Raw genomic sequence first — 54,876 nt, 5'->3', positions numbered from 1 at the left:
GTCCAGCCGATGATCGGACGGAATGCCGGCGAAGCGGCTGAGCAGGGCCGCATGGCGATCGCTCCAGCCCTGGGGTCGGTGGACCGGCGCGGGATATTCGCCCAGCGCGTCGGCGTAGACACGCACCAGGGCCGGATCGAGGTCGCCTCCACCGTCGAGAAAGGACCGCACGACGAAGGTCATGTCGGCGGCAATCGCGGCAAAGGCTTCCCAGCGGCAGACCGCGAAGGCGTCGTTGAAGGCGGGATCACCGAAGGCGGCCTGGCCGAACCAGGCGAGCGTATTGCGTGAGAATTCGTAAGTGGACCGTTGGGCGACGTACGACGCCTCACCGCTGACGAAGCGCGTTAGCTCTATGCGCGAACAAATGCGCGTCGGAAAGAGGTAGCTCTTGAGCCCTTCCAGCATCCTGCTTCTCGTGGGCTGCACCGCCTGTGAATGAATATTCGACTAAGGTAGGGGGTCTCACCGCACTGACAGTGAATCACACTTGCTGTATATTCACATAGTCTGAGTAAACGACAAGCAAGAAACATGGCGCCCGAACGACCGGGCGATGGGGAGTAAGCGTACATTCGGGGAAAACCCCAACTCATCGCGACGGTGATGGTTCAGCGGCGCCTCCAACGTGTCCTTGGAGGAACCAGCGCATGGCGGAAAGCAGACTGACGGCCTCGCAACAGGCCGCCTACTGGGAAAAGACCAAGCGGTTGATGTTGTTCATCCTCGCCGCATGGTTCTTCTTCAGCTTCCTGATCCACTTTTGGGCGCCGCAGCTCAACACGATCCGGATCATCGGATTCCCGTTGGGCTACTACATGGCGGCCCAGGGCTCTCTGATCGCCTTCGTCCTGATGTGCGTCTGGAACGCCAAGGCGCAGGACAGGATCGATCACGAATTCGGCGTCCAGGACGAGTGACGAGGGAACGACCATGGCAGCCATCCAGGGCGGGTTTCTCGCCAATCTCGGGCGCATCTACGCCCTCTACACCGGCACCTTCATCGGGTTCACGATCTTCATCGGCGTGCTCGAGCTGTTGGGCGTGCCGAATCGGATCCTCGGCTATCTCTTCATCTTCCTGACTCTCGGCGTCTACGCGCTGATCGGCTGGCTGGCGAGGACCGCCGAAGTCAACGAATACTACGTCGCGGGCCGCGCCGTTCCCGCCTTCTACAACGGCATGGCCACCGGCGCGGACTGGATGAGCGCCGCCTCGTTCATCGGCATGGCCGGTTCGCTCTATTTCGGCGGCTACGGCGGTCTCGCCTTCGTGCTGGGCTGGACGGGCGGCTACGTGCTGGTCTCGATCCTGATGGCGCCCTACCTGCGCAAGTTCGGGCAGTTCACCGTGCCGGACTTCTTCAGTGCCCGCTACGGCGGCAACGTGGCGCGCGCCCTCGCGGTGGTCGTGCTGATCACCGCCTCCTTCACCTATGTCGTGGCGCAGATCGTTGGCGTCGGCATCATCACCGCACGCTTCCTCGACATCGGCTTCCAGGTCGCCTGTTTCGTGGGCCTGCTCGGCATCCTGCTCTGTTCGATGCTGGGCGGCATGAAAGCCGTTACCTGGACGCAGGTGGCGCAGTACATCATCCTGATCATCGCCTACCTGATCCCGGTCGTCGTGCTCTCGGCCAAGGTCACGGGCGTCCCGATCCCGCAGATCATGTACGGCCAGGCACTCGAGAAGATCGAGGCGCTGGAGAAGACCTTCGGCGTGGCACAGCCCTACGTCTCGGCCTTCACCGACGCCAAGGGCGCCTACAGCCCGACGGCGATGTGGAACTTCTTCGCGCTGATCCTCTGCCTGATGGTCGGCACCGCGTCGCTGCCGCACATCCTGATGCGCTACTTCACCACGCCGTCCGTCAAGCAGGCGCGCGACTCGGTGGCGTGGTCGCTGTTCTTCATCTTCCTGCTCTACTTCACCGCGCCGGCCTATGCGGCCTTCGCCAAGCTGGAAGTGTACCAGAACGTGATCGGACAGCCGATCGCCAGCCTGCCGGCCTGGGTCTCCTCCTGGGGCAGCATCGGCCTCGTCGGCGCCTGCGACGGCGCCAACGCGGCCCAGACCTTCGCTCTGTGCAAGGGCGTCACAGGCAACGGCGACGGCATCCTGCAGCTCTCGGAGTTCCGCCTGCACACCGACGCCGTCGTGCTGGCCACGCCGGAGATCGCCGGCCTGCCGTACGTGATCTCCGGGCTGGTCGCGGCCGGCGGCCTTGCCGCCGCGCTCTCGACGGCGGACGGTCTGCTGCTCGCGATCGCCAACGCGCTCAGCCATGACATCTACTACAAGATGATCGACCCCCATGCCGACACCAAGCGCCGCCTGATCATCAGCCGCGTCCTGCTCGGCCTGGTGGCTCTGGTCGCCGCCTATGTCGCAGGCACGCTGGGCGCGGACATCCTGTTCCTGGTATCCTGGGCCTTCTCGATGGCGGCGGCCGGCCTGTTCGCGGGCCTGGTCCTCGGCATCTGGTGGAAGAGGGCGGGCGATGCGGCCGGCGTCTGGGGCATCATCGTCGGGTTCGGCCTCTGCATGTTCTTCCTGATCGCGACCGAGTTCTACGGGCCGTGGGTCAAGCAGAGCCTGAGCTGGATGGGCGACATCAACATCGTCAAGATCCGCGGCCGCGACGTCGCGTATATCTGGGGCATCAACAACATCTCGGTCGGCATCTTCGGCATCCCGGCGGCGTTCGTCGCCATGCTGGTCGCCGGCTGGGTGACCAAGCCCGCATCGGCCGAGATGCAGGACTTCATCGACTCGATCCGCGTGCCTGCGGGATCGGTGCGCAATGCCGAAGCGGCGCATTGACGGCCGCCGCGAACCGATGAAAGGGAGGGCGGGGCGCAAGCCTCGCCCTTTCCATTTCCGACCATGAACCAAGCCGACTTCTTCTGGGGCTACCTGCCCTTCTGGATCGTGAACTACGGCCTGTCGCTGGTGGCCTGGGCCTGCGTGGGACGGTGGATGCTGTCCTTCTTCGTGCCGGTCCTGCAGCCGCAGAACTACATCTGGCGCTCCTTCGTCTGGCTCACCGGCTGGGCGATCGCCGCGGTCGGTTTCGTCACGCCGGCCTCGCTTGGGCAACGTTGGTTGCCCCTCATAACCGCGTTCTGGCTGTTCTGGCTGCGCACCGGCTTCTACTTCGCCATGGCGTCGGCCGGCCTGACGCCGCGTCTTGCGGGCGGAGGCTGAGGATGCTCCGTCACCAGGTCTTCGCCCTCGTGCTGGGGCTCGCCGTCTTCAACGGCATCTTCTCGCCGCTCGTCCACCTCGTCGCCGCCTACAGCCTGATCTGGGCGCCGCCCTGGCTGCCGGACGATCCCGGCGTCACCTTCTATTTCGCCAGCCTGATCGTGGCGACGACGACGCTCCTGGTGTCGGGCGTGCCGGCCGCCCTGATCGAGCGCGCCTTTCCCGCCGCGCGCGAGGCGCCTGGCCCGAACTGGGTGTGGGCTCTGGTCGCACTCGTGCTCTGCATTCCCGCCCTGGTCCGCGTCTTGCTCATGTCAGGTGCCGTGCAATAGGCTCGACCCGAGGGCCCGTATGGACAGGATCGAGTATCTGGCGGATGTCATCGTGCGCCGCGGCTGCGGCTTCGCGCTGCTGGCCATCTGCATGGTCATGCTCGGCCTTTCCTACGACCTTCTGCTCTGCCTGAAGTCCGGGGCGATCCTCCAGGCGCTGCACGGGTCGGTGCTGGGCCTGTTCGCCTACAACGCGCCCAAGTGGAATCACAGGTCGACGGAACTCTGGGTGCTCCTCGACAAGGGTGCCGACCTCCCGCCGAACTATCCTCCCGAGCAACTGCTCGAGGTGCTGCGCAAGACCTACATCCGTTATGCGGAGATGGCCGGTGTCGTCACCCTGGCGCTTTGCATCGGTGCTGCGATCGTCTGGGTCGTCCGCGGCTGACGCCTCACATCGTCTGACATATCGCAGGAGTGTTCGACTTTGGTCGAGCGTGACCTTCGTCGAATTGCACATGCACCGCCGCACGCACTACACGCGATCCTAAGCAATCGAACTCAATGCGATTGTCATAAGGGAGAAAACGCACATGGCCGTAGCAGGCACCGTAGGCGAACGCGCGCGCCCGATGACGCGCGAAGAGAGGAAGGTGATCCTCGCCTCCTCTGTCGGCACTATTTTCGAATGGTACGACTTCTATCTCGCGGGCGCGCTCGCCGCGAACATCGCCGCGAACTTCTTCGCCGGCGTCAATCCGACGGCCGCCTTCATCTTCACCTTGCTGGGCTTCGCCGCCGGCTTCGCGGTCCGGCCGTTCGGCGCGCTGTTCTTCGGCAGCCTGGGCGACCTGATCGGGCGCAAGTACACCTTCCTCGTGACGATGACCCTGATGGGTATCGCGACCTTCGTGGTCGGCCTCCTGCCGGGCTATGCCTCGATCGGCATCGCGGCCCCCATCCTGTTCATCGCCTGCCGACTGCTCCAGGGTCTGGCGCTGGGCGGCGAGTATGGTGGAGCGGCCACCTATGTCGCCGAGCATGCGCCGCACGATCGCCGCGGCTTCTACACGTCGTGGATCCAGACGACGGCGACCGTCGGTCTCTTCCTGTCGCTGATCGTCGTCGTGGCCCTGCGTCTCGCGCTGACGCCCGAGCAGTTCGCGGCCTGGGGCTGGCGCGTGCCGTTCCTGTTGTCGATCATCCTCCTGGGCGTTTCCATCTGGATCCGCCTGCAGCTGCAGGAGTCGCCTGCGTTCCAGCGCATGAAGGCCGAGGGCAAGGGATCGAAGACGCCGCTGCGCGAGGCTTTCGGTGTCTGGAAGAATGCCAAGATCGCCCTCATCGCCCTGTTCGGCGGTACCGCAGGCCAGGCGGCGGTCTGGTACACTGGTCAGTTCTACGCCCTGTTCTTCCTGACCCAGACGCTGAAGCTCGACGCCACGACCTCGAACATCGTGATCGCGGTATCGCTCCTCATCGGCACGCCGTTCTTCATCTTCTTCGGCTGGCTGTCCGACAAGATCGGCCGCAAGCCGATCATCCTGGCGGGCTGTGCGCTCGCCATGGTGACCTACTTCCCGCTGTTCCACGCGCTCACCAATGCGGTGAACCCGGCGCTCAACGCCGCGATCGAGAAGTCTCCGGTCGTGGTGATCGCCGATCCGAACGAGTGCTCGTTCCAGTTCAATCCGACGGGCACCGCTTCGTTCACCACCTCGTGCGACATCGCCAAGTCGTTCCTGGCGCGCAACTCCGTCAACTACGGCAACCAGGCGGCGCCGGCTGGCACGCCGGCGCAGATCAAGATCGGCGACAAGGTCATCACCTCCTTCGACAAGGCGAAGGCGGGCGCCGAGGGCGCGGCCAAGGAGCGGGCGTTCAACACCGAGGCGACCGCGGGGATCCGCGCCGCCGGCTACCCGGCCACGGCGGACCCGAAGCAGGTCAACATGACGATGGTCATCGTCATCCTGACCATCCTCGTGATCTACGTGACGATGGTCTATGGCCCGATCGCGGCCCTGCTGGTCGAGCTGTTCCCGACCCGCATCCGCTACTCCGGCATGTCGCTGCCGTACCATATCGGCAACGGCTGGTTCGGCGGCTTCCTGCCGCCGACCGCCTTCGCCATCGTGGCGGCGACGGGCAACATCTACTCCGGCCTCTGGTACCCGATCGTGGTGGCCGGCATGACCCTGGTGATCGGTCTCCTCTTCATGCCGGAGACCAAGGACCGCGACATCTACGCCGACGACTGATCGCGCCGTCTGCGACAAGAAAGGACCGGCGGCCCACAAGGGCCGCCGGTTTCTTTTTGAGCGCGGCTCCGGTAAGTATCGCCGCATGAATCTCGACGCCATTCCCATCGGCAAGCTGCCGCCCGAAGACGTGAACACCATCGTCGAAGTGCCGATCGGCGGGGAGCCGATCAAGTACGAGATGGACAAGAAGGCCGGCACCCTGGTGGTCGACCGGTTCCTGTACACGCCCATGCGCTATCCCGGGAACTACGGGTTCGTGCCGCACACCCTGTCCGACGACGGCGACCCGATCGACGTGCTGGTCGCCAACACCCGGCCTATCATCGCCGGTGCGGTGATCAACGTGCGGCCGATCGGCGTGCTGCGCATGGAGGACGATGGCGGCGGCGACGAGAAGATCATCGCCGTGCCCTCGCCGAAGCTGACCCAGCGCTACGTGCATGTGAAGAACTACACCGACCTGCCGGAGATCACGCGCCACCAGATCGAGCACTTCTTCATCCACTACAAGGACCTCGAGCCCGGCAAGTGGGTCAAGCTGCTCGGCTGGGGCGATGTGGACGAGGCCAAGCAGCTGATCACGGAAGCGATCGAGCGGGCCAAGAACAAGCGCTGAGGCGAGCCGCGGCCAGGGTTACCGTCTCTTGGGTCGGGCGACATGATCGCAGCCAGCTTGACGATCGACGGGGGCATCGCGCTCCGGTCTCCCGCCCTCATCTGTGACCGTGCAGGACCCGCGGGCTTTTCTTTGAGCCTTCGGCCGGCTTCGCTAAGGATTGCGCATGGAGCGGCGTCATCGCCGCCCTCGGTGGGAGTTGGGGGAGTAGAGGCTTGAACCGTCACAGTGTCTGGCGGGCAACGCTCGCCGCGTCGGCGTGCACGCTTTTCTATGGGGCGGCAGCGGCCCAATCCTGGAACATGTACGGCAACGGCGGGTCGTTCTTCGCGCCGATCACCTTCGAACCCTATCCCGCCGGCGGGCCCGAGCAGGCGATGGTCAAGTTGACCCTCAATGGTGGCGGGACCAACAAGTTCATCCTGGATACCGGCTCGCTCGGCCTCGTGGCGTCCAGCTCGTTCTACACGTTCAACCCCAGTACGGACGTGCTGCTCGCGCCCTATGCGAGCATCACCTACACGACCAGCGGCAATAATCCGACGGGCCCGCTCTACCTCACGAACGTTCAGATCAACGGCGAGAACGGCCAGTCGGTGACCGCGCGCGTGCCGATCCTGGCCTCCACGAATGGCTATTTTCACCAGCTCGGCGTCGGCTTCAACCGGGGCGGCATCATGGTCGGGACGGACCCGAACGCGCTGAATACGCCGGCCAACAGTTTATGGAACATGAACACGTTCCTGTCGCTGGTGAGCGGTCCCGGCGTAAGCACCATGCAGCCGGGCTACATGATCAAAATGACCGGGCCCAACCCCGGCGTAACGCTGGGCCTCACCGACCAGAACACCGGCGGCTTCGCCTTGCAGCAGCTGGCGACCGGCGGCTCGCAATCCTGGTACAGCATCGGCGGAGTGCAACACCCGGTGCAATGGACCTCGCAGAACGGGTCAGTCATCATCACGACCGGCGGCACCACCTACAATCTTGGATCGATGAGCCAGCTGCCGGACAGTGGCATCTCCTACATGATCGTCACGGCGCCGGACGGCGGCAGCGTGCCCGTCGGAACGAGCCATTGCAGCGATAGCCCGGGGAACCAGCAAAACTGCCTGGCGGCCGGCTCGACGGTGCAGGTCTTTCTGCCCGGCCAGACACAGCCAGCCTACAGTTTCGTGTCGATCGCCGAAGGGAACAACCCTCAGCCGAGCGTCGAGCCCTTCGGTGTGCAGGTCACGGAAGGCAGGTCGGGGTTCACCAATCTGGGGCGCACCTACTTCGAAAATCTCAATTACCTTTACGATCCGGTCAACGGCTTCGTCGGCTACCAGGCTTCCGGCGCTCGCGGCACGAACGGATTCATCATCCCGATGCTGGCGCTGCAGGGTACGCTGAACCTGCCCGACCAGTTCCGGACGGATTTCCCGACGTTCCTGATGAGCAACCTCACGGTGCAGCAGAACGGCTCCGGTGTTCTGCACGGTTCGATCACGGGACCCGGCGGCCTGACGCTCGGCCGCGGTAACCTCACTTTGGGCGGCGCCAGCTCCTACACCGGCGGTACGACGGTGAACGGCGGCCTGCTCACCATCGCCAATACCGGCTCGATCCTCGGCGACGTGACGGTCAATGGCGGCGGCTTCGTCAACAACGGCACGATCGCCGGCAACGGCCTGCTCACCGTCAATGCCGGCGGCAGCTTCGTCAACAACGGCACGGTCGACACGCCGCTCCAGTGGCAGATAAATTCGGGCAGCTTCACGAACAACGGCACGTTCAACGGCAGCGTCGCCAACGCAGGCCTCGCGGTGAACACGGGCACTCTGACTGGCTCGGTGATCAATGGCAGCTCGGGCGTGTTCGGCAATACCGGGACGGTCGACGGTGGCGTGGCCAACATGGGCTTTTTCGCCAACAACGGTACGATCACCGGCAACGTCACCAACCTGGGTGTGCTGTCAGGCAGCGGTACGATCGGCGGCGACTTGATCAACACGGGCCTGCTGGCCCCCGGCAACTCGATCGGCACGATGAGCGTCGCCGGCAACTACAGTCAGACCGGCGGCACCTATCAGGCCGAGGTCAATGCCTCGGGCCAGAGCGATCGGCTGAATGTCACCGGCACGGCGACGATCGGGGCGGGCAGCACCGTGTCGGTCGCGCCGGAGCCCGGCATCTATGCGGCGCGCGCGAAGTACACGCTGCTCAATGCGACCGGCGGCGTCAGCGGCGCCTATGCGTCGGTATCCAGTCTTCTGCCCTTTCTGCAGCCCAGCCTCAGCTATGACGCGAACAACGTCTATCTGACCCTGCAGGTCGGCGGCTTTGCGCAGGCGGCGCTGACGCCGAACCAGGCGGCGGTCGGTGCCGTGCTCGATGCTACCGCTGCCACCGCGACCGGTGACTACGCCACCGTCGTCGGCGCGCTTGCGTCGCTCTCCGCCCAGCAGGGCCAGGCCGTGATGAACGCGATCAGCGGCCAGAACTATTCGGGCTTCTCCAGCTCGATGGTGCAGGGCATCCAGCTCTTCCTCAGCAACTTCGCGGGCCAGGCGGGCGGCGGTGGCAGCCTGGGCGGCTCGACCCGCGTCGCATTGGCGGAAGCCTGCGACGTGGCCTGCGATACGGCTGCACCGGCGCTGTGGGGCGCCTGGGGCGGCGCGCTGGGCGGGCTGGGCACGATCAGCAATGGGGGCAGCAACAGCGGCGCGCTCACCTACAATGTGAGCGGCTTCGCGGGTGGCCTCGACCGGCTCGTGGCGCCCGGGCTGCGGGTCGGCGCGGCGGTCGGCTATCAGAACGGCAACCAGTGGGTCGGTGGCTTCAGCGGCAGCGGCAACTCCAACACGTTCCAGGCCGGCCTCTACGCCAACTACGGCGACGGCCCGCTCTATGCCGACGCCGTCGTGGGCTACGCCTACTCAGCCAACCAGATGTGGCGCAGCATCGCGATCCCCGGCCTGGCGCCGCGCACCGCCTACGGGCTCACCGGCGCCAATCAGGTCTACGGCCAGGTCGAGGGCGGCTACCGTTTCGACCTCGGCGGCCTCGCGGAGGCGTTCGTGACGCCGTTCGCGCGGTTGCAGGCCTATACCGGCACCCAGAACGCCTTCACGGAGACGGGGGCGGGATCGCTCAACCTCTCTGTGGCGCAGCAGACGACGAATTCGCTGCGCACGGTGCTGGGCGCCCAGCTCGGCGGCTCGATGGACCTGGGCTGGCGCGACCGCCTCGCCATGAAGGTGCGGTTGGGCTGGAGCCACGAATACGCCGACACGGCGCGGCCGGTGACGGCCTCGTTTGCCGGCGCGCCGGCCGCCCCCTTCACGACCTACGGCGTGGCGCCGCAGCGCGACGGCGTCGTCCTAGGCCTTGCGGCCACGACCGCGGTCGCCGAGGCGATGAGCGTCTATGTGCGCTACGAGGGCGAGGTCTCCGGGCAGGACAATGCCCACGCCTTCACCGCCGGAGTCCGCATGACCTGGTGAGGGGCGCCTCCGACCCTTGCCGTCCACGCTCCTTTTCCTATATCCACCGCCGGAAAATCCATCGCGAGGAATTGAAGCGCAATGAACGGCGACGGTTCGGCGGCCCAGGGCGGTCCGGAGAAGCACCTGTTTCAGGCCGAGGTGGCCGAGCTTCTCAACCTGATGATCCACTCGGTCTATTCGGAGACCGACGTCTTCCTGCGCGAGCTGGTGTCGAACGCCTCCGACGCCTGCGACAAGGTCCGCTACGAGGCCATCGCGCGGCCGGAGCTGCTGGCCGGCGACGAGCGGCTGGCGATCCGCATCAAGCCCGATGCGGCGGCCAAGACGCTGACCATCGCGGACAACGGCATCGGCATGGACCGCCAGGAGCTGATCGACAATCTCGGCACCCTGGCGCGCTCGGGCACCAGGGCGTTCCTGAAGGGGCTGAAGGACGCCAAGGACGGGCTGGGCCTGATCGGCCAGTTCGGCGTGGGCTTCTACGCCGCCTTCATGGTCGCCGACCGCATCGAGGTGACCAGCCGCCGCGCCGGTGCGGGCGAGGCCTGGACCTGGACCTCGGCGAGCGGCGCCGGCTTCGAGGTGTCGCCCGCTGCGTCGGAGCAGGCCGCACGCGTCCCACGCGGCACTGAGATCGTCCTGCATCTCAAGGAGGACGCCGTCCGCTATCTCCAGCCCTACGAGCTGGAACGGATCGTGCGGACCTATTCCGACCATGTGCTGTTCCCGATCGAACTGATCGACGACAAGGGCGAAGCGCGCCAGGTCAATGCCGCCAGCGCGCTGTGGCAGCGCCCGAAGTCCGAGGTGAAGCCGGAGGACTACACGCAGGCCTATCGCTCGCTCGCGATGGCCTTCGACGAACCGGCGCTGACCCTGCACTACAAGGTCGAGGGGCGGCAGTCCTATGCGGTGCTGCTGTTCGTGCCGAGCACGCCGCCGTTCGACCTCACCGATCCGGCGCGCAAGGGGCGGGTGAAGCTCTATGTCCGCCGGGTCTACATCACCGACGATGCCGAGCTGCTGCCGGCTTACCTGCGCTTCGTGCGCGGCTTGGTCGACAGCGAGGACCTGCCGCTCAACCTGTCGCGCGAGATGCTGCAGAACAATCCGCAGGTCCGGCAAATCCGCTCGGGTCTGGTCGGTCGTGTCCTGTCGGAGCTGGAAAGCACCGCCACCAAGGACGCCGAGGCCTACGGCAAGATCTGGGAGACCTTCGGCCCGATCCTCAAGGAAGGCCTCTACGAGGACCATGAGCGGCGGGCCCAGCTCCTGGGTCTCGCGCGCTTCGCCTCGACCGCGGGCGACACGCCGCGCTCGATCAAGCAGTACGTGGCTGACCTGAAGCCGAACCAGACCGAGATCTACTATCTCGTGGGTGACAGCCTCGACCGGCTGAAGTCCAATCCCAAGCTGGAGGCTGCGAAGGCCCGCGGCGTCGAGGTGCTGCTGCTGACCGATCCGGTCGACGCCTTCTGGACGACCCTGCCGCAGGAATTCGACGGCAAGCCGCTCAAGTCGCTGAGCCAGGGCGAGGTCGATTTCGGCCTGATCCCCCTCGTCGAGGAGGAGAAGGCGAAGGACGCGGCCACGGATGCCGGCGACGATGCTGCCGTGCTCGAAGCCGCGAAGCAGGTGCTCGGCGACAAGGTCGCGGACGTGAAGGCCTCGACGCGCCTGACCGACAGCGCCTCCTGCCTGGTGGCCAGCGCGCAGGGAAGGGATCGCGAACTTGAGCGCCTGCTCGAACGCCAGAACCGCGGCAGCGGCGCCAAGCCCATCCTCGAGCTCAACATGAAGCACGCGATGGTCAAGGCGCTGGGCGCGGCGAAGAAGGAAGATCGCGCCCAGGACGTCGACGATCTCGCCAACCTGCTGCTCGACGAAGCCTGCATCCTCGACGGCGAGATTCCGTCCGATCCGGCGGCTTTCGCCCGCCGTCTCAACGACTACGTCGTGCGGGCCTTGCGGGGCTCTGCAACGGTTTGAAGGGCCAGCCTCACGTCCCGCTCATCGTCAACCTGGGAAGGAAGGTGACGATGCCGGGAAAGAGCGTGAACAGCCCCACGCAGGCGAAGTCCATGAGCACGAACGGCCAGACGTTGCGGAAGATCGCCTGCAACGGGATGTCGGGCCGCACGCCACTCACGACGTAGCAGTTGAGGCCGACCGGCGGCGTCAGCAGGCCGACCTCGACCATCTTCACGACGATGATGCCGAACCAGATCGGATCGAAGTCGAGCTTCATCATCACCGGGAAGATGACCGGCAAGGTGAGAAGCAGCATCCCGATGCCGTCCATGAACATGCCCAGCACCGTGTAGAGCACGATCACGAACAGCAGCACGAGGTAGGGCGACACGCCGATGGCGACGATCCAGTCGGAGAAGCTGCTGGAAACGCCGGCGAAGGCCAGGAAGCGCACGAAGATCAGAACGCCCCAGATGATCGAGAAGATCATCACCGTGAGCTTGACCGTGTCGAGCAGGGAATCGAGCAGGCCGCGCCCGGTCAGGGATCGCTTGAGCAGGGCCATGACGAAGACGATGAAGGCGCCCAGCGCCCCCACTTCAGTCGGCGTTGCCCAGCCTGTGTACATGCCACCGATCACGGCCCCGATCACGAACACGATGGGCAGTGCGTCCGGCAGCGTGACGAATCGCTCGCGCCACGGGATGCCGTGCACCGACTGGCCGAGCGCCGGATTGATCTTGAACCGCACGACGATGATGGAGGCGTACAGGAGCGCGGAAATGACGCCGGGAATGAAGCCGGCCATCAGCAGGCCGCCGATCGAGGTTTCCGTGATGATGCCGTAGACGACCATGATCGCCGAGGGCGGGATCAGGGACGCAAGGGTTCCACCGGCGGCCACGACCGCGGCGGCAATGCCGGGCTGGTACTTGTAGCGCAGAAGCTCGGGGATCGAGATGCGAGCGAAGACCGCCGCGGTCGCCGTGCTGGCGCCCGAGACGGCTGCGAAGCCCGCTGCGGCAAAGATCGTCGCGACCGCCAGTCCGCCGGGCATCCATCCCAGCCAGGCGCGCGCGCACCGATAGGCGCCCTGCACGATCCCCGCATGGTGGGCGAGGTGGCCGATCAGGATGAAAAGCGGCAGGACCGAGAGCGCGTAGTTCGTGGTATCGGAGTAGGGGATGTGGCCGGCGATGCCCACGGCCTTGTCGAAGCCCCGCAGCGCCCACAGTCCGAAAAAGCCGACGAGCCCGGCCGCCGCGAAGATGCGGATGCCGGCCACGATCATGAGGGTGAGGGCGATCATCCCGATGATGCCGATCGTGATGGGCTCCATCAGGCGTCCTCGGGCAGGTGTGATGCAACGGGTACCGCGATCGGTTCAGCCAGCGGATCGGCGACCAGCCGCACATAGGCCCAGATTTCGAGCGCGATCCGCAGCGTGAGAATGCTGAAGCCGATGACGGGAACCAGCTTCGACGGCCAGGTCGGCCATTGGGTGTTGATCGTCGAATCGCCGATGTAGTAGGCGTTCTCGAAGAAGTGCAGGACGCCCGGCAGCAGCAGGACGATCAGGGCGAATGCCGCGATCGACGCCATCAGTTCGGCAATCCACTTGCGGCGTCCCTTGAAGTAGCCGACCACGATGTCGACCCTGATGTGGCCCGCCTTTTGGTAGCAGTAGGAGATCGTGAGCAGGGTGTAGGTCGCCATGGTCTGCTCGATGAGGTCGAGCTGGCCATAGAGCGGCGCGTTGAACGCCTTGCGCATGATCATTTCGGCGACACCGAGCCACATCACACCGAAGATCACGACACCGCCGATCACGGCCGTCGCGAATTCGACGACCTGCAGGGCGCGATCGAGACGGTCGAGGAGTGCACCGCCCATTGCCGGGCTGGAAGAAGCCATCGCGGCCACGTCCGCTGTCGCCTCAGCTCTTCTTCAGCTTGGCCTTGGCTTTCTGGGCTTCGTTCAGGATGAGATCGAGCAACTCCTGCGCGGGCACGCCCTTGGCGGCATTCTCTGTGACCCACGCCTTCCATACCGGTGCCGCGCCGACTTCCTGGAAGATCTTGAGTTCTTCCGGCGAATAGACAATTCCCTTGAGGCCCTTCTTCTCCCAGTCGGCCAGGTTCTTCCTGTCGGTCTCGCTATGAGCCTTGATCAGCGCCTGGTAGGCGAGAGGCTTGGCCTTGTCGAACAGCTCCTTGTACTGTGGCGGCAGCTTGCCGAAGGCGTCGAGGGCGACGATGGTCGGGCAGTTGTTCGCGCCGGGCGACAGGTTCGTCGTGTACCATTTCGCGATCTCGGGAATCTTGTACGACGCGAAGGCGTAGGTGTACGGGAACGCCGCGGCCCGGAAGACGCCACGCTCCATCGACGTATAGACCTCCGGCGCGGGCACCGAGGTCGGGACGGCGCCGAGGTTCTTCATGGCCGCACCCGTGCCGCCCAGCGCGCGCACGCGCATCCCCTTGAAGTCCGCCATCTTCGTCGGCGCATCGCCGGTCCCCATGAACTCCGACTGCGGCTGCAGGACCGACATCAGCACCATGGCGTTCCAGCGCTTGAACTCGTTCACGATGTACGGGTTCTTGTAGAATACGTCGTGCACCATCGCGTGGACTTCCGGGTCGGCCAGCGGCAGGCCAGGCAGGTCGAGTGCATTGATGCCGGGATGCTTGCCCGGATGGTAGCCGGTGCAGATCTGCGCCATCTCGAAGGCGCCGAGCTTGATATTGTCGAGGTTGTCCGATGCCTTCGACAGCGAATCGCCGTAGTGGATCTTGATGGTGAACTTGCCGTCGGTCTCCTTGCTCACATAGTTGGCAAGGGTCTCGATGCCGGCGGTGAAGGCCCGGGGCGGTCCCCAGACGGAGAGATTCCAGGAAACCTTGGGGCCGTCGACGGCAAGTGCCGAGGTGGCACTGAGACCAAGGATTACGCCGGCAACGCCGAGACGAATCGACAGTACGCCCATACTGTTCCTCCCTGTACTTGCTTGTGTATTGATTAGGGCCAGCATGAGCCGCGTTCCAATTCGTGTCCACGAAGAATTTGCCGATGGATCCTGCGTCGCGGACGGACCTGCTACTCGCGAGCCGGCATAAGACTTATCGTTCCGGCGTGCAGTGGATCGGCGTTGATTGCCCTTGTCGAGCAGAGCGCCGTGGCTGAAGGCTTCGTCACGGTCGACGAAGACTGCATGTGACGAGGAAACAACATGTCCAAGAATGGAATCGTTCGGCGCCGCACTTTCCTGGGCGCCGTGGCGGGAACACTGGCAGCGCCGGCGATCGGCCGCGCCCAGGCCTGGCCGAACAAGCCGGTCCGTGTGGTCAACGCCTACAGCGCCGGCGGAACGGCGGATGTCGTCTGCCGCATCTACTGCCAGGCGCTGGGCGAGAGGCTCGGCCAGAGCTTCACCGTCGACAACAAGCCGGGTGCGGCGGGCACCATCGCTGCCCAGATCGTGGCACGCGCACCCAACGACGGCTACACGATCCTCTACGATGCCACGGCGCAGTCGGTGAACCCGTCGCTGTTCGCGGGCAAGCTTTCCTATGACACGCAGCGCGACCTGCTGCCGATCGCCCAGACGATGCAGACGCCGGTCACGCTGATGCGCAATGCACAATTCCAGGCCAAGACCGTTCCCGAGCTGATCGCGCTGGCCAAGAGCAAGCCCGGTGCGCTCGACTGCGCCTCGACCGGCGTCGGCACGGTGCAGCATGTTTCGCTCGAGTTGCTGAACCAGAAGGCCGGCATCAAGATCAATCACGTGCCCTACAAGGAAATGGGCTCGGTCCGGAACGACCTGTTCGCCGGCCGCATCCCGCTTCTGTTCAGCAACGTGCCCGGCACCGTGGCGCTGCTGACCTCGAAGGACGTGAGCTGCATGGCGCACACAGGTCCGAAGCCGGTCGAGGTGTTGCCCGGTGTGCCGGCCATCTCGGAGGTGATCCCGGGCTTCGAGACCTGGGAGTGGAACGGCCTGTTCGCGCCAGCCGGCACCGATCCCGCGCTGATCTCGCGCCTCAATGCCGAGGTCAACGCGGTCATGAAGATGGAGGCCGTGGCCAAGCGGCTGGCCGAGCTGGGCGCGCTGACGCAGGCCAACACGGTCGCCGAATTCACGGGCTTCCGCGAGAAGCAGATGGCCTTCTTCGCCGACATGGTGAAGAGCGCCAACATCCGCATCGAATAGGTGAACCATGGCCGAAGACGATCCGCTGCTGGGACACGGTCGCCAGATCATCGTGCGCGAGGACTGGCTCGGCTTGACCGAGGAGGAAATCCTCGAGCCGGGGTTGCCGATCGTCGATCCGCATCATCATCTCTGGGAGCGCGACGGCGGGCAGTCCTACCTGCTGCCGCAGCTCCTGGCCGATACGGCGAGCGGCCATGACGTGCGCGCCACCATCTTCGTGCAGTGCGGAGAGATGTATCGCGCCTCGGGGCCGGACGAGGAACGGTCACTGGGCGAGACCGAGTTCGTGACCGGGGTTGCGGCAGTGAGCGCGAGCGGCCGTCACGGGCCGACACGCGCCTGCGCCGGAATCATCGGCATGGTCGACCTCACCCTGGGCGACAAGGTCGAAGTGTTGCTCGAGAAGCATCGCGCGGTCGCCGGCGGCCGCTTCTGCGGCATCCGCAACCGCACCGCCTGGCATCCGTCGCCGGACGTTACGACGAACCTGGTGATGAAACCGCCGGGGCCGCTCGAGCATCCGGCCTTCACCGAGGGCGCACGGCGGCTGGCCAGGCAGGGGCTGCCGCTCGACGTCTGGGCCTATCACACGCAGCTCCCGCATGTGGTGAAGCTGGCGAAGGCCGTGCCGGAACTGACGATCGTCGTCGATCACGTCGGCGGCCCGCTCGGCATTGGTCCCTTCCGCGGCAAGCAGGCCGAGGTCTATCCCGAGTGGAAGCAGCGCATGATGGAGCTCGCCGAGTTGCCCAATGTTCGGGTCAAGCTTGGCGGCCTCACCATGTTCGTGAACGGCTTTGACTTCCACAGGAAGCCCAAGCCGCCGGGTTCGGAGGAGCTGGCGAAAACCTGGGCTCCCTACATCGAACCTTGCATCGAGGCGTTCGGCGCCGACCGCTGCATGTTCGAGAGCAACTTCCCGGTCGACAAGGGCCAGTGCAGCTACCCGGTCCTGTGGAACGCCTTCAAGCGCCTGACGGCAAAGGCCGGTGCGGCCGAGAAGACCGCGCTCTACAGCGGCACGGCGATGCGCACCTACGGTCTCGACCGCCTGCCGGTGGCGCTGGCGGTCGATCTCCGGACAAGGTAGCGCCCGGACCGAGCGCTTCAGTCGGCGGTGATGTTTGCCGTCTGGATGATCCGCCGGTTCGTGTCGCTTTCCTTCTTCAGGCTCGCGACGATTTCGTCGGGAGTCAGCACGAGCGGCCGCAGGCCGATCGCGTTGAGCGAGGCGATGGTCGGCGCATCCGACAGGATTTCGGCGAAGACCTCGTTCAATCGCGCCAGGACGGGCGCCGGTGTGGCCGCCGGCGCGACGGCGACGAAGCCGCTGCTCAGTTCCCAGTCGGGAATGCCGGCCTCGGCGATGCTGGGCACGCCGGGCAGGTCGTCGCGCAGGTCGTTTCCGGAAACTGCCAGGCCGCGCAATTGTCCCGAACGGACCAGCGGTGCGGTGATGGGATCGATCATCAGCTGCACGAGACCCGCCGTCGCATCCTTCGCGGCGGCCGCGCTGCCGCGATAGGGCACATGCACCATGTCGATGTTCGCGCGCAGCTTGAGATATTCCCCGGCGAGGTGTCCGCCGGAGCCGTTCCCGGCCGAACCGAAATTGAGCTTGCCCGGGTTTTCCTTGGCGTAGGCGATCAGCTCCTCCAGCGTCTTGACGGGCAGGGAGGGGTGAACCGCAAACACTGAGCGGGACGCGCCGACATAGCCGACCGGCTTGAAGTCCCGGAACGGGTCGTATCCGGTCCGCATCAGCTGCGGCGCGACGGTGAGGTTGCCGGTCGAGGCATTGAGCAGCGTGTGGCCGTCGGGCTTCGACCTGGCGACGAACTCGGCGCCGATCGACCCGCCGCCGCCCGACTTGTTGTCGACGACGATCGTCTGGCCGAGCTTCTCGCCCAGCTTGCGCGCGACGATACGTCCGGAATTGTCGTTAGTGGCGCCCGGCGGGAAGGGAACGACATAGGTGATGGGCCGCCCCGGATAGGCCTCGGCCCGGGGCTGAAGCGGCCGCGCCGTTGTCGCGATTGCGGCGGCGCCGGCACCGAGAAAGTGGCGCCGTGTTGGTGTGCTGCCCGTCATACTGAACTCCTACGCATGGTGAACTCGCAATGTTCCGGAACGACTCCGAAGCGGTTATTGCGAGCCCAGCGTGGCAGTGCGTGCCGGGCTCATACATCGAATCTTCGCATCGATGATTCCGTGAAGAGGCGATCGCCGCATCGCCTCGATCGTCTGCGACGAAAGATTAATCTCCGGCGTGGCACGGCCGGCGTGCGTCGATTGCCGTGCTATAAGCGGACATGTCCGCCGACCCGCCTCAAATGACCGTTCCACCCATACGCTTTGGCATCTGGGCCCTCGTCCATGGCAGCCGCGCCGCGCTACAGGATCCCGACGAGCCATACGACGCTTCGTGGAAGCGCAATCGCGAACTGATCCTGGAAGCCGAAAGGCTGGGCTTCGATTCGACGCTGGTCGCCCAGCACACGATCAACCCGCACAAGCCTGACCTCGCGCAGCTGGAGGCGTGGACCGCGTCGGCCGCGCTGGCGGCGCTGACCAGCCGGATCGAGATCATCACCGCCATCAAGCCGCTGCTCTATCATCCGGCGGTCCTCGCCAAGATGGCGTTGCAGATCGAGGAGATCAGCGGCGGTCGTTTCGCGATCAATGTCGTGAATGCGTGGAATAAGCTGGAACTGGAACGCGCCGGCATCGCTTTTCCGGAACATGATGCGCGCTACGCGTACGGCCGCGAGTGGCTGAGCGTCGTCGAACCGCTGATGCGCGGCGAAAGCGTCCACTTCCAGGGTGAGCAGTTCCGCCTCGACGGCTACGCCTTGCGCCCCGCCGGGCTGCATCGCGCCCGGCCGCGCATCTATGTCGGCGGTGAATCCGAGCCGGCGCGGGCCCTGGTCGCGGACCAGGGGGACGTCTGGTTCATCAATGGACAGCCGCTGGACGATGTGAAGGCACTGATCGCCGACGTGGCGCGCCGCCCGCGGACCAACCACCCGCTGCGCTTTGGCCTGTCGGCCTTCGTCATTGCGCGCGAGACCGACGAGGAAGCCCAAGCCGCGCTGCGCCATCTCGCGGCGCTGGCCGAGAAAGACGCCGCGTGGAAGGCGGTGAAGAAGGCCAACACGGACCCCGATTCGGTGATGGCCAAGACGATCGCGAAGTTCCCGCGCGTCGGCAGCAATGGCGGCACGGGCGCCGGCCTGGTCGGCAGCTACGACACGGTCGCGTCGCGGATCAGGGACTTCAACCGCGCCGGCATCGAGACCTTCATGCTCCAGTTCCAGCCGTTCGAGGCGGAAATGCGCCGCTTCGCGGAGCACATCATGCCGCGAGTGGCCATCACACCACCTTCGGCGTGATCTTCACGACCTTGAATGGCCGCTGGATGCCGTCATGCTCGGTGACGGACACGTATTCGCCGACCACGAACCTGTGGGTGTCGAAGCGGAAGATGGGCTCATCGTCGTCGTCGCCCGGCTGGTAGGAGAAGACCCACTTGCCGTCCCGGCGATGGATCAGGTGCCCGGTCTCGTCGTCTGCGCCTTCCCAGAACCGGCGTACGGTGCAGGCGGCCTTGTGCTTGGCCCAACCCTCGGCCTGCAGATGACCCTGCGCGTCGAGCGGCGCGACGAATTCGTAGCCATGGTTCGAGCTGCCGTTGGGAAACTCGGGCGTGCGGGCCAGTTCGAGGATGATCTTCTTGAGGGGCATGAGTTCTCCTTGGGCGATGGCTCACTATGCCCGCCAGAATTCAACAGCCCATGATCCAGATCAACCCCGGTTACTTGCCCCCGGCGGCGTTGCGTTCGGCCTCGTCGAAGCTGGTCTTGATCATGAACCAGCAGAACAGCACCCCGAAGAGCGAGAGGCCGAGGCCGAAGGCGAGGATGCCGGAGTCCTTTGCGGCGCCCGCCATGAACAGCCCGACCAGGCCCATCAGGGCGGCCATGGTTCCCATGATCCAGTAGGACATCATTTGCTCCTTGTGTCGTCGTCATCGAACAGAATACGGCCGGCGGCGCCATCGGGATCGTCGTACTGACCGTTGCGCAGGGCCCAGAGAAACGCGGCCAACGCGAGCAGGCCGAGGATGAGCGCCGCGGGAACCAGGACGAGCAGGCTGTCCATCAGGACCTCCGGCCTTTCGGTCCGCCGGTACCGAGACGCAGGGCGTTGCCGATCACCAGCAGGGAAGAGGAGGACATCGCCACGGCCGCGATCAGCGGCGTGACGTTGCCCAGGATCGCAAGCGGCACGGCGCTCAGATTGTAGAGGAGCGCCAAAGCCAGGTTCTGGCGAACCAGCCGGTCGGCGCGGCGCGCCACGTCCAGGATTTCCGTGACTGGCCCGAGCGCATCACCCTGGAATACCGCGTCGGCGGCGGACTGGGTGGCTTCGGCGGCGGTGGTTGGCGAAATGGAAGCGTGGGCAGCCGCGAGCGCCGGCGCGTCGTTCAATCCGTCGCCCACCATCAGGACGCGTTTGCCCTGGGCGGCAAGTTCGGCGAGGCGCTGCGCCTTCTCCGCCGGCGTGACGCCGGACCGCCATTCGGCGATGCCGGCCGCCGCCGCCGCATCGGCCACCGCAGCCTGCCGGTCGCCCGACAGGACCTCGACGGCGAAGCCGCTGCCGCGCAGGGCGGCGACGGTCGTGGCCGCGTCCGGTCGCAGCCGGTCGGCGAAGGCGAAACGCACGGGCGGCCGGTCGGGCTGCGCGAGCCACAGTTCCGACCTTCCGTCGTCCAGTGGATCCGTGACGCCGCAGAACGACGCCGACCCGAGCCGCACGCCCTCGCTCTCAAGTCCCGCGCCCGGATGTTCGACGACGCGCGCGGCCGGGATCGCTTCCGGGATAGCCCTCACGAGGGCGCGGGCCAGCGGATGGCGGGAGTTGAGTGCGAGCGAGGCGGCCAGCCGCCGGGTCTCGGGGTCGTCCGGCGCCGACACCAGCTCGGGTCGGCCGAGGGTGAGCGTGCCGGTCTTATCGAAGACCACGTGGTCGACCTGTGCCAGGCGCTCCAGCGCGGTCGGCGACAGGAGCAGAATGCCCGACCGCAGCAGCCGCGTGCTGGCCACGACCTGGACGACGGGCACCGCCAGCGCCAGCGCGCAGGGGCAGGTGATGATCAGGACGGCCGTGGAGATCAGCAGCGCCCTGTCCCAGGCGAGGCCGCCCAGCAGGGTCCAGCCCAGGAAGGTCAGCAGGGCCGTCACGTGCACCACGGGTGCGTAGGCGCGCGCGACCCGGTCGGCGATGGCCACGAAACGCGACCGCCCGCGTTCGGCGGCCTCGACCAGGCGCACGATCTCCGACAGCAGCGTGTTGTCGCCTGCGGCCGTCACTTTCACGCGCAGGACGGCGCCGAGATTGATCGTGCCGGCGAAAGCCTTGACGCCGGGAAAGGCCGGCTGCGGCAGGCTCTCCCCGGTCACCAGCGACGCATCCAGCGAGGAGACGCCCTCGCTCACGATGCCGTCGGCGCCCAGCCTCTCGCCGGCCGCGACCAGCAGCACGTCGCCGGGAACGAGACCGTCGACGCGGCGCGACAGGGTGCTGCCGTCGGCGGCGACCACCGTGGCGCTGCGGCTGGACAGCGCCAGCAAGGCATGCACCGCTTCACGGGCACGGCCGCGCGCGCGGCGGTCGAGAAAGCGTCCGATCAGGAGGAAGAAGAGCAGGGTGATGGCCGAATCGAAATAGGCGTGCTGTTCGCCGACCCAGGCCTCGTGCAGGCTGACGATGCAGGCGAGCGTGACGCCGATGGAGATCGGCACGTCCATGTTGGTGCGCCCGGCGCGCAGTGCGTTCAGGGCGGAGCGGAAGAAGGGCCGGCCGGCATAGGCGACGGCCGGCAGGGCGATCGCGGCCGACAGCCAGTGGAAGAGCGTGCGGGTGGCATCGCCCATCGAGCCGTCATGGCCGGCCCAGACGGCGACGGAGAGCAGCATCACGTTGGCTGCCGCGAAGCCCGCGACGGCCATGGCGCGCAACAGCTCGCGGGTCTCGCGATCGTCGCCTGCGGCGGCCGCGATGGTGTCGTAGGGCGCCAGCCGGAAGCCGAGGGCTGCGACCAGGCCCGCATGTGCGTTGGCGTCGTCTATCGATCCCTTCCACGCGAGCGACAGGCGCCGTGTCGAGAGGTGGACCCGCGCGCGGGTGACCATGGGATTGCGCGCGAGCAAACTCTCGATCAGCCAGACGCAGGCGGCGCAGTCGAGCCCGTCGACCAGAAGCTCCAGTGAGGCGCCCCCGTGTCCGTCGGGCTTGGCATATGTGGTGAAGTCGATGTCGAGCGGCTCGGGCCGGTGTGCGCGCGTCTCTTCGAGTCGCCGGTAGAAGGCGCCAAGTCCGGCGGCGCCGATGATGGCGTGCGCGCTGGCGCAGCCCGGGCAACAGAACGGCGTCTCCGGCGTGCCCCGCAGCGTCTCGCCGCAATGCGCGCAGGTTCGCAGCCCCGCGGGAGCGGCAACGGCGGGAGCGAAGAGGACGGCGTCGGTCACCTGAGGAACATCCGGCGAGTCTGCGCAAAGCGCTGCCCGCCCTGTTCGACGGAGATGTCGACGTCCCAGTTGCCGCGCGCGGGCAGGCTGACGTGGCCGGCGTGCCGCCCGATATCGACGGCGGCCATCTCGACGCCCACGACCGCGCCCTTCTCGGCCGGCCGCACCAGCGCCACGGCGACCTGCGCGCCGGCGAGAGGCTGGCCGGCGTGATCGAACACGGCGATCTCGATACTGTCACTGCCGGGCTGCCAGGTGGGTTCGACCCGCCAGCCGAGTGCATCGCGGGCCTGCTGCGCCGCGATGATCTCATTGTAGTGCAGGCCCCGGTCGCGCGGCTTTGGCGTGTAGAGGCCGGAGAAGGATCCGACCGCAAACGCGATCATCGTCGCGTTGACGGCGAAGACGATCGCAAACCCGGCAACGAAGAACCAGGGGATGTGCCGGCTGCGTGCGACATTGGCAGTGTTCATGATCCTGTCCTCAGCGTCCCGGGCCGACGAAGACCGCGTCGTGCGAGGCACGCCCGCCGCCCGCCTCGTCGCGCACGGTGAAGGTGATGGGCTTCGCGCCCGCTGGCGCAGCGGAAGCAGGCACCGTTACGAAGACACGGAAGGTGCCCACGGTGTCGGGCTGGACGGACAGGGTCGCGGTCGGGCCGCTGCCTTCGACGTCGGCGCCGACGAAGCCCAGCTGCGCTGACGGCAGCCCGTCGATCTCGAGCCGCACATGCTGGGGCGTGCGGCGCTTGTTCAGCACCTTGACGGCGTAGGAGTTGCGGACGTCGCCGTTGGACAGGCGCACGAAGTTCGGGTTGCGGTCGCGCTGTACCGTCAGCTCGGTATCGGCGCGCAGCGCGAAGACCACCAGCATGATCGCGGCGACGACGCTCAGCAGGCCGGCGTAGAGCAGGGTCCGCGGCCGGACGGGCCGCCACGGCACGGGCGCGCTGCGGGCCTCCTTCGCCTGCTGGGCGGCCAGCGTATCCCAGCGGATCAGCCCGGTCGGACGCCCGACCTTGTCCATCGTCTGAGTGCAGGCATCGATGCACAGGCCACAGCCGATGCATTCGATCTGCTGGCCGTCGCGGATGTCGATGCCCGTCGGGCAGACGGCGACGCAGAGATTGCAGTCGATGCAGTCGCCGCGGCCGTCCCAGCTGTCGCCGGCCTTGTGCTTGCCGCGCGGTTCGCCGCGCCACTTCTGATAGGTGACGATGAGGCTCTGCTCGTCGAGCATCGCGGCCTGGAAGCGCGGCCACGGGCACATGTAGGTGCAGACCTGCTCGCGCGCCCAGCCGGCCAGGACGTAGGTCGTGGCGGTGAACAGGCCGACGAAGGCGTAGACTTCCATCGACGCCTCGCCACGGAAGATCTTCACCAGCGTGGTCGGGGCATCGACATAGTAGAAAACCCAGGCGCCGCCAGTGGCGGCGGCGATGGCGAGCCAGGCGGCATGCTTTAGCGTCTTGCGGATGGCCTTGCCCGCCGACATCGGCTGGCGGTCGAGCCGCATGCGCTCGTTGCGGTCGCCCTCGATCATCCGCTCGACCCACATGAACAGGTCCGTCCAGACGGTCTGCGGGCAGGTGAAGCCGCACCAGACGCGGCCGAACAGGGACGAGGCGAAGAACAGGCCGAACGCGCCCAGGATCAGGAAGCCCGTGACGAAGTAGACTTCCTGCGGCCAGATGACGACGTCGAAGAACCAGCCGCGACGATGGTCGAGATCGATCAGGATGGCCTGCGTGGGCGCACCGGGTCCGCGATCCCAGCGCAGCCAGGGCACGACATAGTAGAGGCCGAGAAGCACGACCAGGGTGGCCCACTTGATCTGCCGCCACTTCCCGGAAATCGCGCGCGGATAGACCCGCGCGCGCGGGGCGTAGAGCGGCGGCTCGGGCGCCGGCGGCCGTGGCGGGGCCCTGTCGGCCTGGCGGGCGGGGGATGCCATGGTTCGACCTGCATCGCCCCTAGCGGGCGCCGCCCAGCGAGTGGACGTAGACGGCCAGCATCTTCATGGTCGCCTCGTCGAGGCGGCCGCTCCACGCCGGCATGCTGCCGTTGCGGGCATAGAAGATGGAGCGGTAGATCGCGTCGCGGCTGCCGCCGTAGAGCCAGATGCCGTCGGAGAGATTGGGCGCGCCCAGTTCCTGGTCGCCCTTGCCGCCCGTCTTGTGGCAGGCGACGCACTGCTCCTCGAAGATCTTCGCGCCCTCGGGCGTCGCCTTCGCCTTGCCGGACAGGCTGAGCACGTAGTCGGTCACGGCCGCCACCTGCGCGCCGGTCAGCAGCCCGTCGACGCCGAAGCGCGGCATCATCGACTGACGGGACTTGTCGTCGCTGTTGCGGATCCCGTGCTCGATGGTGGCGTAGATCTGGTCGATGCTGCCGCCCCAGATCCAGTCGTCGTCCACCAGGTTGGGGAAGCCGGTGCTACCGCCGCCGCCGGCGCCATGGCACTGCATGCAGTTGGTCTGGAAGGCCGAACGGCCGCCCGCCATGGCGAAGTTGAAGAGTTCCGGATCCTTGCGGATGTCGGCGAGCGACGCGGTGCGGATGCGGTCGACGAAGCTGGCGCGTTCCTTCGCCTGCGCACTGAGTTCCTGGCGCAGCTCCGCCCGGCTCGAGTAGCCCAGCAGTCCCTGCGTGTGGCCGGTGAGCCACGGCCAGGACGGGTAGAGGGCGCAGTAGACGACGGCAAAGGCGATGCAGGCGTAGAAGGTATAGACCCACCATGTCGGCAGCGGAGTGTTCAGCTCCTTGACGCCGTCCCATTCATGGCCGGTCGTGTTCTGGCCCGACAGTGTGTCTTTCTCGATCTTGGTTGGCATGGCCAGTCCTTCAGCGGTCGTCGTCGAGGGGGATCCGGGCATCTTTCTCGAAGCGCTTCTTGTTGCGTGGCCGCAGGGCCCAGAAGACGATCAGGAGAAAGATGATGACGGCCCAGACCGTCCAGAAAGAGGCGAGGAGTTCGTGCAGACTCTCGAGGGTCATGGCGGGCTCCTCTCTATTGCTTGAGCCGGTCGGGCGGGATGTCGCCGAACTGCACCAGCGTGCCCAGCATCTGCAGGTAGGCGACCAGCGCATCCATCTCGGTGATCGTCGTCGTCTCGCCGTTGAACTTGGCGACGGGCGCGCGGGGATAGCGTTTCTGCATGGCGGTCGGATCGCGGTCCGGATCGACCTGCGCCTCGAGATCGGCGCGCGCGTTGGCGATCATCTCGTCGGTGTAGGGCGTGCCGACGGTGCGCAGCGTGCGGAGATGCTGGGCGATGTCGGAATAGTCGAGTGGCCGGTTCGCCAGGAAGGGATAGGCCGGCATCACGCTCTCGGGCACGACGGCGCGCGGCGAGGCGAGATGGGCGACGTGCCAGTCGTTCGAGTAACGGCCGCCGACGCGTGCGAGATCCGGTCCCGTTCGCTTGGAACCCCACTGGAAGGGCTTGTCGTACATGCTCTCGGCCGCGAGGCTGTAGTGGCCGTAGCGCTCGACCTCGTCCTTGAAGGGACGGATCTGCTGGCTGTGGCAGAGGTAGCAGCCTTCGCGGATGTAGATGTTGCGGCCCATCAGCTCAAGCGGCGTGTACGGGCGCATGCCGTCGATGCGCTCGATCGTCGTTTCGACGGTGAACAGCGGGATGATCTGGACCAGGCCGCCGATCGATACCGTGATCAGGGTTAGGACCAGCATCAGGATGACGTTCTTCTCGATCGTCTCGTGGCGGATAAACATTGGACGCTCCTTACGCCGCGAGTGCCGGTTGGGTCTGGGTGGCGAGCGTCTCCGTTTCGCTGCGGATGGTTCGCCACATGTTGTAGGCCATGATCAGCCCGCCGCTCAGGAAGCAAACGCCGCCCAGCAGACGAATCAGGTAGAAGGGATGCATGGCCGCGACGGTCTCGACGAACGAGTACTGGAGGAAGCCAAGCTCGTCGTAGGCGCGCCACATCAGGCCCTGCATGATGCCGCTCACCCACATCGCCGTGATGTAGAGAACGATGCCAACGGTCGCGATCCAGTAGTGCCAGCTGATCAGGCGCGTCGACCACATGGCCGGACGCTTCCACATCGTCGGGACCAGATAGTAGAGCGTGCCGAACACGATGAAGGCCACCCAGCCCAGCGCGCCGGAATGCACGTGGCCGATCGTCCAGTCGGTGTAGTGGCTCAGCGAGTTGACGGCCTTGATGGACATGACCGGTCCCTCGAAGGTCGACATTCCGTAGAAGCCGACGGCGGTCACGGAGAAGCGCAGGCCCGGGTCGGTGCGAAGTTTGTCCCACGCGCCCGACAGGGTCATCAAGCCGTTGATCATGCCGCCCCAGCTCGGCATCCAGAGCATCACCGAGAAGGTCATTCCCAGGGTCTGGGCCCAGTCGGGCAGCGACGTGTAGTGCAGGTGATGGGGGCCGGCCCAGATGTACAGGAACACCAGGGACCAGAAGTGGACGATCGACAGCCGGTAGGAATAGACCGGCCGGTTCGCCGCCTTCGGGATGTAGTAATACATCATGCCAAGGAAGGCCGCGGTCAGGAAGAAGCCGACGGCGTTGTGGCCGTACCACCACTGGATCATCGCATCCTGGACGCCCGACCACGCGCCATAGCTCTTCGTGCCGGTGATCGAGACCGGCAGGGCCAGGTTGTTCACGATGTGGAGCATCGCGATGGTGATGATGAAGGCCATGTAGAACCAGTTGGCCACGTAGATGTGCGGTTCCTCGCGCTTCATCACCGTGCCGACATAGGTGATCAGGTACGCCACCCATACGATGGTGAGCCAGAGGTCGACGAACCATTCGGGCTCGGCGTATTCCTTGCTCTGCGTGATGCCGAACAGATAGCCCAGCGCCGCGGCGAGGATGAAGAACTGGTAGCCCAGCAGCACGAACCAGGCGAGCGGCTCCCCGCCGAACAGCCGGGTGCGGCAGGTTCTCTGCACCACGTGGAAGGCCGTGCCGATCAGCGCGGTACCGCCGAAGGCGAAGATGGCGGCGGACGTATGCAGCGGACGCAGCCGGCCAAACGTCAGGTAGGGGCTGTCGAAGCTGAGCTGCGGCCAGACGAGTTGGGCGGCGATGACGACGCCGACCAGGAAGGCCGCGATGCCCCAGAACATCGTCAATATGGCGGCCGCGCGGATCACGTCCTCGACGTAGCGCGGCGCCGGACGCTGGTCGGCTGTCAATACGGCTTGGCTCGGCATGCTCACTCCCCGAATGGTCGCGGGGACACTAGGAGAGGGTCGCGGTTGCGCCCTTGATTTGGGTCAAGGCCTGTGCGCGGAGTGACGGATCACAATGACGCATGCAACCTGAATGTGAGGCGCCATGAGCGAGACCATTGCGGTGTTTCCGACGCCCCGTCCACTCATCCGGCGGGTTCCCGTCGATCGTCCCTGGACATGGCTCGCCGCCGGCTGGCGCGACATAGTGGCCGCACCCGGCAGCAGTCTCGCCTATGGAATCGTGCCGGTGGCGGCCGGATGGCTGGCCATTGTGCTGATGCTGCGGCTCGATCTGCCCTATCTCGTCCTGCCGCTCAGCGCGGGCTTCTTCTATGTCGGCCCCTTCATTGCCACCGGACTGTACGAGATCAGCCGGCGGCTCGAGGCCCGTCAGCCCGTCGATGGCAAATCCACCCTGATGGCCTGGCGGCGCAATCCCGAACAGATCGCGCTCATGGGGGTGCTTCTCCTCCTCTTCCATCTGGCCTGGATGAGGTTGGCGCAGCTCCTCTTCGCCCTCTTCGAATTCCGCACCGTCCCCTCCTGGGACCGCTTTCTCGACCTCGTCTGGACGACCTCGAAGAGTCTGCCGTTCCTGGCGTTGGGAATCGGCCTGGGCGCGTTCCTGGCGGCCATCGCCTTTGCGATCGGCGCCTTCTCCATTCCCTATCTGCTCGACCGGCGGAACTCGAACATGTTCGAGGCGATCGCGACCTCGGTGGCCGCGACCCGGCTCAATTTCCGGCCCATGCTCCTGTGGGCCGGACTGATCGTGTTCCTCACCGGCCTCGGCATGATTCCGGGACTGCTGGGGCTGGTCGTGACCCTGCCGCTGGTCGCTCACGCAACGTGGCACGCCTACCGTGACGTCATCCGCTTCGAGCCGGAGCCCTCTTCCTAGTGTTGCCCGGCATGCATGCAGCGGCGGTTACGTAGAAACCCCTAGTTCAATTCCTGAAGTGTCGGCTGGCGCACATCGTCATATTCAGATTGGGAGGCGGAGTAGGATTTGCTGAGCATGACGGATTGATTTGCAGGAGGGCGACATGGCCAAGCGATCGAAAGTGATGACCTCCGAAGAGTTCGTCCACGACGTCGGCGCCATTGGATTGTGGCTGTTCGTTGCGATCCTGATCGTTCTGGCGGCCGCCGCTGCTCTCGAGTCCCTGGCGACCTACTGAATCTCGACAAGCGGGGCTGCTAGAGCCTCTGGCTCGCGAGGGCGAGCATGACCAGCGCGTTGCCGGCGAGGAGCGGCGGGCTGACCCAACGGGCGATCGTCCGCAGATGTCGCCGCATGATCAGCCCGCCCCAGCCGACGGCAACCAGCGCCGGCACGGTGCCGAGTGCGAAGCACGCCATGGCGAGGGCTCCCGACACGACCGACCCGGTGCCCGCCGCAGCGGCCAGGGCAGCGTAGAGAAGACCACAAGGCAGGAAACCCAGGACGACGCCCAGCCCGTACCGCGCCAACGCGGTACGTGAGGCGGAGAGGGGGCCGGCGAGACGCGCCACCAGTTTCGTCGCCGGCGAGGCCGCATTCACGGCCATACCGAGGGCCTGGGCCGCCAGCAGGCCGGCGGCCGCGATCAGCAGGATGGCCGATAGCCAGCCAAACATCTCCAGGGAGGCAAACACGGCCGTCGCGCCTCCGGCCATGGCCCCCAGCCCCGTATAGGTGGTGAATCGGCCGAGATGGTAGGGCACGAGAAGGGCGCCGGTCAGCCGGTGCCACTCGCCGTAGGGTCGATCCCCCGGCTGCTCGACCGAGGCCATCACCTGCCCCAGCACGAACGGGCCGCACATGCCGACGCAATGCACGAGGCTGCCGGCAAGGCCGGCCAGGAGCAGCGCCGCCGGCAGGCCGAGCGGCATCGACGCGGCAGCCATGAGGCCGTCGCCGCACATCGCGAAGAAGCGGGAGATGATGTCCATCGACGCCAATGGACCATGATTTTCCCGGGCGGCGATTGACCTGCGTCAAGGTCGCGCTCCTGGTGGTCGTGCACGATGAAGGAACCTTCAGGAGGATACCCATGGCCTACAAGACGATTCTCGTTCATTGCGACGCCAGCCCCAAGGTCGGCCAGAGATTGACTGTCGCGTCTGAGCTGGCGGAGCGCTACGGCGCCCATCTGATCGGCATGCACGCTCGTCCGCCGCTCGAAGCGCCGATCTTCTTCGAGGGCGGTGTCGCCATGGACTCGCTGTTCGCCAGCTACGAAGCCAGTGCCGATGCCGATCAGGCCGCCGCGCTCGCAGCCTTCCAGAAGGCCGTGAAGGAACGTCGCGTTCCCTCCCATGAATGGCGCGTGACCGATGGCTTCATCGATTCCGAGCTCGTCATCCAGGCGCGCTACACCGATCTCCTCGTCCTTGGTCAGACCGACCCCGATGCCCAGACGCCCACGCCGTCTGACCTGCCCGAAGCCGTCGTCCTGGCCAGCGGCCGGCCGACCCTCGTGGTCCCGCATATCGGCGTGCGCGCACCGATCGGCGAGTCCGTGCTGCTGTGCTGGAACGCCAGTCGCGAGAGTGCACGGGCGGCGGCCGATGCCCTGCCGTTCCTGCAAATGGCCAAGAAGGTCGTGATCCTCGTCGTCGACCCGCGGACGTCGCCGGACGGACACGGCGCCGAACCGGGCGCCGATGTGGCGCTCTGGCTCACCCGCCACGGCGTGAAGGTGACCGTGCAGCGCGACGTCGCCGCCGACAGCGACGTGGGCGCCGTCATCCTGTCGCGCGCCGCGGATATCGGCAGCGATCTCATCGTCATGGGCGTCTATGGCCACTCGCGGGTGCGCGAGATGGTGCTGGGCGGCGTTAGCCGCACGCTGCTCGCGAGCATGACCGTCCCCGTGCTGATCTCCCACTAAGGGCCCTTCACGGATGGACGCCCAGACCATCGCCTCGTACGACCGCTCGGTCCCCCGGTATACAAGCTATCCGACGGCGGCGCAGTTCCATGGCGCCGTGGGAGCCGTGCAGCACAAGGCCTGGCTCGCCGACCTCGAGCGCTCCTGCTCGACGGTCTATCTCCATGTCCCCTTTTGCGCGCGTCTGTGCTGGTACTGTGCCTGTCACACGGCGGCGATGAACCGCGTGGATTCGCTCGGCGCTTATGCCCACGCGCTGGCGAAGGAAATCGATCTCGTCGCCGAAGCCGTGCCCGGGCTGATGGTCGGCCAGATCCAGTGGGGCGGCGGCACGCCGTCCCAGCTCGGTTCGGCGAACCTCGTCGAGGTGGCGAAGCGGCTCGCCGGGCGCTTCGACCGGCGCAGCGGCTCGGAAACCTCGATGGAGGTGGATCCTCGCTACTGCGATGACGAGTTCGTATCGACGATGAAGGCAATAGGCGTCGATCGCGTGAGCCTCGGCGTGCAGGACTTCGACCTGGACGTGCAGAAGGCGATTAACCGGCTGCAGTCAGTGGAGGATACGGCTTCCGCCATCGCAAGGATCCGCGCCGCCGGCATCGCCCGCGTCAACATCGATCTCGTCTACGGCCTGCCCAAGCAGACGCCGGAGACTCTCGCCCGCACGCTCGACGCCGCCCTCGAGCTGGCGCCGGACCGCTTTGCCGTCTTCGCCTATGCGCACGTGCCTTGGATGAAGGCCCGCCAGCGCCTGATCGACGCGGAGAGCCTGCCAGGGGCAGCCGACCGTGCCGCCATGGCGGAGCTGGTGGCGCAGCGCCTCGTCGAGGGAGGCTACACGAGGATCGGGCTCGACCACTATGCACGCCCGGGCGATCCGCTTGCCACCGCCGCGGACCGCGGCCGGCTGCGGCGCAGCTTCCAGGGATATGTCGTGGTGGACCAGCCGTCGGTCGTCGGTCTTGGCGCCTCGGCGATTTCCAGCCTGCCGCGCGGGTACACCCAGAACGTGGCCGATCCGGCGCGCTATCGCACTTACATGGAGGCCGGATGCTTCGCCTCGGTCCGGGGGCTGCAATTCGCGGGAGAGGACCGGCTGCGGGGCGAGATCATCGAGAAGCTGATGTGCAGTTTCTCGGTCGATCTCGGGGATGTCTGTCGCCGTCACGGTGCGTCGACCGAATCGTTCCTTTCCGAGGTGGCCGGGCTTCCCAAGCTCGTCAGCGACGGGCTGGTCTGGCGTGATGGCGAGACCCTGCACGTTACCGAGCACGGGCGCCCGCTGCTGCGCTTCGTCTGCGCCGCGTTCGACGCCCATCTCGGCCACGTCGATGGCCGGCATTCCCGCGGCATCTGAAGAAGGAATTCTCATGAGCACTTACCAAATGGTCTCCCGGCACGTCGAGGCGGCGCTGGCCGAGGCATCGAAGCAGGGCATAGCCGGCGACGTGGTCGCGCGCTGCCTGCTCTCCGAGGCCATCCGCATCTTCCGGTCGGGCCGGCCGATCGACGACATCGCGGCGGAGTTGACGGCGGCCATCGACAATCTCGACGAGGATGCGCCGCTCGCCTTCATCCGACCCTGAATGAGATGACCCCGGCACTTGGGTGCGTGCTATAAGTCACCCGTCATGGTGATGCGCCGATGAGCCGGATGTCCCGATGAGCGAAACGTCGATCGCGCTTGCGCTCGAGGCGGCGGAAGCACGCCTGCGGTCCATCCTGCAGACCGTGCCCGACGCCATGATCATCATCGACGAGCAGGGCCGTATCGAGTCGCTCAGCACGACCGCGGAGCGCCTGTTCGGCTACGAGGCCGACGAAGCGTGCGGCCGCAATGTCAGCCTCCTGATGCCGTCGCCCTATCGCGAACAGCACGATGCCTACATCGGGCGCTATCTTGAGACCGGCGAGCGCCGGATCATCGGCATCGGCCGCATTGTGGTGGGTCAGCGCAAGGACGGAACGACGTTCCCGATGCATCTCACGGTGGGCGAACTCCGCACCGGCGACCGCCACCACTTCACCGGCTTCATCCGCGACCTGACCGACCAGCAGCTCACCGAGGACCGGCTGAAGGAGCTGCAATCGGAAGTGACCCACATGTCGCGGTTCACCGCGCTGGGCGAGATGGCCTCGACGCTCGCACACGAGATCAACCAGCCGCTGACGGCCATCAGCAACTATCTCAAGGGCTCGCGCCGCCTGCTCGAACGCATGGAGGGCGAGAAGGTCGAGATGCTCCGCGACGCGGTCTCCAAGGCCGCCGACCAGGCTTTACGGGCCGGGCAGATCATTCGTCGCCTGCGCGAATTCGTGGCCCGCGGCGAAAGCGAGCGGCGGATCGAGAGTCTTCCCAAGCTGATCGAGGATGCCAGCACACTCGCGCTCGTCGGCGCGAGGGAGCATGGAATTCTCGTCACGTTCAGGCTCGATCCCGCCGCCGATCTCGTCCTGGCGGACCGAATTCAAATCCAGCAGGTGCTCGTCAACCTGATGCGCAATGCCATAGAGGTGATGAGCGAGGGAGGCGCGGTCCGCCGGCTCGACATCGCCACATCGGCGGAACCGGACGACCAGATCGAGGTGACCGTCGCGGACACCGGGGCGGGCCTCGCGCCGGAGGTGGCGAAGCAGCTTTTCCAGCCCTTCGTCACGACCAAGCGAAAGGGCATGGGCCTCGGCCTTTCGATCTGCCGCACGATCGTCGAGGCGCATGGCGGAAAGATCTGGGTGGACTCGCCTGCGGAGGGCGGCACGATCTTCCACTTCACCCTGCGGGCGGCCGCGGACGACCGGGAGACGGAGGATGCCTAGCCAGGTCGTTCACGTGATCGACGACGATGTCGATGTTCGGCAGTCGCTTGCGTTCCTGCTGAGCACGGCGGGCCTTGCCGTGCGCGTGCATGAGTCCGCGATCGCCTTCCTGAAGGTCCTGCCGGACGCCCAGCCGGGGTGCGTGGTCACCGATATCCGCATGCCGGAGATGGACGGGCTGGAACTGCAGCGCCGACTTCTCGAGTTGAAGGCGGGCTTTCCCGTGATCGTGATGACCGGCCATGGCGACGTGCCCATGGCGGTGGAGGCCATGAAGGCCGGCGCCGTCGACTTCATCGAGAAGCCGTTCGACGACGAAACCCTTCTCTCGGCGATCAGATCGGCCCTCGACAGCCATTCGCGCAACCGCGAGCGCGAGGACCGCATGGTGGCGATCCGCAAGCGGCTCGACGCCCTGTCCAGTCGGGAACGCGACGTGCTGAGCGGGCTCGCGGCCGGCAAGGCGAACAAGGTGATCGCCTACGACCTCGGCATCAGCGCCCGCACGGTCGAAGTCTATCGCGCCAACGTGATGACCAAGATGCAGGCCGACAGCCTCTCCGAACTGGTGCGCATGGTCCTCATGGCCGAGGGAGAATCCTAGAATTTGCGCTGGATCAACGCGGCACCGGCCGCCGTGGGCGACGTTGCTGCATGTCGAAGGCTCCCCATGTCATTCTGCTCGTCGATGACGATGCTGCCGTGCGCAATGCGCTCAAGTTCTCGCTCGAGATGGAGGGCTTCAGTGTTCGGCTGTTTGCCACTCCGGAAGCCCTGCTGGCCGAGAACGACCTGCCGGCCGGCGGATGCCTCGTCATCGACTACCGAATGCCCGAGATCGACGGGCTCGAACTCGTGGAGCGGCTGCGGAGCCGGGGCGTTACCCTGCCGATCCTTCTGATCAGCGGCCGGGTGACCCGCTCCCTGCTAGCCCGGGCCTCAAGCCTGGGGATCAGTGATGTACTGGAGAAACCGCTTTCCGATCTGGCCGGCAGCATCAGGCGAGTCCTGGATGCGGGGCCCTGACGGCCATGGGCCGATGCCTTCGACGATCCTCGGCTTCGTGCTCCATTCGTCGGGGCGCCATCAGGCGGCCCTCGCGATCCTGTCGGTCCTCGTCTTCCTGCTGAGTGCGGCTCCCTTGGAGCTGCAGCGCCGGGTGATCAACGTCCTGGTGGACCGCGGCGCCTTCGAGACCGTGCTGTGGCTGGCCGCCGCCTATGTCGGCGTCGTGCTCTCCGAGCAGAGCCTGAAGCTCTGTCTCAACGTCTATCGCGGATGGGTCGCCGAGGATTCGGTGCGCCGCCTGCGCAGCTTGGTCGGAGTATATGCCGACCGGGCCACACGGGACGTCAGCGGCGAGGAAGCCGGCGTCGAGATTTCCATGGTGCTCGAGGAGGCCGAACCGATCGGCAGCTTCACCGGCGTAAGCCTGTCCGAACCGCTGCTGCAGGGCGGCGTGCTGGCGAGCGTCATCGTCTACATGCTCTATCTCGACTGGCGCATGGCGCTTCTCGGCCTCGCGTTCTTCCTGCCGCAGGCCCTTTTCGTTCCTTTTCTGCAGCGTGCCATCAACCGGCGCGCTCAGTCGCGCATACTGGTCAAGCGCGGCATAAGCGGCGGGCTGGTGAGCCGCATCTCCGGGCGCGGAGGCTCGGACGGACGCATCGGGTGGGGTTGGACGCGGGACCCAATCGAGCGCGTGTTCACACTCAACATGGGCATCTATAGGATCAAGTTCACGATGAACCTGTTGATGAACATGATGCATCACCTGGCCGTCGCCTCCGCGCTTGGTTTCGGCGGCTGGCAGGTTCTGCAGGGAACGATTGAGGTGGGAACCGTCGTCGCGGTGGTGGCGGGGCTCGGCAGGCTCAACGATCCGTGGGGCGACATCGTGAACTGGGCCCGCGAACTGGCCGTCGTCGGGGTCAAATACCGGCTGTTCGCGGGTGTCCTCGAGGATCTGGCGACCCCGGCGGGCGACCACCAGCCTACGTAGAATCCCTTAGTTCAAGACCCAAATGGTCGGCCGGCCCCCCGGGCCCTATCCCTGTGCCCGTCAGAAACACTCAGCCGGGAGCCAGCCATGCATACGAATTCAGCGATTTCCGCCCGTATTCCTGCTGCCATCGCCTTGCGTGGAGCTGCCAACATGCAGCCTGCGGGTACCCCGACGGCCGGCCAGCCGCGGATGCTGGCGAAGGGCGAGGAGCTGTTCGCCGAGGGCGATCCGGCCGATTATTTCTACAAGGTGGTTTCCGGCTCGATCCGGACCTGCAAGCTGCTGAGCGACGGTCGCCGGCAGATCGATGCCTTCCACCTTCCGGGCGACGTCTTCGGTCTTGAAGCCGGCGCCGAATACCGCTTCACCGCCGAAGCGCTGGGCGATGCCACCCTCGTGGCCTTCCGCCGCTCGCGCCTCGCCGAACTGACGGCTGCCGATCCGGCCTTCGCCAACCAGGTTCTCGCTTCCATGATGAAGTGTCTCGGCCGCGCCCAGGACCACATGCTTCTGCTCGGTCGCAAGACCGCCCAGGAGAAGATCGCGACCTTCCTGCTGGACATGGCCAAGCGCATCTCCAGTGACGACGAGCATGTCGAGTTGCCGATGCAGCGCTCCGACATTGCCGACCATCTCGGTCTCACGATCGAGACGGTGTCGCGGACGCTGACCTGCTTCGCGCGCCAGGGCCTTATCCGCCTGCAGGCCGGCAGCCGTTCAGTCGATCTCTGCAACATGGCCGCCTTGCGCAAGCTGGACGCCTGATCCTGACGACCGGAAATCGCGGAGCGACCTGTCGCCCCGCCGTTCCCGCACAAGCGACCTGCCCGCGCAGATGTGTCGTCAGCGATTGACAGAACTCTTCACGGTGACGACGACGGCCTGTGCTTGCTGCGACCGCAGGTACTGCGCGGTTGCAGAGGCCGCGGAAATGCCCAGCAGCATGAACGAGCCGCAGGCGAGCAACAGGAAGTAGATCGGGATATCGGTCATCGAACTCTCCCTGGCTCCATGATAATCAGTGCGGAACGGCGCCGATCGGCGCGTTGGGGCGCAGGCGATCGATGGCCTTGAAAGACCGTCGTGCATAGGCGAGTAGCTCCCCATCGGTCAGATGGTCCATCGGCTCGACGCCGACGAGCATTGCCTTGACGTGCGGCAGATGCTTGTCGAGGTGCCGGACGAGTTCCTGCTTGGCCTGCGCCGGGCCGACCAGAAGCCATTCCTGGGTGCCGCGCAGGGCGTCGACGATATGGTCGAGGAAACTCAGGTCGAGAGCCGCATGGCCTGCGCCGATGACGCCCGCCTTGTGGTGCACCTTGCGGAACGGGCTGTGGGCCTTGATGTTCTCGCGTTCCACATCGTCGACGTTGAACCGGAACACGTGGGCTTCCTTGCTGTCCATCCAGACGATGGCGTGACTGTGGGTCATGGTTTCTCCCGATAACGATGTGGATATCCTGCGTCGGCGCCCGCGGCGATGCGTTGATTCAGGTCAATCGTCGGACGACTGGCGGCGCGTGGCGACGGCGCGCAGTTCGCTCATTCCTTTTCCCGTCCGTGGATCCACGACGTGCAACCCGTTGCAAGCGAGGCAGTGCTGTCCGACGAACGCGGGCAGGGGGCCGTTGCTTTCTTCGTAGCGGCCCTGGACATTGTAGCCCGTGGTCGGGCAGCGGAAGACGAACGTACGCACGCACATTATTATGTTTGTGACGCGGTGCTACGCCTTGATGCAGGTCAAGGCGGACCGCAGTTTCGACGCCGATCTTTCCCCGCAAAGGGGACTTTTCATGACCACATGTGCTTCCAAGGACAGGTTTGGCTACCTCGGGACGGAGGCGGCGGCCCTGCGCGAGCATCTCGATCAGGCATCCGCGGCGATTGCCCGCGCTGCGAGGAGCGAGGGCACGGAAGCGGCCACGGCAGCGGCCGAAGCGGCGCGGGAACTACTGGCGCGTGCGGCTCTGCTGGCCGACGAATGGGTCGACAAGGCCAAGGGAGCGGCGGCAGCGGTGGATGCGGGGCAGGAAGGGCTTGCCGACATCGTCCGGAGGAAGCCGCTCACCGCTCTCGGGGTGGCAACGGCTGCCGGCTTCGTGCTGGCGCTTCTCATGCGGCGCAAGTGAGCATGGCCTCGGAAACTGGAGCCTTGCTGGTCGCCCTCGCGCGGTCGGCGGCGACCCTGGGCGCAGGCGTCCTCGTCGCCTCGGGGCGGCGACTCGCGGTCACCGTGGCCGGCTATCTCGTGGTCGGCGTGCTGCTGGCCGTCAGCCTCGCCTTCCTGACCCTGTCGGCCTATCGCGCCATCGTCGCATCGGTCGGCGATGTCTATGCGCCCCTGATCGTCGGCTGCTTCTACCTGGTGGCGGGACTCATCTCGGCGCTCGTCGTGCAGATGCGCCGTCGCTAGACTGGCTTGATGCTCAAAGTCCGGAAGCTCGGGATCGACGCCTGCCAGGAAACCGTCGCCTATCTTGCCCGCCACTGCGAGCATTATCGCGCCCAGGAATTCGTTGCCCTCGCCCGGATCGAGATCTGGGGCGGCGGCCGCCGCATCGTCGCCACCCTGAACATCGTCGATGACGAGGCGATCATGGCGAGGGACGAACTCGGCCTGTCCGAACTCGCCTACCGTCAGCTCGGCCTTCCGGCGGGAACGCGTGTGGAGATTGCGCAGGCCGGACCGCCGCCCAGCCTCGACCATGTGCGCGCCAAGATCGACGGCGCCGAACTCGACCCGGCCGCCTACCAGGAGATCGCGCGCGACCTTGCCGCGCATCGCTATTCCAAGATGGAGATCGCCGCCTTCCTGATCGCCAGCGCGCGCTTCACGACGGCACCGGAGGTCCTTTCGATGACCCGGGCCATGGCGGCCGTCGGAGGTCGCCTGTCGTGGGGCAGCGACATGGTGGTCGACAAGCACTGCATCGGCGGTATCCCGGGCAATCGGACCTCGATGATCGTCGTGCCGATCGTGGCAGCGCATGGCCTTACCATTCCCAAGACGTCGTCGCGCGCGATCACATCACCGGCAGGCACCGCCGATACGATGGAGGTGCTGGCAAGGGTCGATGTCGGCTCGGACGAGATGCACGAGATCGTGGCGGCCGAGCGTGGCTGTCTGGTGTGGGGAGGCCATGCCAACCTGTCTCCGGCGGACGATGTGCTGATCTCGGTCGAGCGGCCGCTGGCGATCGACACGCCCGAGCAGATGGTCTCCTCGATCCTGTCGAAGAAGCTGGCGGCCGGCGCCACCCATCTCGTCCTCGATCTGCCGGTCGGACCGACGGCGAAATTGCGGGACCGCGAGCGCTTCGTCCGGTTGCGAAAGCTCTTCGAGTACGTGTCCGACCAGATCGGAATCAGTACGACGGTCGTTGCGACCGACGGCAGCCAGCCGATCGGCCGCGGCATCGGCCCGTGGCTCGAGGCCCGCGACGTCATGCGGGTGCTGGAGCGGCATCCCGATGCGCCGCGCGACCTGGAAGACCGTGCCGTCCTCCTGGCTGGCCATGTGCTCGAGTTCGACCCGGCGCTGCGCGGCGGCCAGGGCATCGTGCGGGCGCGCGAACTGCTGCACAGCGGCGCGGCACTTGCGAAGATGCGGCGGCTGATGGCGGCGCAGGGGGCGCCCCCGCAGCAGGTCACCCTCGGGACCCTGACGCATGACGTGGCGGCCGCCCACGACGGGGTCGTGACGGCGATCGATTGCCTGCGCCTGGCGCGAATTGCCCGCCTCGCCGGCGCGCCGATGGACAAGGGGGCGGGCGTGGACCTGTTCAAGCGGATCGGCGATCCCGTGCAGCGGGACGAGCCGCTCTACAGGATCCATGCCGCCTTCGAGGCCGACTTCCGCTTCGCGACCCAGCTCGCCGCCGCCGGGGACGGCATGACCATCGGACGACGCGCATGACCCTCTCGTTGCATATCCACGGCGCCGCCGGCACCGTCACGGGATCCTGCCACCGCCTGGTGACGCCGCACGGAGCACTCCTCGTCGATTGCGGCATGTTCCAGGGGCCGAAATCGTTGCGCGCCCTGAACTATCGGGCCTTTCCTTTCGCGCCGGCGGAGATCGCCGCCGTTCTGTTCACGCATGCCCATATCGACCACAGCGGCCTGTTTCCCAAGCTGACCCTCGCAGGATTCCAGGGCCGGGCGTTCGCCACCGAAGCGACGCGCGACCTGCTTCGCTGGCTACTGCCCGACGCGGGCGCCATCCAGGAATACGACGTCGAGCGCCTGAACCGCCGCAACGCCCGCCGGGCCGAGCCCGAGGTCGTGCCGATCTACACGAGGGCGGACGCCGAGGCGTCGCTCTCCTTCATCGACGCGCAACCCTACGATCGCTGGTTCGAACCGCTGCCCGGCGTGCGGGCCCGCATGCGCAATGCTGGCCACATTCTCGGCAGCGCCTTCATCGAGATCGAGGTCGACGCGGCACCGCGCCCGCTGCGGCTCGTCTTCTCCGGCGATGTCGGCCCCCTCGACAAGGCCCTGCAGCCCGATCCCGCGCGGCCCGGGCGCGCCGATGTGGCGTTGGTCGAGTCCACCTATGGCAACCGTTCCCGCGAACCCATCTCCGAGGCCGGCCGCAGGGCCGTCCTGGGCCGCGAACTGGAGACCGCCCTGGCCGCCGGCGGCAATGTCGTCGTACGGTCTTCGCGGTCGAGCGTACGCAGGAAATCCTGGAGGATATCGCGGAGCTCAAGCGCGGCGGGAAGCTGCAGGGCGCGCAGGTCTTCCTCGATTCGCCGCTGGCCGGCCGCACCACCGAAGTGTTCCGGACCCATCGTTCCTCGCTCAGCCGGTCGGAGGGCGGACATGCGTTCAGCGGCGGCGAGTTCCGGTTGAGCGAGACCGTCGATCAGAGCCGTGCGATCGGGCGTATCCATGGCGGCGCGATCATCCTCGCCGGTTCCGGCATGTGCGATGCCGGAAGGGTCAAGCATCACCTCAAGGATAATCTCTGGCGCACGGATTCCACCATCCTCTTCGTCGGATACCAGGCGCCCGGCACGCTGGGGGCGCTGATCCGCGGCGGTGCCGCGCAGGTGCGCATCCATGGCGAGGAGATAGGCGTCAGGGCGCGCATCCGGTCGATCGACTCGTATTCAGGTCATGCCGATCGCGAGGAACTGGTCGCCTGGTGCAAGCCGATGCTGGACGGTCTCGGCTCCCTCATGATCGTGCACGGGGAGCCGGAAGGGATCGATGGTCTCTCCGACGCTCTTGCGGCGGCCGGAGTCGACCGACGCAGCATCGTCGCGCCGACCCTCGACGAGAATTTCGTGTTGGCCCATCGCGACGGGCGCTGGATGGCGACGCCCGAGGCGAACGGGATGCCGCGCCTCTCGCCCGAGGCTGCAAACGCGCGGCGCGATTGGCACAATGACTATGCGCAGATGCTTCTGGATATACGTGGAGCCCTGCAGGCCGCGCCTGACGACGCCGCCCGGCACCGGCTCCTGCAACAGCTGCGCCGCGTGCTGGGCAACAGCGGCCGATAGGAGCCGAGGGCGGAAACAGGACGCGTCCGGAACCGCCCGGACGCATCCTGCCTCGAATTCGCCCGGTGTCTACTTGGCGGCCTTGAGCGTGACCTCGGCCAGTCCGCCGGCGACGTTCAGGCCCACATTGCCCTCGACGCTGACCGGTTGCAGACTGACCTGCTTGTTGCCGCCGCCGATCAGGACGTTGGCGCCCGCGCCGACGCCGACCGAGGCACTGGCGGTCGGTCCGACATAGTCGCCCGCGAGGGCACCCTTCGCGACCTGGCCGGGGGCGAAGACCAGCCACACGACGTGTCCCTGCTTGGTGAAGCCGAGATCGACGCCGTACTTCTTGATGGTACCCGTGTAGTGGTCGGCGGTGCCGTCGGTCTTGGCGAGGATGCAATCGAGATCCTTCGAAGACCCGAACACGAATCCGACGCCACCGGCAACCGTGCAGGTCAGCGAACCGACGTTCACGCCTTTGGGAGGCGTCTGCGCTTGCGCCGCAAGACCGAGGGGAAGAATGGAGAGCGCCGCCGTGAGGGCTGCAGCATACATGTTCATCGATTGTCTCCTGGGGAGGCGGAAAGGGTTCCGCGGACTTGAAGATAGGACGGCGGCTTTGACGAAGCGTTGATCTGCGTCAAGCTCCTGGGTGTTGATGCAGATCAACGGCCCGTACTCCGTATGCGCCTACAGTGTGCGCTGGATGCGGAGGGTGAGATGAGCGACATGCATACGGACAAGCTGCCGAGCGTGGAGTCACTGCCGGCGGGCAACATGTGGAACTCGGCGCTGTCGACCTGTGCCGACTCCTTTGAGGAATGGGCTGCCGCCGGCGCGGCGTGGCAGAGTGAGGTTTCGCAATTTGCCGAGCGTCGCCTCAAGGACAATTTCTCGACCTGGCTGACGCTGCTGTCCGCACGCGACGCCGCGAGCGTCTGGCAGGCGCAGAGCGCCTGGAGCGTTCGCGCCGCCGAAGACTATTCCAAGGAAGCCAAGCGTCTGGCCGAGTTGGTCGCCAGCGTGACCCTTTCCGGCGCGACGCCCGAGGCCCAGCAGACGACCCAGCTTCTGGGATAGGTTACCTCGCGAGCCCGTCGTTCACGCGGATCATCGAAGGCTCAGGATATAATCTACCAGAGCCTGACTCTCGCGGTTGCTGAGGGAGAAGTCGGGCATGCGCGTGTGCCCTGTCGAAAGATAGGCCTTGAGCTGCGCGGCGTTGGTCGTGGGCTTGGCCGCAATGGCGGAGAAGCTCGGGATACCATTTGCGCTGGCGGTCCTCGGCGCGGGCTCGACGATGTGGCAGGCCATGCACCAGCGTTCGGCCAAGGCCGCTCCATAGCCGGGAGCCTGCGCCATCGCCGGGAGCGGCAGCAGGGCGAGCAGCGGTGCGATCATCCGGTTCATCGACTTCTCCATGATCCAAAGGTCGTTACGGTCAGGCAAACTCAGGAGCGGCGCGTTGCCCGGAAGAGCGCGATGCCGACGAACAGCACCAACAGCGCTGGTATCAATCCGATCAAGGCGACCTCGAGGGGATCCCTCGCCGAGCGCGACAGGAAGGCCAGCCATGTACGCTCCGTCTGGCACAACAGACGCCCATCGACCTGCTGGACGCACGACATGCGAACGAAGAGCATCCAGCCAATCCACGACATGGCGCTGCCGACCAGCCACAGGGTGATCAATGCCCGTCCGGAGCCCATTTCCATTCCCCCGCCTGCCTTCGACACTGACTTTACTGGATTCCTCGTCGCCGGACTTGCTCCAGATCAAACACACGGCAACAGCTTCCTGTGCCCCGGGTGACTTGATCTGGGTCGCGCCCCGCACGGCGTTTGCGCGCCAACTGCTCCCAGCCTAGCCTTGGCGGCGGCCGGTGTCGTCGGCTGCATTCTCTCTGGAAGGTGCTTCATGAACAACCTGCCGGGACAGGGCATCGCAGGCCGCGCTCGAGAGCCCTTCGAGGCCGTGGCATCCGACTACGGCAGGCTGCTGTTGCTACGGGGCATCGCGGCGCTGCTCTTTGCATTCCTCGTCTTCTTCTGGCCCAAGCTCACCATAACCGGTCTGGCGATGCTGTGGGGCGGCTACTCGCTTGTCGATGGCGTTCTCGCCCTTACGGCCGCGGTCGGCGGCAGGAGCGGTGCGCCGCGTCTCTGGCTGGGCTTGATCGGATTGGCCGGGCTGGCCTGTGCCGGCAGCACGCTTCTGGCAATCGACGCAGTATCCGCACACCTGGTCGGGATCATTTCCATCTGGGCGATCGTGACCGGTGTGATGCAAGTATGGGCCGCGCTCGAGCTGCGCAAGGCAGTCGACGGCCATTGGATACTGGTGTTCGACGGATTGGCCGCGCTTCTGTTCGGCCTGGCATTGGCCTCATGGCCGAACCTGCAGGCAGAAGCCTTGCTGTGGTTGATCGGATGGTTCGCGGCGGCGGTTGGGAGCCTGCTCGTGTGCGTAGGCTATTGGCTCGGCCGGCCGACGCCTTAGTTATCCGGGATCCCGAAGCACGATCCCGAGCCTGGCCATGTGTTCGGCAATGTCTGGCTTGATGGATGCCGCCGCCGCGACGTCACCATCGCCGCCCCGCGCATCTCCCTTCATGCGCCTGGCCACGCCACGGCCGAACAGTGCGTAGGGATTGTCGGGCTGACTCTTCAGGAGCGTCGTGTAGTCCGCGATGGCGTCGTCGTAGCGCTTCAGCTTCAGATAGGCGATCGCGCGAGACGCATGGGCGCCCGGATACTTCGGCTTGATGCGAAGGGCCTCGTTGCAGTCCGACAGGGCCTGTTCGAGTTCTCCCAGCATGGCCTTAGCGAAGCACCGGTTTCCAAACGCCACCGAACTTGCAGGATTGATTCTTGTCGCCTGGTCGAAATCCTCGATGGCCCGCTGGTAGCGTTCCAGCGCGATGTATGTCGCGCCCCGGCTGTTGAACGCCTCCGCATCCAGCGGGTTGGTGCTGACCGCCCGGTCGTAGTCCTCCAACGCCTGCCCGAACTGGCCCTTGTCATCGTAGGCGTCGCCACGATTCTTGTACGCCGTGGCCAAGTCGTTCTTGTCGACGAGCCCCCGTGAGATGACGGCCGTGCAGCTGATGATCACCTGGTCGGATGCCGCGTCCTCGTAGCACTTCCGGTAGAATGCCTCATAGCCCTGCGCGCGCGGTGCCTCGGCGACCGCCGTGCAGAGCACGCCGGACAGGATCGCCAGAAAGGTCCATGTCTTGAGCATGCCGAAGGCTACCAGCGCCCGCCCGGCGGAACATGATCCAGATCAAGCAGGACGGAATTCGGTCAGCAGTCGGGAAGATGGCTCTCGCGGCTGCCTCGTTCTCCTGCGCGCGTTGGATGAAACCCCGCGTGGCGCGGTTCGTCTTGACGTACATCAAGGACGGTCTCGACCGCGGCCTTAGATTGCTTCGCATCCTGCGATGCGAAGGGGCACACATGTTGCGTCGCCTGCTCGGTCTGTTCTTCCTCTCCGACGCGGCCGGTCTGCGTGCGGCCGGCGTCCAGTGCGATCCGGTCCTGGACGCGTGAAGGCCATGTCATCCAATATGGTCCGCTGGTTCCGGGATATCCGCTCGACCGATGTGGCTGCGGTCGGCGGGAAGAACGCATCGCTCGGAGAGATGGTCTCGGCGCTGTCCGGGCAGGGCGTGAAGGTACCCGATGGCTTTGCCCTGACGGTGGACGCGTATCGCGAAGCGCTTGCTGCGAGCGGCGCCTGGCCGAAACTGGCGGCGTTGCTGGATGGAGTCGGCGCGAATGACGTCAGGCGCCTGACCGTGGCAGCAGCCGAGGCCAGGGCGATCGTCTACGCCGCGACGGGGACGGACCAGATCCGCACGATGCTGGTGGAGAACTATCGGAAGCTCGAGGCGATCTACGGCGCGCGGGTCGCGGTCGCCGTCCGCAGTTCCGCCACGGCCGAAGACCTGCCTGCGGCGAGCTTCGCCGGCCAGCATGACAGCTTCCTCAACGTCCGGGGCGTCACTCAACTCGAGGAGGCATGCCGCAGGTGCTTTGCGTCGGCATTCACCGACCGGGCGATCGTCTATCGCAATGCCAACGGCTTCGATCACCTCAAGGTCGGTCTCTCCGTCGGCATCATGAAGATGGTGCGTTCCGACCTGGCGGCCAGCGGCGTGGCGTTCACGCTCGATACTGAAAGCGGCTTTCGCGACGTCGTGCTGGTGACCGGCGTCTGGGGACTGGGCGAGAGCATCGTGCAGGGCAAGGTCGACCCCGACGAGTTCCATGTCCACAAGCCCCCCTTCCTCGCCGGCAGGCGATGCGTGCTCCGCCGGTCCCTGGGTGGGAAGCAGCAGCAGCTGGTCTACGGGACGGACGCCGACGCCGGTTCCACCTTCTATGTCGAGACGCCGGCCGACAAGCGTGACCGCTTCTGCATCACCGACGCCGAAGTACTGGAGTTGACCGGCTGCGCCCTGCGGATCGAGGAGCATTACTCGCGATTGGCGGGCGAGCCGCGCGCGATGGATATCGAATGGGCGAAGGACGGTCCCGATGGAGCCCTGTTCATCGTCCAGGCACGGCCCGAGACGGTGATTTCGAGACGCTCGCCTTCGCTCATCGAGACCTACAGGGTCCGAAGCACGGTCGCGCCGCTGATCGAGGGGCGTGCGGTTGGGGAAAGGGCGGCCAGCGGCAAGGTGTATCCCGTGTCGAGTCCCGCGGACCTGGCCGGTTTCCCGCAGGGTGGCGTGCTTGTGGCGAACTCCACCAGCCCCGATTGGGAACCGGCGATGAAGAGGGCGGCCGCGATCGTGACCGACCGCGGCGGGAGGACCTGCCATGCCGCGATCGTGGCGCGTGAGCACGGCATCCCGGCTATCGTCGGCGCGGCGGGAGCGACGACGATGCTGGAGAGGGGCGCGCAGGTGACGGTGTCGTGCGCCGAAGGCGAGACCGGCCGCGTCTATCCTGGCGAGCAACCCATCGAGGTCGTCACGAGGGACGTCGCGGAGCTGCCGAGCCCGCGCACACCCGTGATGGTGAACCTGGGCAATCCGGACCTTGCGTTTCGAACGGCGATGCGACCGAACGACGGCGTCGGCCTGGCGCGGATGGAGTTCATCATCAATCAGCACATCGGGGTTCATCCGATGGCGCTGGCCTGTCCGGAAAAGGTGACCGATCCCGCCGATCGCGCGCAGATCGCGCAGCTCACCCGCCACTTCGACGATCCGAAGAACTTCTTCATCGAGCGTCTTTCGGAAGGCATCGGCACGATCGGTGCGGCCTTCTATCCCAAGCCCGTCATCGTGCGGCTGTCGGACTTCAAGACGAACGAATACGCCAAGCTGCTGGGTGGAAGCGGATTTGAACCCCGGGAGGAGAACCCGATGCTGGGTTTCCGCGGCGCCAGCCGATACACCCATCCCGCCTATGCGGAGGGCTTCGCCCTGGAATGCGCCGCGCTGCGGCGCGTTCGCGAGGACATGGGCCTGGAGAATGTGCGGATCATGGTGCCGTTCTGCCGCCGGGTGGACGAGGCGGAACGGGTCATCGCCGCTCTCGCGAGGAACGGATTGAAGCGCGGCGAGAAGGGTCTGGAGGTCTACGTGATGTGCGAGATCCCGAACAACGTCATCCAGATCGATGCGTTCTCCCGGCTGTTCGACGGATTCTCGATCGGCTCGAACGATCTGACCCAGCTGGTCCTGGGCGTCGACCGGGATTCGGACATGGTCTCGTTCGAATTCGACGAACGCGATCCGGGAGTGCTGGAGATGCTGCGGCTGGCAATCGAAGGCGCTCACCGCAACGGACGTCATGTCGGCATTTGCGGCGAGGCACCGGCCAGCTATCCCGAGGTCGCATCCTTCCTTGCCAAGCTTGGCATCGACTCGATAAGCGTCAATCCCGAGAGCGTCGCGCAGACCATGGACGTCGTGTTTCGCGCGGAGGCTTGAGGCATATCAATTCCCCGACGTTCCGGCGCGCCTAGCGTGGTTTTGAACAACGGAGGAAGCCATGCCAAAGATGATGGCGGCAGTCTTTGCCGAGCCGGGCCGGATTGTCCTCGAATCCCGACCGGTGCCCGATGTCGGTCCAATGGATGCGCTGGTGCGGATCAGCACAACGACGATCTGCGGCACCGACGTGCACATCCTTCGCGGGGAATATCCGGTCGCCAAGGGATTGATCGTCGGGCATGAGCCGGTCGGTATCATCGAGAAGCTGGGATCGCAGGTCACGGGATACAGGGAAGGCCAGCGCGTGATCGCGGGCGCCATCACGCCGAGCGGTCACAGCTACGCCTGCCTCTGCGGCGCGCATTCGCAGGACGGACCGGGGACGCGGCATGGCTTCAAACCGGCGGGCGGCTGGCGCTTCGGCAACACGATCGACGGCTGCCAGGCGGAGTTCGTGCTGGTGCCGGATGCAATGACCAATCTCGCGCCGGTGCCGGCAAATCTCACCGACGAGCAGGTGCTGATGTGCCCCGACATCATGTCGACCGGCTTCGCCGGTGCCGAAGGCGGCAGCGTCCGGATCGGCGACATCGTGGCGGTGTTCGCACTGGGGCCGATCGGCCTCTGCGCGGCGGTCGGCGCGCGGTTGATGGGCGCCACCACGGTGATCGGCGTCGATACCGTGCCGGAGCGGCTGGCGGTCGCCCGCAAGCTGGGGATCGACCATGTTGTCGATTTCAGGAAGGGCGATCCCGTGACGGCGATCCGCGAACTCACGGCAGGCCGCGGTGTCGATGTCGCGATCGAGGCACTGGGAACGCAGCAGACCTTCGAGAACGCGCTTCGCGTGCTGCGGCCGGGCGGCACGCTGTCGAGTCTCGGCGTCTACTCGTCCGACTTGCGCATTCCACTCGACGCGTTCACGGCAGGCCTGGGCGACAACAAGATCGTCACCTCGCTCTGTCCGGGTGGCAAGGAGCGCATGCGGCGGCTGATGAACGTGATCGCGGCGGGAAGGGCCGACTTGAGCGCGCTGGTGACGCACCGCTTCAAGCTCGCCGAGATCGAGCAGGCCTACGATCTCTTCTCCCATCAGCGCGATGGGGTCCTGAAGGTCGCCCTCACCCCCTGACAAGAAGGACCCGAGATGGTCAGTCTTCCTTCCGGATTCGATGGCCGTACCGTGCCCTCGGTGCCGGGCCGACGCCTGTTGCGTCCCGACTTCATATGGGGCGTCTCAACGTCGTCATATCAGATCGAAGGTGCGGCACGAGAGGATGGCCGCGGTCCCAGCGTCTGGGACGGCTTTTCCCATGAGCCCGGCAGGATCGCCAACGGTGACACCGGCGACGACGCCTGCGATCACTACCATCGCTACGGCGAAGACATCGCCCTGATGCGCGACCTTGGTGTCGGCGCCTATCGTTTCTCGATTGCCTGGCCGCGCGTGTTGCCGGAAGGGCGGGGTGCCGTGAATGAGGCCGGGATCGCCTTCTACGACCGGCTTGTCGACGGGCTGCTCGCCGCGGGGATCGAACCCTGGGTCTGTCTGTACCATTGGGACCTGCCGCAGGCGTTGCAGGATCGCGGTGGCTGGGCCCACCGCGACAGCGTGAGCTGGTTCGCGGACTACACCCGACTGATGGCGAGCCGGCTGGGCGACCGTGTGAAGCGATTTGCGACCTTCAACGAGCCGGGCGTCTTCACGCTCTTCGGCTACGCTTTCCGCTGGCATCCCCCCGCAGTCGACGATCCGTCGCAGCACCATGCCGCGATCCATCATGTGAACCTGGCGCATGGCGCGGCGATCGATGTGCTTCGGGCCTATCTTCCCGGCGCGTCACTCGGAACCATCTGCAACATGCAGCCGGTGCGCCCTGTCGATCCGACGGACCAGGACCGAGCGGCGGCCGCCTTGCTGGACGAATACTGGAACAGGGCCTTTGCGGATCCGCAGGTTCGCGGCACCTATCCTCAGGCGCTCGCCGGGCGCATCGCGCCATTCGTCCAGGAAGGCGACATGGAGCGGATCCGGCGTCCCATCGACTGGCTCGGCATCAATCACTATTCGCCGATCTATGCCAGGGCCGACGCCACATCGCGCCTGGGGTTCGCCTGGAGCGACGCGCCGGCCGGCGTCCCGCGGTCACCGATCGGATGGCAGATCGATCCCGAAGCCTTCAGGGACACGTTGCTCGACGCCTGCGACCGCTATCGGCTGCCGATCTACGTGACGGAGAACGGCGCCGGCGCGGAGGAGACCGGGGATGCAACGGGCGTCGTGGACGACGTCGAGCGCATCGCCTATCTCTCGTGCTACATAGATGCACTCGAAGAGGCCGTCATGCTGGGCGCCGACGTGCGGGGCTATTTCGTGTGGTCGCTGCTCGACAATTTCGAATGGGGCGCGGGGTACGCCAACCGCTTCGGCCTCGTCCGCGTGGACTATCCCACGCAGCGCCGCATCCCCAAGGCCTCGGCCCGTTGGTACAGGGCGACCATCGCAGCCCAGGTGCGAGGCAGCGTGCCGTGAGTTGCCTCCTCGCCGACGTCGGAGGAACGCGCACCCGCTTCGCCTTGCTCACGGACGGGCGGCTGGGGCCGATCGAATCGCTGCGCACCGGCGCCTATGCCAGCATGCAGGATGCCGTGCATCACTTCCTCAACGGACAGGCGGAGGGCGCCGTCGTGGACCGCGCGGTGATTGCCGCGGCCGGGCCCGTCTCGGGGCACCGCTGCAAACTCACCAACGCGCCCTGGATACTCGACGCCGAAGGCCTCCGGCAGGCGCTCCATCTCCGGTCGGTCGGCCTGGTCAACGATCTCGAGGCCCTGGCCTGGGCCGTGCCGCGTTTCGGCGCCGACGACGTGGTCGCGATCGGCGATGGCAGCGCCCTGCAGGATCAACCGGTGGCGGTCATCGCGCCGGGTACTGGCCTCGGCATTTCCTGTTATCTTCCCGGCACGACTCCGCGGGTCGTGGCCAGCGAAGCCGGGCACGCGACGCTCGCGGCGAGCGAGGCGGGTGACGCCGCGATCCTGGAGATGTTGCGTGCGCGCTTTGGCCATGTCTCCGCCGAGCGCGTCCTGTCGGGGGCAGGACTGGTGAACCTCGACGCGACGCTCGCGACGCAGGACGGCCACGATCCGGGATCGCCAACGCCGGAGGACATCGTCCGGGGCGCCCTGTACGGCACGGCGCCACGCCATGCAGCCGCGCTCGATCTGTTCTGTGGCGTCCTGGGATCGTTCGCGGGCGACATGGCGCTCACCTTCGCCGCCCGCGGCGGGGTGCTGATCGGCGGAGGGATCGCGCCTCACATCGTCCCGCTTCTTCGGAGTTCGTCGTTCCGCGCGCGATTCGCCGCGAAAGGCCGGTTCGCTGGATATGTCGAGCAGATTCCCACCGCCGTCATCGTTCGGCCGGAGCCAACCTTTCTCGGCCTGGCGGCGCTGGCGGCGCGGGGATCCTGATGAGGACGGACGATGGCGTGTCGGCCGTCGGCCCGAGGCCTCTGCGGCGCTTCTGGCGCAGCGCTCTGGGATTCGGTCGCGGCAAGGGATCGTGGGTGCCGTGGACCCTGATCGCCTTGCTGATTCTCTGTGTCGTGGCGCAGCTTCTGGTCCAGTACCGGCTGAACATCTGGAATCGTGACTTCTTCGATGCGTTGGAGAAGCGCAATGGCACCGGGATCCGCCACCAGACCTATCTGTTGCCCGGTCTTGCCGCCTGCAGCATTTTCCTCGCCGCCTTCGCCGTCTGGGCTCGCATGACCTTCCAGCGGCGGTGGCGCGGCTGGCTCACCGCGCACCTGGTCGGGTTGTGGCTCGAGAACGGCAACTACCGGCGTCTGGAGGCCGGGAGCGATGAACCCCAGCTCGCGGAGTACCGCATCGCCGAGGACGCGCGCATTGCCACCGACGCCCCGATAGACCTCGTGACCGGCCTGCTCGCGTCGGTGCTGACGGCCGCGACGTTCGTCGTGGTCCTGTGGACGGTGGGCGGCGCGATCGCCATCGGGCCTGCACGCCTCGGCCTGGAATTGCCGGGTTACCTGGTGTTCGCCAGCATCGTCTACGCCATGCTCACGACGGGAGCCATGGTGTTGGTCGGGCGCCGCATGGCACATGTCATCGAACGGAAGAACCAGGCCGAATCGGAGCTGAAGTTCGCGGTCGCCCGGCTTCGTACGTCGCCGGTCGGTGCCGCGAGTGCCGGCGCGCAGGCGGGGCCGGTGAGCTTCGCGCTGGACGAAGTGATCAGAAACTGGCGATTGCTGTGCGGCCAGCACGTGCGGACGACGCTGGTATCGTCCGGCAATACGCTGCTGGCGCCCATCATCGGCCTGATCCTGTCCGTGCCCAAGTACATTGACGGCTCCCTGTCGCTCGGCGAGGTAACGCAGGCCGCGGCCGCGTTCGCGGCCGTACAGATTGCGTTCAACTGGCTGGTCGACAACTATCCGCGTCTGGCGGAATGGGCGTCATCGGCCAGCCGGGTGGGCGTCCTGCTGCTGGCGGTCGACCAGCTGGGCGCACCGCGCCGGCCCGCGGCGACGGAGGCTGCGTCCGGGAGATGATCTTTGTCCCGACCTGAGATGGAGACGACGGGGGCTTCGTGGCAGGCGGGCCTCTCGCAGGCGGACGCACAAGCGCGCTTGCGGGACGAAGGGTTCAACGAACTGCCCACGGGCGACGGCCGGGGCATCCTGCGCATCGTCGCCGATGTGCTGAAAGAACCGATGTTCTCGCTGCTGCTGGCGGCAGGCGTCATCTACCTGCTGCTCGGCGATCTCGGTGAGGCGATCGTACTGCTCGCCTTTGCCACGCTGTCCGTTCTGATAACGGTCGTGCAGGAAACCCGCAGCGAGCGCGTGCTCGCGGCCTTGCGCGACCAGGCGAGCCCGCGCGCGTTGGTCATCCGCGACGGCGAGCGGCGACGCATCCCGGGGCGGGAGGTCGTGCGCGGCGACACGATCGTGGTGCTCGAAGGCGACCGCATTCCCGCCGACGCGGCCGTCGTGTCGGCCAGCAGCCTCGTCGTCGACGAATCGCTGCTCACCGGTGAATCGGTTCCCGTCGGCAAGAGCGCGGGTGACGCGGGGGCCGCCATGGCGCGCCCCGGTGGTGAGAACACTCCGTACCTTTATTCGGGAACTCTGGCCGTACACGGCGAGGGCATTGCCGTGGTGCGCGCGACCGGTCCCAACAGCGAACTCGGCCGCATCGGGCAGTCGCTGAAGGCGATCTCCCCGGAGCCGCCGCGGCTCCAGGTGGAAACCCGTCGGCTCGTGCGGATCTTCGCGGCGGTGGGAGCCATCGCCACCGTGGCCGTCGTCCTCATCATCGGCCTGACACAGGACGACTGGCTGCAGGCCGTGCTGGGCGGCATCGCACTCGGCATGTCGCTCTTGCCGGAAGAGTTTCCCCTCGTGCTCACCGCCTTCATGGTCATGGGCGCGTGGCGGCTGTCGCGCGTGCGGGTCCTGACGCGTCGCGCCTCCGCCATCGAGATGCTGGGGGCCGCGACGGTCCTGTGCTCCGACAAGACGGGCACGATGACCCAGAACCGCATGACCCTGGCGGAAGTCCGCACGCTCGGGATGACCTGGCGGACCGGACAAGGGGGGCCCGGCGCAGAGGCGGCCGCCCTGATCGAAGCCGCCCGGCGCGCCAGTTCGCCCGAGCCGTCCGACCCGATGGAAAGGGCCATTGCCGTCCAGGCCGGCAGTACGGCCGCCGGCACGCTCCTGCGCCGATACGGTCTCGAGCCAACTCTGCTGGCCATGAGCCATGTCTGGCAGGATGAGCAGGGTGGCCGGTACGTGGCGACGAAGGGGGCGCCCGAGGCCGTTGGAGCGCTCTGCCGTCTCGACGCGGCGGGGCAGGCTTGGCTGCATCGCGCGGTCGAGGACATGGCCATCGAAGGCATGCGCGTGCTGGGTGTCGCGCGGGGATGGGCGCCAGACGGGCCCTTGCCGGACACGCAGACGGGCTTCGCTCTCGAATTCCTCGGCCTGGTGGGATTCGCCGATCCGCTGCGGGAGAACGTGCCGGCGGCGATTGGCGAATGCCGCTCGGCGCAGATCAGGGTCGTCATGATCACCGGGGACTACCCGGCGACGGCGCGTGCGATCGCCGAGCGGGCGGGGCTCGATGCCGCTCAGACAATCGATGGGCCTGCCCTGGAGGCCCTGAGCGATGCCGCCCTTCGGGAGTCCATCCGCACGACCAACGTTTTCGCCCGCATCATGCCGGAGCAGAAGCTCCGCCTCGTGCAGGCGCTGAAGGCCGACGGCGAGGTCGTGGCGATGACGGGCGACGGGGTGAACGATGCGCCGGCGCTCAGGGCCGCTCACATCGGCGTGGCGATGGGAGGTCGCGGCACGGACGTCGCGCGAGAGGCTTCCTCTATCGTCCTCCTCGACGACGATTTCGGCTCGATCGTGCGGACGATCCGCCTGGGGCGTCGCATCTACGATAATCTCAGGAAGGCGAGTGCCTACATCGTGGCGGTGCACGTACCGATCGCCGGCCTGGCGCTGCTGCCCTTGCTGTTCGGCCTGCCGTTCATGCTCAGTCCCGTGCACATTGCGCTCCTCGAGATGGTGATCGATCCCGTCTGCTCGATCGCCTTCGAGGCGGAGTCGGAAGAGCGCGACCTGATGCAGCGGCCGCCGCGGGCCGCGGACAGCCGGTTGCTGTCGCCCCCGATGATGGTCTTCAGCGTGTTGCAGGGTGCCCTGGCGCTCACCGCCCTCGCCATCGTGCTGCTGGTGGGGATCCGGCGCGACATGCCGACCGACGAGTTGCGGGCCCTCATGTTCACGTCGCTCGTCCTGATCAACGTCGGGCTGATCGTGGTGAATCGCTCCTTCTCGTCGTCATTGGCCGTGGCGCTGCGCCGCCCGAACGTCTTCCTCTGGTTCCTTCTCTCGCTCGTCGCCGCGGTGTTGTCGGTGGCCCTCACCTGGCCGCCTGCGATGGCTCTCTTCCAGTTCGGCGCGCTGCATGTCGACGATCTCGGCGTATCGCTGGCCGCCGCCGTCGGCATGGTCCTCTGTCTCGAGGCGCTCAAGCCATGGTGGCGGCAGAGCCTGCGCAGCTAGACCACGGAACTGGGCGCCTTCGGACGCTCATCGCCTTCGGTGGATCGTCCAGACCATGGAATCCGTCACGTGGATCGATCTGCTAGGGTACTGCCGAGGGCGCGGCCTGGGCCAGCCAGAAGTAGCGGACCAAACCAGCCACCAGCAGCCAGGTCATCGACATGTCGAAGGCGGAGATGCGGCGCGGATCGCGCACGGCATCAATGGCGTCCCGTGCTTCGGGAATGCCCGCACGCAGGAGGCCGCGCAGCACGGCCAATGACATGAAGTGCAGCGATCCCAGCATGACGGCGGACATCACGGACAGTATCCAGACGGTGGCGGCAGGCTGTGGCGCATGTCGGGCCGCGACGAGCATCGTCACGCTGAACACGGCGGACATCCCCAGTGCCCGAACATTGGTCTCGGTGATCGGCCGCTGCGACCAGCGCTTCAACTGAGCGCCGATTCGCCGGACATCGTCCTCGGAAAGGCTTCGCACCGGCCAATCGTGGGCATCCTGCGCATAGGAAATCCAGAAGGGGAGTGGCATCGCTTTATATGAATTCCGTAAGGGAAAGTCGCCAGGCCCGCGACAAACCCGAGACCCATATGGATTTCCTATGCGGTGCATCGATATACGCGTCGCATGCTCAAGCTCCCCCGCTGGCAGAGAATCGGCATCGTGGCCATCACCCTGCTGGCTCTGCTGCTGTCGCTGCCGAATCTGCTGCCGGCCAGCGTGCTGGATCACATGCCGCACTGGTATGCGAACAGCCGCATCAATCTCGGTCTCGACCTGCGCGGCGGTGCGCATTTCCTGCTGGAAGCCGACC

58 protein-coding genes and 3 pseudogenes (1 of these 61 only partly in view) are annotated in these 54,876 nt (G+C 66.3%); 37 read left to right on the top strand and 24 right to left on the bottom strand.

What is annotated here, in order from left to right:
• On the bottom strand, positions 1-408 hold the 5' portion of the coding sequence (locus tag EPO41_RS00545; RefSeq protein WP_296319141.1) for a hypothetical protein. The gene continues 189 nt to the left of window position 1, outside the view; 408 of the gene's 597 nt are visible here — the first part of the coding sequence; the start codon lies at positions 406-408; its stop codon lies beyond the left edge, outside the window.
• Positions 409-650: 242 nt separating this feature from the next.
• Between EPO41_RS00545 and EPO41_RS00540 the strand changes: the two genes are divergently transcribed.
• The 9 genes from EPO41_RS00540 to htpG all read left to right on the top strand — a co-directional run bounded on the left by EPO41_RS00540 (position 651) and on the right by htpG (position 11,839).
• Positions 651-920, top strand: coding sequence for a DUF4212 domain-containing protein (locus EPO41_RS00540; protein WP_296319138.1), 270 nt, complete (start codon positions 651-653; stop codon positions 918-920).
• A 13-nt stretch (positions 921-933) separates the two neighbouring features.
• Complete coding sequence (locus EPO41_RS00535) at positions 934-2,823, top strand: sodium:solute symporter family protein (RefSeq protein WP_296319136.1); 1,890 nt, start codon at positions 934-936, stop codon at positions 2,821-2,823.
• Positions 2,824-2,886: 63 nt separating this feature from the next.
• On the top strand, positions 2,887-3,207 hold the full coding sequence (locus EPO41_RS00530; RefSeq protein ID WP_296319134.1) for a hypothetical protein: 321 nt from the start codon (positions 2,887-2,889) through the stop codon (positions 3,205-3,207).
• 2 nt (positions 3,208-3,209) lie between these two features.
• A complete protein-coding gene (locus EPO41_RS00525; protein ID WP_296319132.1) occupies positions 3,210-3,539 on the top strand; it encodes a hypothetical protein in 330 nt (109 codons plus the stop codon).
• A 19-nt stretch (positions 3,540-3,558) separates the two neighbouring features.
• Positions 3,559-3,927 (top strand): hypothetical protein, encoded by a 369-nt coding sequence (locus EPO41_RS00520; RefSeq protein ID WP_296319130.1) that lies wholly within the window; start codon positions 3,559-3,561, stop codon positions 3,925-3,927.
• Between the two features lie 145 nt (positions 3,928-4,072).
• A complete protein-coding gene (locus EPO41_RS00515) occupies positions 4,073-5,740 on the top strand; it encodes an MFS transporter (RefSeq protein ID WP_296319127.1) in 1,668 nt (555 codons plus the stop codon).
• An 85-nt stretch (positions 5,741-5,825) separates the two neighbouring features.
• A complete protein-coding gene (gene ppa / locus EPO41_RS00510; RefSeq protein ID WP_296319125.1) occupies positions 5,826-6,359 on the top strand; it encodes an inorganic diphosphatase in 534 nt (177 codons plus the stop codon).
• Between the two features lie 215 nt (positions 6,360-6,574).
• Positions 6,575-9,847 carry an autotransporter outer membrane beta-barrel domain-containing protein gene (locus EPO41_RS00505; RefSeq protein ID WP_296319124.1) on the top strand — a complete coding sequence of 1,091 codons (3,273 nt, stop codon included), beginning with the start codon at positions 6,575-6,577 and terminating at the stop codon, positions 9,845-9,847.
• An 81-nt stretch (positions 9,848-9,928) separates the two neighbouring features.
• Positions 9,929-11,839: a molecular chaperone HtpG gene (gene htpG / locus EPO41_RS00500; RefSeq protein WP_296319122.1), complete on the top strand. Its 1,911-nt coding sequence runs from the start codon at positions 9,929-9,931 to the stop codon at positions 11,837-11,839.
• Between the two features lie 10 nt (positions 11,840-11,849).
• Here htpG and EPO41_RS00495 read toward each other — a convergent pair whose 3' ends face one another.
• From EPO41_RS00495 to dctP, 3 genes are read right to left on the bottom strand one after another with little or no spacing between them, the layout of a single operon-like run.
• The gene (locus EPO41_RS00495; RefSeq protein WP_296319120.1) at positions 11,850-13,160 is read right to left on the bottom strand and encodes a TRAP transporter large permease; all 1,311 of its coding nucleotides are present in this window, start codon (positions 13,158-13,160) and stop codon (positions 11,850-11,852) included.
• Entirely contained in the window at positions 13,160-13,735 is a 576-nt protein-coding gene (locus EPO41_RS00490) for a TRAP transporter small permease (protein ID WP_296319119.1), read from the bottom strand. The genes EPO41_RS00495 and EPO41_RS00490 overlap by 1 nt, the downstream gene beginning before the upstream one ends.
• Positions 13,736-13,757: 22 nt before the next feature.
• Complete coding sequence (gene dctP / locus EPO41_RS00485; protein WP_296319117.1) at positions 13,758-14,807, bottom strand: TRAP transporter substrate-binding protein DctP; 1,050 nt, start codon at positions 14,805-14,807, stop codon at positions 13,758-13,760.
• Between the two features lie 243 nt (positions 14,808-15,050).
• Here dctP and EPO41_RS00480 point away from each other — a divergent pair, with 243 nt between their 5' ends.
• Together EPO41_RS00480 and EPO41_RS00475 are read left to right on the top strand one after the other, a co-directional pair.
• A complete protein-coding gene (locus EPO41_RS00480; RefSeq protein WP_296319115.1) occupies positions 15,051-16,034 on the top strand; it encodes a tripartite tricarboxylate transporter substrate-binding protein in 984 nt (327 codons plus the stop codon).
• Positions 16,035-16,041: 7 nt separating this feature from the next.
• A complete protein-coding gene (locus EPO41_RS00475; protein WP_296319113.1) occupies positions 16,042-17,127 on the top strand; it encodes an amidohydrolase family protein in 1,086 nt (361 codons plus the stop codon).
• Positions 17,128-17,144: 17 nt separating this feature from the next.
• Here EPO41_RS00475 and EPO41_RS00470 read toward each other — a convergent pair whose 3' ends face one another.
• Positions 17,145-18,128 carry a tripartite tricarboxylate transporter substrate binding protein gene (locus EPO41_RS00470; protein ID WP_296319110.1) on the bottom strand — a complete coding sequence of 328 codons (984 nt, stop codon included), beginning with the start codon at positions 18,126-18,128 and terminating at the stop codon, positions 17,145-17,147.
• Positions 18,129-18,370: 242 nt separating this feature from the next.
• On the opposite strand from EPO41_RS00470, the gene EPO41_RS00465 reads away from it, so the two are divergent.
• Complete coding sequence (locus tag EPO41_RS00465) at positions 18,371-19,429, top strand: LLM class flavin-dependent oxidoreductase (protein ID WP_296319108.1); 1,059 nt, start codon at positions 18,371-18,373, stop codon at positions 19,427-19,429.
• On the opposite strand, the gene EPO41_RS00460 is transcribed toward EPO41_RS00465, so the two are convergent.
• From EPO41_RS00460 to ccoN, 10 genes are all read right to left on the bottom strand, one after another.
• The gene (locus EPO41_RS00460; protein ID WP_296319106.1) at positions 19,410-19,781 is read right to left on the bottom strand and encodes a hypothetical protein; all 372 of its coding nucleotides are present in this window, start codon (positions 19,779-19,781) and stop codon (positions 19,410-19,412) included. The genes EPO41_RS00465 and EPO41_RS00460 overlap by 20 nt on opposite strands.
• Before the next feature lie 70 nt (positions 19,782-19,851).
• Positions 19,852-20,046, bottom strand: coding sequence for a hypothetical protein (locus EPO41_RS00455; RefSeq protein WP_296319104.1), 195 nt, complete (start codon positions 20,044-20,046; stop codon positions 19,852-19,854).
• Positions 20,043-20,198 carry a cbb3-type cytochrome oxidase assembly protein CcoS gene (gene ccoS, locus EPO41_RS00450; protein WP_295137193.1) on the bottom strand — a complete coding sequence of 52 codons (156 nt, stop codon included), beginning with the start codon at positions 20,196-20,198 and terminating at the stop codon, positions 20,043-20,045. Before ccoS ends, EPO41_RS00455 begins: the two co-directional genes overlap by 4 nt.
• Entirely contained in the window at positions 20,198-22,570 is a 2,373-nt protein-coding gene (locus EPO41_RS00445) for a heavy metal translocating P-type ATPase metal-binding domain-containing protein (protein ID WP_296319102.1), read from the bottom strand. Before EPO41_RS00445 ends, ccoS begins: the two co-directional genes overlap by 1 nt.
• Complete coding sequence (locus EPO41_RS00440; RefSeq protein WP_296319100.1) at positions 22,567-23,043, bottom strand: FixH family protein; 477 nt, start codon at positions 23,041-23,043, stop codon at positions 22,567-22,569. Before EPO41_RS00440 ends, EPO41_RS00445 begins: the two co-directional genes overlap by 4 nt.
• A gap of 10 nt (positions 23,044-23,053) precedes the next feature.
• On the bottom strand, positions 23,054-24,523 hold the full coding sequence (gene ccoG / locus EPO41_RS00435; RefSeq protein WP_296319098.1) for a cytochrome c oxidase accessory protein CcoG: 1,470 nt from the start codon (positions 24,521-24,523) through the stop codon (positions 23,054-23,056).
• A gap of 19 nt (positions 24,524-24,542) precedes the next feature.
• Positions 24,543-25,403 (bottom strand): cytochrome-c oxidase, cbb3-type subunit III, encoded by an 861-nt coding sequence (ccoP, locus tag EPO41_RS00430; RefSeq protein ID WP_296319095.1) that lies wholly within the window; start codon positions 25,401-25,403, stop codon positions 24,543-24,545.
• Positions 25,404-25,413: 10 nt separating this feature from the next.
• Positions 25,414-25,566 (bottom strand): cbb3-type cytochrome c oxidase subunit 3, encoded by a 153-nt coding sequence (locus tag EPO41_RS00425; RefSeq protein WP_296319094.1) that lies wholly within the window; start codon positions 25,564-25,566, stop codon positions 25,414-25,416.
• 13 nt (positions 25,567-25,579) lie between these two features.
• Entirely contained in the window at positions 25,580-26,305 is a 726-nt protein-coding gene (ccoO, locus tag EPO41_RS00420) for a cytochrome-c oxidase, cbb3-type subunit II (RefSeq protein ID WP_296319091.1), read from the bottom strand.
• A 10-nt stretch (positions 26,306-26,315) separates the two neighbouring features.
• Positions 26,316-27,779 (bottom strand): cytochrome-c oxidase, cbb3-type subunit I, encoded by a 1,464-nt coding sequence (gene ccoN / locus EPO41_RS00415; RefSeq protein ID WP_296319090.1) that lies wholly within the window; start codon positions 27,777-27,779, stop codon positions 26,316-26,318.
• Between the two features lie 124 nt (positions 27,780-27,903).
• On the opposite strand from ccoN, the gene EPO41_RS00410 reads away from it, so the two are divergent.
• Positions 27,904-28,701, top strand: a complete 798-nt coding sequence (locus EPO41_RS00410) for a DUF2189 domain-containing protein (RefSeq protein WP_296319088.1) — start codon at positions 27,904-27,906, stop codon at positions 28,699-28,701.
• 145 nt (positions 28,702-28,846) lie between these two features.
• Entirely contained in the window at positions 28,847-28,981 is a 135-nt protein-coding gene (locus tag EPO41_RS00405) for a hypothetical protein (RefSeq protein ID WP_296319086.1), read from the top strand.
• Between the two features lie 19 nt (positions 28,982-29,000).
• On the opposite strand, the gene EPO41_RS00400 is transcribed toward EPO41_RS00405, so the two are convergent.
• Positions 29,001-29,735 carry a sulfite exporter TauE/SafE family protein gene (locus EPO41_RS00400; RefSeq protein WP_296319084.1) on the bottom strand — a complete coding sequence of 245 codons (735 nt, stop codon included), beginning with the start codon at positions 29,733-29,735 and terminating at the stop codon, positions 29,001-29,003.
• A gap of 101 nt (positions 29,736-29,836) precedes the next feature.
• On the opposite strand from EPO41_RS00400, the gene EPO41_RS00395 reads away from it, so the two are divergent.
• The 8 genes and pseudogenes from EPO41_RS00395 to EPO41_RS00360 all read left to right on the top strand — a co-directional run bounded on the left by EPO41_RS00395 (position 29,837) and on the right by EPO41_RS00360 (position 36,263).
• On the top strand, positions 29,837-30,676 hold the full coding sequence (locus EPO41_RS00395; protein ID WP_296319082.1) for a universal stress protein: 840 nt from the start codon (positions 29,837-29,839) through the stop codon (positions 30,674-30,676).
• A gap of 13 nt (positions 30,677-30,689) precedes the next feature.
• Positions 30,690-32,033 carry an oxygen-independent coproporphyrinogen III oxidase gene (gene hemN, locus EPO41_RS00390; RefSeq protein ID WP_296319080.1) on the top strand — a complete coding sequence of 448 codons (1,344 nt, stop codon included), beginning with the start codon at positions 30,690-30,692 and terminating at the stop codon, positions 32,031-32,033.
• A gap of 13 nt (positions 32,034-32,046) precedes the next feature.
• A complete protein-coding gene (locus tag EPO41_RS00385) occupies positions 32,047-32,262 on the top strand; it encodes a hypothetical protein (RefSeq protein WP_296319079.1) in 216 nt (71 codons plus the stop codon).
• Between the two features lie 103 nt (positions 32,263-32,365).
• Positions 32,366-33,493: pseudogene (locus tag EPO41_RS00380) on the top strand (PAS domain S-box protein); the annotation flags it as partial.
• Entirely contained in the window at positions 33,486-34,097 is a 612-nt protein-coding gene (gene fixJ, locus EPO41_RS00375) for a response regulator FixJ (protein ID WP_296319076.1), read from the top strand. The pseudogene EPO41_RS00380 and the gene fixJ, both read left to right, overlap by 8 nt.
• A gap of 50 nt (positions 34,098-34,147) precedes the next feature.
• Positions 34,148-34,519: a response regulator gene (locus EPO41_RS00370; protein WP_296319073.1), complete on the top strand. Its 372-nt coding sequence runs from the start codon at positions 34,148-34,150 to the stop codon at positions 34,517-34,519.
• Between the two features lie 13 nt (positions 34,520-34,532).
• Positions 34,533-35,495: an ABC transporter transmembrane domain-containing protein gene (locus EPO41_RS00365; RefSeq protein ID WP_296319071.1), complete on the top strand. Its 963-nt coding sequence runs from the start codon at positions 34,533-34,535 to the stop codon at positions 35,493-35,495.
• An 87-nt stretch (positions 35,496-35,582) separates the two neighbouring features.
• Positions 35,583-36,263 (top strand): helix-turn-helix domain-containing protein, encoded by a 681-nt coding sequence (locus EPO41_RS00360; protein WP_296319069.1) that lies wholly within the window; start codon positions 35,583-35,585, stop codon positions 36,261-36,263.
• 78 nt (positions 36,264-36,341) lie between these two features.
• Here the strand turns inward: EPO41_RS00360 and EPO41_RS00355 are convergent, their stop codons facing one another.
• From EPO41_RS00355 to EPO41_RS00345, 3 genes are all read right to left on the bottom strand, one after another.
• Positions 36,342-36,491, bottom strand: a complete 150-nt coding sequence (locus EPO41_RS00355) for a hypothetical protein (protein WP_296319067.1) — start codon at positions 36,489-36,491, stop codon at positions 36,342-36,344.
• A gap of 25 nt (positions 36,492-36,516) precedes the next feature.
• A complete protein-coding gene (locus EPO41_RS00350) occupies positions 36,517-36,930 on the bottom strand; it encodes a translational machinery protein (protein WP_296319065.1) in 414 nt (137 codons plus the stop codon).
• 63 nt (positions 36,931-36,993) lie between these two features.
• The gene (locus tag EPO41_RS00345) at positions 36,994-37,194 is read right to left on the bottom strand and encodes a hypothetical protein (RefSeq protein ID WP_296319064.1); all 201 of its coding nucleotides are present in this window, start codon (positions 37,192-37,194) and stop codon (positions 36,994-36,996) included.
• 97 nt (positions 37,195-37,291) lie between these two features.
• Here EPO41_RS00345 and EPO41_RS00340 point away from each other — a divergent pair, with 97 nt between their 5' ends.
• The 5 genes and pseudogenes from EPO41_RS00340 (at position 37,292) to EPO41_RS00320 (ending at position 41,011) form a co-directional block, all read left to right on the top strand.
• On the top strand, positions 37,292-37,627 hold the full coding sequence (locus EPO41_RS00340; protein ID WP_296319062.1) for a DUF883 C-terminal domain-containing protein: 336 nt from the start codon (positions 37,292-37,294) through the stop codon (positions 37,625-37,627).
• Positions 37,628-37,650: 23 nt separating this feature from the next.
• A complete protein-coding gene (locus EPO41_RS00335) occupies positions 37,651-37,911 on the top strand; it encodes a hypothetical protein (RefSeq protein ID WP_296319060.1) in 261 nt (86 codons plus the stop codon).
• Positions 37,912-37,920: 9 nt separating this feature from the next.
• Complete coding sequence (locus EPO41_RS00330) at positions 37,921-39,414, top strand: thymidine phosphorylase family protein (RefSeq protein ID WP_296319058.1); 1,494 nt, start codon at positions 37,921-37,923, stop codon at positions 39,412-39,414.
• Positions 39,411-40,001, top strand: a pseudogene (locus EPO41_RS00325) (MBL fold metallo-hydrolase); the annotation flags it as partial. The gene EPO41_RS00330 and the pseudogene EPO41_RS00325, both read left to right, overlap by 4 nt.
• 185 nt (positions 40,002-40,186) lie before the next feature.
• Complete coding sequence (locus EPO41_RS00320; RefSeq protein ID WP_296319536.1) at positions 40,187-41,011, top strand: MBL fold metallo-hydrolase RNA specificity domain-containing protein; 825 nt, start codon at positions 40,187-40,189, stop codon at positions 41,009-41,011.
• A gap of 69 nt (positions 41,012-41,080) precedes the next feature.
• Here EPO41_RS00320 and EPO41_RS00315 read toward each other — a convergent pair whose 3' ends face one another.
• Entirely contained in the window at positions 41,081-41,560 is a 480-nt protein-coding gene (locus EPO41_RS00315) for a DUF992 domain-containing protein (RefSeq protein WP_296319056.1), read from the bottom strand.
• A gap of 159 nt (positions 41,561-41,719) precedes the next feature.
• Here EPO41_RS00315 and EPO41_RS00310 point away from each other — a divergent pair, with 159 nt between their 5' ends.
• Positions 41,720-42,079, top strand: a complete 360-nt coding sequence (locus EPO41_RS00310; RefSeq protein WP_296319054.1) for a phasin family protein — start codon at positions 41,720-41,722, stop codon at positions 42,077-42,079.
• Between the two features lie 30 nt (positions 42,080-42,109).
• Here EPO41_RS00310 and EPO41_RS00305 read toward each other — a convergent pair whose 3' ends face one another.
• Both EPO41_RS00305 and EPO41_RS00300 read right to left on the bottom strand, forming a co-directional pair.
• Complete coding sequence (locus EPO41_RS00305) at positions 42,110-42,421, bottom strand: cytochrome c (protein WP_296319052.1); 312 nt, start codon at positions 42,419-42,421, stop codon at positions 42,110-42,112.
• Between the two features lie 29 nt (positions 42,422-42,450).
• Positions 42,451-42,714 (bottom strand): hypothetical protein, encoded by a 264-nt coding sequence (locus EPO41_RS00300; RefSeq protein WP_296319050.1) that lies wholly within the window; start codon positions 42,712-42,714, stop codon positions 42,451-42,453.
• Positions 42,715-42,916: 202 nt separating this feature from the next.
• On the opposite strand from EPO41_RS00300, the gene EPO41_RS00295 reads away from it, so the two are divergent.
• Complete coding sequence (locus tag EPO41_RS00295; RefSeq protein WP_296319048.1) at positions 42,917-43,498, top strand: DUF308 domain-containing protein; 582 nt, start codon at positions 42,917-42,919, stop codon at positions 43,496-43,498.
• Here the strand turns inward: EPO41_RS00295 and EPO41_RS00290 are convergent, their stop codons facing one another.
• A complete protein-coding gene (locus EPO41_RS00290) occupies positions 43,499-44,242 on the bottom strand; it encodes a tetratricopeptide repeat protein (protein WP_296319046.1) in 744 nt (247 codons plus the stop codon). It lies immediately after the preceding gene.
• Positions 44,243-44,274: 32 nt separating this feature from the next.
• Here EPO41_RS00290 and EPO41_RS00285 point away from each other — a divergent pair, with 32 nt between their 5' ends.
• The 7 genes from EPO41_RS00285 to EPO41_RS00255 all read left to right on the top strand — a co-directional run bounded on the left by EPO41_RS00285 (position 44,275) and on the right by EPO41_RS00255 (position 54,061).
• Positions 44,275-44,550: a hypothetical protein gene (locus tag EPO41_RS00285; protein WP_296319044.1), complete on the top strand. Its 276-nt coding sequence runs from the start codon at positions 44,275-44,277 to the stop codon at positions 44,548-44,550.
• 5 nt (positions 44,551-44,555) lie between these two features.
• Positions 44,556-46,949, top strand: coding sequence for a phosphoenolpyruvate synthase (ppsA, locus tag EPO41_RS00280; protein WP_296319042.1), 2,394 nt, complete (start codon positions 44,556-44,558; stop codon positions 46,947-46,949).
• 61 nt (positions 46,950-47,010) lie between these two features.
• Positions 47,011-48,084 (top strand): zinc-binding dehydrogenase, encoded by a 1,074-nt coding sequence (locus tag EPO41_RS00275; RefSeq protein WP_296319041.1) that lies wholly within the window; start codon positions 47,011-47,013, stop codon positions 48,082-48,084.
• 15 nt (positions 48,085-48,099) lie between these two features.
• Complete coding sequence (locus tag EPO41_RS00270) at positions 48,100-49,485, top strand: GH1 family beta-glucosidase (RefSeq protein WP_296319039.1); 1,386 nt, start codon at positions 48,100-48,102, stop codon at positions 49,483-49,485.
• Positions 49,482-50,426 (top strand): glucokinase, encoded by a 945-nt coding sequence (gene glk / locus EPO41_RS00265; RefSeq protein WP_296319036.1) that lies wholly within the window; start codon positions 49,482-49,484, stop codon positions 50,424-50,426. Before EPO41_RS00270 ends, glk begins: the two co-directional genes overlap by 4 nt.
• Positions 50,426-51,532, top strand: coding sequence for an SbmA/BacA-like family transporter (locus EPO41_RS00260; protein ID WP_296319034.1), 1,107 nt, complete (start codon positions 50,426-50,428; stop codon positions 51,530-51,532). Before glk ends, EPO41_RS00260 begins: the two co-directional genes overlap by 1 nt.
• An 18-nt stretch (positions 51,533-51,550) precedes the next feature.
• Positions 51,551-54,061: a cation-translocating P-type ATPase gene (locus tag EPO41_RS00255; protein ID WP_296319535.1), complete on the top strand. Its 2,511-nt coding sequence runs from the start codon at positions 51,551-51,553 to the stop codon at positions 54,059-54,061.
• An 82-nt stretch (positions 54,062-54,143) separates the two neighbouring features.
• Here the strand turns inward: EPO41_RS00255 and EPO41_RS00250 are convergent, their stop codons facing one another.
• The gene (locus EPO41_RS00250; protein ID WP_296319033.1) at positions 54,144-54,593 is read right to left on the bottom strand and encodes a hypothetical protein; all 450 of its coding nucleotides are present in this window, start codon (positions 54,591-54,593) and stop codon (positions 54,144-54,146) included.
• A gap of 96 nt (positions 54,594-54,689) precedes the next feature.
• On the opposite strand from EPO41_RS00250, the pseudogene EPO41_RS00245 reads away from it, so the two are divergent.
• A pseudogene (locus tag EPO41_RS00245) lies at positions 54,690-54,876 on the top strand (protein translocase subunit SecD); the annotation flags it as partial.

The sequence above is a fragment of the Reyranella sp. genome, assembly GCF_004297265.1.
In the GTDB taxonomy this organism is placed as follows: Bacteria; Pseudomonadota; Alphaproteobacteria; order Reyranellales; family Reyranellaceae; genus Reyranella.
This window is presented reverse-complemented; position numbering and strand designations above follow the sequence as displayed.

What these genes read in the sequence shown, in the direction of transcription:
- EPO41_RS00275 (WP_296319041.1), top strand. Translation starts at nt 47,011, where the DNA reads ATGCCAAAGATGATGGCGGCAGTCTTTGCCGAGCCGGGCCGGATTGTC.
- EPO41_RS00340 (WP_296319062.1), top strand. Translation starts at nt 37,292, where the DNA reads ATGACCACATGTGCTTCCAAGGACAGGTTTGGCTACCTCGGGACGGAG.
- dctP (WP_296319117.1), bottom strand. Translation starts at nt 14,807, where the DNA reads ATGGGCGTACTGTCGATTCGTCTCGGCGTTGCCGGCGTAATCCTTGGT.
- EPO41_RS00455 (WP_296319104.1), bottom strand. Translation starts at nt 20,046, where the DNA reads ATGATGTCCTACTGGATCATGGGAACCATGGCCGCCCTGATGGGCCTG.
- EPO41_RS00290 (WP_296319046.1), bottom strand. Translation starts at nt 44,242, where the DNA reads ATGCTCAAGACATGGACCTTTCTGGCGATCCTGTCCGGCGTGCTCTGC.
- EPO41_RS00470 (WP_296319110.1), bottom strand. Translation starts at nt 18,128, where the DNA reads ATGACGGGCAGCACACCAACACGGCGCCACTTTCTCGGTGCCGGCGCC.
- EPO41_RS00520 (WP_296319130.1), top strand. Translation starts at nt 3,559, where the DNA reads ATGGACAGGATCGAGTATCTGGCGGATGTCATCGTGCGCCGCGGCTGC.
- EPO41_RS00350 (WP_296319065.1), bottom strand. Translation starts at nt 36,930, where the DNA reads ATGACCCACAGTCACGCCATCGTCTGGATGGACAGCAAGGAAGCCCAC.
- EPO41_RS00515 (WP_296319127.1), top strand. Translation starts at nt 4,073, where the DNA reads ATGGCCGTAGCAGGCACCGTAGGCGAACGCGCGCGCCCGATGACGCGC.
- EPO41_RS00330 (WP_296319058.1), top strand. Translation starts at nt 37,921, where the DNA reads ATGCTCAAAGTCCGGAAGCTCGGGATCGACGCCTGCCAGGAAACCGTC.
- EPO41_RS00260 (WP_296319034.1), top strand. Translation starts at nt 50,426, where the DNA reads ATGAGGACGGACGATGGCGTGTCGGCCGTCGGCCCGAGGCCTCTGCGG.
- EPO41_RS00460 (WP_296319106.1), bottom strand. Translation starts at nt 19,781, where the DNA reads ATGCCCCTCAAGAAGATCATCCTCGAACTGGCCCGCACGCCCGAGTTT.
- EPO41_RS00365 (WP_296319071.1), top strand. Translation starts at nt 34,533, where the DNA reads ATGCCTTCGACGATCCTCGGCTTCGTGCTCCATTCGTCGGGGCGCCAT.
- EPO41_RS00440 (WP_296319100.1), bottom strand. Translation starts at nt 23,043, where the DNA reads ATGAACACTGCCAATGTCGCACGCAGCCGGCACATCCCCTGGTTCTTC.
- EPO41_RS00465 (WP_296319108.1), top strand. Translation starts at nt 18,371, where the DNA reads ATGACCGTTCCACCCATACGCTTTGGCATCTGGGCCCTCGTCCATGGC.
- ccoN (WP_296319090.1), bottom strand. Translation starts at nt 27,779, where the DNA reads ATGCCGAGCCAAGCCGTATTGACAGCCGACCAGCGTCCGGCGCCGCGC.
- htpG (WP_296319122.1), top strand. Translation starts at nt 9,929, where the DNA reads ATGAACGGCGACGGTTCGGCGGCCCAGGGCGGTCCGGAGAAGCACCTG.
- ccoS (WP_295137193.1), bottom strand. Translation starts at nt 20,198, where the DNA reads ATGGACAGCCTGCTCGTCCTGGTTCCCGCGGCGCTCATCCTCGGCCTG.
- EPO41_RS00490 (WP_296319119.1), bottom strand. Translation starts at nt 13,735, where the DNA reads ATGGCTTCTTCCAGCCCGGCAATGGGCGGTGCACTCCTCGACCGTCTC.
- EPO41_RS00270 (WP_296319039.1), top strand. Translation starts at nt 48,100, where the DNA reads ATGGTCAGTCTTCCTTCCGGATTCGATGGCCGTACCGTGCCCTCGGTG.
- EPO41_RS00385 (WP_296319079.1), top strand. Translation starts at nt 32,047, where the DNA reads ATGAGCACTTACCAAATGGTCTCCCGGCACGTCGAGGCGGCGCTGGCC.
- EPO41_RS00315 (WP_296319056.1), bottom strand. Translation starts at nt 41,560, where the DNA reads ATGAACATGTATGCTGCAGCCCTCACGGCGGCGCTCTCCATTCTTCCC.
- hemN (WP_296319080.1), top strand. Translation starts at nt 30,690, where the DNA reads ATGGACGCCCAGACCATCGCCTCGTACGACCGCTCGGTCCCCCGGTAT.
- EPO41_RS00355 (WP_296319067.1), bottom strand. Translation starts at nt 36,491, where the DNA reads ATGACCGATATCCCGATCTACTTCCTGTTGCTCGCCTGCGGCTCGTTC.
- ccoO (WP_296319091.1), bottom strand. Translation starts at nt 26,305, where the DNA reads ATGTTTATCCGCCACGAGACGATCGAGAAGAACGTCATCCTGATGCTG.
- EPO41_RS00495 (WP_296319120.1), bottom strand. Translation starts at nt 13,160, where the DNA reads ATGGAGCCCATCACGATCGGCATCATCGGGATGATCGCCCTCACCCTC.
- EPO41_RS00525 (WP_296319132.1), top strand. Translation starts at nt 3,210, where the DNA reads ATGCTCCGTCACCAGGTCTTCGCCCTCGTGCTGGGGCTCGCCGTCTTC.
- EPO41_RS00410 (WP_296319088.1), top strand. Translation starts at nt 27,904, where the DNA reads ATGAGCGAGACCATTGCGGTGTTTCCGACGCCCCGTCCACTCATCCGG.
- ccoG (WP_296319098.1), bottom strand. Translation starts at nt 24,523, where the DNA reads ATGGCATCCCCCGCCCGCCAGGCCGACAGGGCCCCGCCACGGCCGCCG.
- EPO41_RS00400 (WP_296319084.1), bottom strand. Translation starts at nt 29,735, where the DNA reads ATGGACATCATCTCCCGCTTCTTCGCGATGTGCGGCGACGGCCTCATG.
- EPO41_RS00540 (WP_296319138.1), top strand. Translation starts at nt 651, where the DNA reads ATGGCGGAAAGCAGACTGACGGCCTCGCAACAGGCCGCCTACTGGGAA.
- EPO41_RS00255 (WP_296319535.1), top strand. Translation starts at nt 51,551, where the DNA reads ATGGAGACGACGGGGGCTTCGTGGCAGGCGGGCCTCTCGCAGGCGGAC.
- ppa (WP_296319125.1), top strand. Translation starts at nt 5,826, where the DNA reads ATGAATCTCGACGCCATTCCCATCGGCAAGCTGCCGCCCGAAGACGTG.
- EPO41_RS00295 (WP_296319048.1), top strand. Translation starts at nt 42,917, where the DNA reads ATGAACAACCTGCCGGGACAGGGCATCGCAGGCCGCGCTCGAGAGCCC.
- EPO41_RS00530 (WP_296319134.1), top strand. Translation starts at nt 2,887, where the DNA reads ATGAACCAAGCCGACTTCTTCTGGGGCTACCTGCCCTTCTGGATCGTG.
- ccoP (WP_296319095.1), bottom strand. Translation starts at nt 25,403, where the DNA reads ATGCCAACCAAGATCGAGAAAGACACACTGTCGGGCCAGAACACGACC.
- fixJ (WP_296319076.1), top strand. Translation starts at nt 33,486, where the DNA reads ATGCCTAGCCAGGTCGTTCACGTGATCGACGACGATGTCGATGTTCGG.
- EPO41_RS00480 (WP_296319115.1), top strand. Translation starts at nt 15,051, where the DNA reads ATGTCCAAGAATGGAATCGTTCGGCGCCGCACTTTCCTGGGCGCCGTG.
- EPO41_RS00425 (WP_296319094.1), bottom strand. Translation starts at nt 25,566, where the DNA reads ATGACCCTCGAGAGTCTGCACGAACTCCTCGCCTCTTTCTGGACGGTC.
- EPO41_RS00360 (WP_296319069.1), top strand. Translation starts at nt 35,583, where the DNA reads ATGCATACGAATTCAGCGATTTCCGCCCGTATTCCTGCTGCCATCGCC.
- EPO41_RS00475 (WP_296319113.1), top strand. Translation starts at nt 16,042, where the DNA reads ATGGCCGAAGACGATCCGCTGCTGGGACACGGTCGCCAGATCATCGTG.
- EPO41_RS00250 (WP_296319033.1), bottom strand. Translation starts at nt 54,593, where the DNA reads ATGCCACTCCCCTTCTGGATTTCCTATGCGCAGGATGCCCACGATTGG.
- ppsA (WP_296319042.1), top strand. Translation starts at nt 44,556, where the DNA reads ATGTCATCCAATATGGTCCGCTGGTTCCGGGATATCCGCTCGACCGAT.
- EPO41_RS00285 (WP_296319044.1), top strand. Translation starts at nt 44,275, where the DNA reads ATGATCCAGATCAAGCAGGACGGAATTCGGTCAGCAGTCGGGAAGATG.
- EPO41_RS00305 (WP_296319052.1), bottom strand. Translation starts at nt 42,421, where the DNA reads ATGGAGAAGTCGATGAACCGGATGATCGCACCGCTGCTCGCCCTGCTG.
- EPO41_RS00300 (WP_296319050.1), bottom strand. Translation starts at nt 42,714, where the DNA reads ATGGAAATGGGCTCCGGACGGGCATTGATCACCCTGTGGCTGGTCGGC.
- EPO41_RS00310 (WP_296319054.1), top strand. Translation starts at nt 41,720, where the DNA reads ATGAGCGACATGCATACGGACAAGCTGCCGAGCGTGGAGTCACTGCCG.
- EPO41_RS00370 (WP_296319073.1), top strand. Translation starts at nt 34,148, where the DNA reads ATGTCGAAGGCTCCCCATGTCATTCTGCTCGTCGATGACGATGCTGCC.
- EPO41_RS00535 (WP_296319136.1), top strand. Translation starts at nt 934, where the DNA reads ATGGCAGCCATCCAGGGCGGGTTTCTCGCCAATCTCGGGCGCATCTAC.
- EPO41_RS00405 (WP_296319086.1), top strand. Translation starts at nt 28,847, where the DNA reads ATGGCCAAGCGATCGAAAGTGATGACCTCCGAAGAGTTCGTCCACGAC.
- EPO41_RS00395 (WP_296319082.1), top strand. Translation starts at nt 29,837, where the DNA reads ATGGCCTACAAGACGATTCTCGTTCATTGCGACGCCAGCCCCAAGGTC.